This is a genomic window from Streptomyces virginiae, from assembly GCF_000720455.1.
Classification (GTDB): Bacteria; Actinomycetota; Actinomycetes; order Streptomycetales; family Streptomycetaceae; genus Streptomyces; species Streptomyces virginiae.
This window is the reverse complement of sequence record NZ_JOAK01000043.1, coordinates 1-43,483: the sequence shown is the minus strand read 5'-3', so window position 1 is coordinate 43,483 and position 43,483 is coordinate 1. Positions and strand designations below refer to the sequence as shown.

Sequence of the window (43,483 nt, the reverse complement as noted above, 5' to 3'; positions counted from 1 at the left end):
GCGGGTGTCCTGACCCTGCGGATCCCGATCGCCGAGCGCGCCAAGCCCCGCAAGATCAGCATCGGCGGCGAGTCCGGCCGCAAGCAGATCTCCGGCTGAGCACCCCGCCCCGGCGGCGGAGGACGGGGACACCGATCCCCTCCGGCACCCCGTCCTCCGCGCCCCCTCGCACCTCACCCCAGCCCTGCCCCGGAGGTGATGTGAATGCCGATGCGCCCGGAAGCGTTCCTGGACCACGTCCGCGAACGCGGCGAGTACCCGACCCGGGCGGAAGCCGAGCGGGCGGCCCGCGTCGTCCTGGCCCTGCTGGGCGCCCACCTGGTGGGCACCGTGCGGGCCGAGCTGGCCGCCAGGCTCCCCGAGACCTACGCCCTGATCCTGCTGAACCCGCTGCAGGCCGCCGAACCGCTCTCCCCGGAACGCTTCGTCCGAGCGACCGCGGCCTGGATCGAGGGCGCCACCGAGACGACAGCCCTGTGGGACATCGGCGCGGTCCTGTCCACCGTCGCCGCCGCGGCGGGCGACACCCTCACCCGCGAGGTCCTGCTCCAGCTCCCCGTCGGCTACGACGTCCTCTTCGGCCACCCCCGGCCCGTCTGACCGCCCGCCGCCACCGTTGCCGCCACCGCCGTCCCGAGCCGGACCTTCGAAGAGAAAGGCAACCGCAGCACCATGTACGACCGGCCCCGCCCGAACCAGACCCAGCCCGCCATGACGTTCGACCGGATGCTGGAGCGCGTGCGCCACGAAGGCGCCTACCCCACCCGCGAACGCGCCGAAGAAGCCGTCCGCGCCGTCCTGGCCGCCCTCGGCCGGCAGGTCACCGCGGACGAGCGCGTCGACCTCGCACAGGCCCTGCCCGTCGAGGCCGCTCTCGCGCTGACCGCCCAGATCCCCGACGCCGAACCGCTCACCGGCTGGGGCTTCGTCAAGGACCTGGCGGCCCGTACCGGCACCAGCCCCGCCGTCGCCCGCTGGGACACCGGAGCCGTCCTCGCGGTCGTCGCCCGCCTCGCCGGACCCGGCCTCCTCGCCCGGATCCTGCACCGGCTCCCCGACGGCTACGCCCTCCTCTTCGGGCAGGCACAACTGCGCAGGCCCGAGCCTGCCGCCGCCTGATCCCGCCCCCGCCCGCGGTCCCCGCCCCCGCCCGCCCGCGCCCGGACGCGGTCCGCGGGCGGGGGCCCGCCGTCAGCCCCCGGTCCCGGCCCGGTCCGCCGGCCCGTCCCCCGTGGTGGTCCCGGCCAGCTTGGAGTGGCGGTAGGAGTAGGTGAAGTAGATGACCAGCCCGATGAGGAACCACACCGCGAAGCGGATCCACGTCTCCACCCGCAGGTAGGTGATGAGCCAGATCGAGGCCACCACGCCGAGGGCGGGAGTGAACGGCATGAGCGGGGTGCGGAAGGTGCGCGGCAGGTCGGGGCGCCGGTAGCGCAGCACGATGACCGCGGTGCACACGACGGCGAAGGCGAGGAGGATGCCGATGTTCGTCAGCTCCGCCGCCTCCCCGATCGGGACGAGGCCGGCGATGACCGCGGACGCCACACCGACGATCCACGTGACCCGGGTCGGCACGTGCCGGGTCGGATGCGTCTTGGCGAACCAGCGGGGCAGCAGCCCGTCGCGGCTCATGGAGAACCACACGCGCGTCACACCCAGCATGAACGTGAACATCACGGTGAGGATGCCGATGATCGCCCCGACCGCGATGATGTCCGCGACCACGTCCAGCCCGACGGCCTTGAACGCGCTGGAGAAACCGCTCTCCGGGTCGATCTCCGTGTACTTCTGCATACCCGTCAGGACCAGGCAGGCGAGCACGTACAGGACCATGGCGATGGCCAGGGAGTAGAGGATCGCCCGCGGCATGTGGCGCTGGGCGTCCTTGGACTCCTCCGCCGCCGTGCTCATCGCGTCGTAGCCGAAGACCGCGAAGAAGACCGTCGCCGCGCCGGTGAAGGCACCCCCCACCCCGTAGGGGAAGAAGGGCGTGTAGTTGGAGGTGTCGATGTGGAAGAAGCCGACGACGATGACCAGGAGGACGACCAGGACCTTCAGGACGACGACGACCGTCTCGAACCGTGCGGCGCTCTTGATCCCCAGGTTCAGCATGTACGCGGTGAACAGGCACAGGACGGCGGCGATCATGTCGAAGCGGTGGCCGTCACCGGTCCCCGGCGCCCCCAGCATCCAGGTGGGCAGCGCCGCGCCCGTCTCGACCAGGAGGAAGTTGAAGTAGCCCGAGATCCCGATGCCGACGACCGCCACGATGGCCGTGTACTCCAGCAGCAGGTCCCACCCGATGAACCAGCCCACCAGCTCGCCCAGGACGGCGTACCCGTAGGTGTAGGCGGAACCCGCCTTCGGGATCAGCCCGGCGAACTCCGCGTAGGAGAACGCGGCCGCGGCGCTGGCCACACCGGCGATCAGGAAGGAGACCAGCACGGCGGGGCCGGCGACACCGTTGGCGACCGTCCCGGCCAGGGTGAAGATCCCGGCGCCGATGATGCCGCCGACCCCGATCGCGGTGAGCTGCCACAGGCCGAGGGTGCGCGTGAGCTGCTCGCTGAGCGCCCCTTCCGGTTCTTCGATGTGCTCGATCGGTTTGCGGCGCAGCACTCCCTGCCCCGCACTCAGCCTGGCCATGCGCACGTCCTTTCCACGAAGGGGGGTGACGGCACGTCATCATCGCGGCGCAGGCAGTCATACGGAACGAGGCGCCCCGCAGGGGGCGGCCGCTGCGTCGGCGGCGGGGGAGCGGCGCCGGCGGGCGCCGGGGTGCGCCGGGGCGGCCGGCGTCCCCCCGCCTCCGGGTCAGACCCGCGCGCCCGCGTCGGCCGGCGCGGGGACCGGGCCGCCCGACATCGCGCGGGCCATCCACGCGGAGGAGCGCAGGGCCTGCGCCACGAAGGCGCCGCGGCCCACCCCCAGCGCCCGCAGGGCCGGGCCGTGGTCCACCGCGACCAGGGCGGCGGCGCCGGCCAGCAGTCCGCGCCACCCGGCCGTCACCGCCCGGCGGGCGGGCCGGGGCAGCACGGCGAGGCCCTCCCGCAGGCGCAGGCAGTGGAAGGGGACGTGCCGTTCCTCGTCCGCCAGGATCCGCCCCGCGACCTCGCGGGCCAGCGGGTCGGCGGCGCCGTCGCGCAGGGCCCGGTAGTACCCCAGCGCCACCACCTCGGCGAGCATCAGCACCAGCAGCTCCACCCGCAGTCCGAGCAGCCGCCGCACCCGGACGAAGGCGGCGTCGCTCCAGTGGCCGTCGAGGGTGCCGGCCCCGCCGGCCTCCAGCAGCAGCTTCAGCATCCGCGCGTGGTTCTGCTCCTCGGCGATGAAGAGCCGCACCGCCTCGGAGTAGAGCGGATCCCCCGCGCGGTCGGCCTTGCCGCAGAGCGCGGAGCCGTCACCGTCCTCGCCGACCTGGAACTTCTGGATGCTGCGGACGATCTCGGCGGGCAGCAGCGCGCCCCCGCCCCAGTCGGGATCGCCCACAGCGGCCCGCCGCTCCCGCTCGGCCTCGAACTCGCGGACCCATGCCCCGTACCCATTTTTGACCATGTTCAAGAACCTAGCGATTGTTGAGCATGTTCAAAAGTGCTGGTGTGTCATGGACCCGTAACAGAACGCCACAGAGCCCGCCCCGGGCCGGTGGCCGGGACGGGCTCTGACGTCACTACGCGCAGCCACGACCTCAAGGGCCGCACCCCGTTCCGCTATGCGGCGAGCTTCTGCGACCGCTCGGCCCGTGGGGCCATCGCACGGCGCAGCAGCGGAGTGAGCGGCCGCTCGACCAGGCGGTGCATGAGCCAGGCGATCACCACCATGCCCGCGATCACACCCAGCAGGGTCGGCCAGGCGCCCCACTGCTCGTTCCACCGCCAGATCACCCGCACGCCCAGCGACTGGTGCACGAGATAGAGCGGGTAGGAGATCACACCCGCCACCGGCAGCCAGCGCCACTGGATCCAGTCCAGCTTCCCGAGCGCGATCAGACCCATCACCGCGTACATCACCGTGATCGCGCCCAGGCAGACCTTCCAGTCGATGCCGTGCCCCTCGCCCGCCATGATCTCCGGAAGGCGGTGCTGCATCAGCAGCCACGACAGCGCCAGGATGCCCACCGTCTCGCCTTCGAGCCGGCCGGACCGGCGGACGAGGTAGAAGGCGATGCCGGCGATGAAGAACGGCGCCCAGCGCGGCATCAGGAGCTGGTCCAGCAGCGGAATGCCCGACGCCGGTGCCATGACCGAGCCCAGCGCCCAGATCCAGCAGAAGGTCGCGACCCGGCGGTAGCTGCTCCCCACCAGCACGACCAGCGAGAAGAGCAGGTAGAAGCGCAGCTCGACCCAGAGCGTCCAGTAGACGTTGTCCACGTGGTGGACGCCCAGGGGCTCGTTCAGCATCGTGAGGTTGGTGAGCATCTGACCGACGGTGACCCTCGGCTCACCCGGAACGTGCGGACCCAGCCGGGCCGCCGCCGAGGAGAGCACGACCGCCGCCCAGTACAGGGGGAACAGCCGCAGGATCCGCCCCTGCCAGAAATGCTGGAGCGACTTGCCCCAGCCGGACATGCAGATGACGAATCCGCTGATCATGAAGAAGAAGGCCACGCCCAGCCAGCCGAACTGGGCTATCCGGTGCAGCGCGGGAAAGAGCTCGCCCGCGGTCCGCTGCCAGGGGATCGCCCCGTAGCCGGCCAGGTAGTGGAACAGCACCACCGACAGCGCGGCGAGCAGCCGCAGCCCGTCCAGCACCGCGATGCGCGGCGCCCGCCCGGACCCGCTCCCGCCGGCCCTGCGGAACACCTTCCACGGCCGCGCCCGGCCGGGAGCCGCCTGCGGTGCTTCGGCAGTCACCGGGACACGGTCCCCGGCAAGGGCAAACCTGTCGGACATGACACCTCTGGTTGATCCTGCGGTGTCGCGACACCGGTACGTTTCTGACGGCAGAACCCAGCGATCTTAACGACGCCGCGCCCCCGCTCCGGCGCCCGGCCCCCGGCCCCCGGCAGCCGGGTGCACCGGCGCGCCCCCCGCCCGGACCCGGACCGCCGGCGGGGGCCGGGGCGGCCAGCGCCAGCCGGCCCATCGCGTTCCGGGCGAAGCCGAAGCCCTCCCCGCTACGGCGCGCCCCGCGCGATGCCCGTCACGAGGAACAGCGGCCCCGCGGCGACGGCGCCGCCCCGCCGCGCCGCGGTACGCACCACCGGACGCGAGACGACGGCCGTACGGGCGGCCGTACGGGCGGCCGTACGGGCGGCCGTACGGGCCGCGCGGGCACGGGCGTTGGGCGTCCGGACCACGCTCGGGGCAGGCCGCACCGCCGGGCCTGCGGCTCCGCCGCGCGCCCCGGCCGCACCGGGCAAGACCCCGCCGTTCGGCCCATCAAGGCCACCGGCCCCGGCACCGAAAAACATCAAGCGGCACCCCGGCCGCCACGGCCCGGAGGAGATCCCGCATGCGCGTCATCCCGCCCCTGACCGCGCTCGCCACCACCGCGCTCCTGCTCCTCACGGTCACCGGCGCCACCCCCGCAGCGGCAGAGCGCAACCCCGACGGCCCCGGCACCGCACCCCTGACCCGGGTCTCCCACACGGACCCGTACGCGAACTGCACCATCGGCGCGAGATCCCCCGACAGCGTCGCCTACCCGGGCACCGAGGTCGAGCCGTACCTCTCCGTCGACCCGCGCGACCCCCAGCGCGTGGTCACCGTCTTCCAGCAGGACCGCTGGAACGACGGCGCCGCCCGCGGCCTGGCCGCCGCCTGGACCACCGACGGCCGCACCTTCCACACCAGCACCCTGCCGTTCAGCCTGTGCGCCCCGGGCGGCGCGGACTTCGAACGCGCCTCCGACCCCTGGGTGAGCACCGGACCCGACGGCACCGTCTACGCGAGCGGCGAAGGCGTCGACTTCACCCGCAGCACCCGCAGCGCCCTCCTGACCGCCACCTCCCGCGACGGCGGCCGCACCTGGCAGGACCTCACCACCACCCACGTCGACGAGGAGCCGTTCTTCAACGACAAGCCCTCGCTCACCGCCGACCCGGTCCGCAAGGGCACCGCCTACCAGGTCTGGGACCGCCTCGACAACGACCCGCCCGGCCCCGGCTCCCTCGACGGCCCCGGCTACATCTCCCTCACCCGCGACGGTGGCCGCACCTGGACCAGGGCCCGGCCGTTCGTCGACACCAGCGCCGTCCCCAACACCCAGACCATCGGCCACGTCATCGTCGTCGACCCGCGCACCGGCACCCTCTACGACTTCTACGACCAGATCACCCACTCCGACGACCTCGCCACCGTCGTCGAAGCCCACTACGCCATGGTCACCTCGGCCGACGCCGGACGGACCTGGAGCGCCCCGGTCACCGTGGCCCGCGACACCTCCGTACCGGAGGTCCACCCCAACGACCCCACCAAGCTGCTGCGCGCCGGCGCCACCCTGCCCAGCCCGGCCGTCGACCCCACCACAGGCACCCTGTACATGGCCTACGAAGGCTCGGACTTCTCCGGCGGCAGGTTCGACTCCGTCCAGCTCGTGCGCTCCACCGACGGCGGACGCACCTGGGGCGGGCCGCAGCTGATCAGCCCGCGGGACGCGGCGGGCTTCTCCCCGTCGATCGCGGTCGACGAGCGGGGCACGGTCGCGCTCACCTACTACGACCTGCGCTTCCTCAAACCGGGCGACACCACCACGCTGCCCACCGCCTACCAGCTGGCCACGCTCCCGCACGGAGACCTCGCGCTCCGCAGCGAACGGCGGATCTCACGGGTCTTCGACTGGCTGCAGGCGCCGTTCGCCGGCGGCTACTTCCTCGGCGACTACCAGGGCCTGGCGACGGACGGCAAGGGGGGAGTACGGGCGGTCCTGACCGAGGCCAACTCCGACGCACCGGACAACCGCACGGACGTGTACACCGGAACCTTCCGCACCCGGTGACCCCCGACAGTGCCCGCCCCGCCCGGCACGGGCAGGGGCGGTCACCGCCTCACCGCCGTGGCAGGGCCGTCGGCCTGGCCGAAGTACCAGGTCCGGTCGTCGTTGCCGTTGCACGACCACTGGATGGCGGTCCGGCCCCACTCGCCGCCGCCGTTGATGCCCAGGCACAGGTCGGAGTTCCCGTTGAGGACCTGGTCGGCGGCCGCGGCCCCCGCCGGCGCCGCACCCCCGCCCCGCAGCGCCGCGCCCTTGTGCGAGAGCGCGCGGCGCCACGGCGCGCGCGGCCCCGCCCGCACCCGGCCCGCTGTCAGCGGCCCCGCTTACGGTTGCCCGGTGAACGGATCGAACGCACAGGCCAACCCCGACGCGCTGCTGCCCCTCCTGCACACCGATGAGGAAGCCGTCGCGTTCTTCGCCTGCGTCGCGGACCTCGACGCGACGGACCCCGCCTCCCACGCCCTGGATGACGGGGTCCGTCTCGCCTCCGGGGCCCGGTTGGAGCAGTTCGCGCGGGCAGCCTCCGGGGACGCGTTCTGCTTCGTCGGCGAGGGCGGGGAGGAACGCCCCGTGGTGTACGTGAGCCTCGACGGCGAAGCCGGACCGCTTGCGCTCGGACTGCCGGAGCTGGTGCGGCTGTGTCTCGTGGTGCCGTGGTGGCAGGATGCTCCCGGGCGGACCCCCACGGAACTCCAGGCGCTCGCCGACGAGTACAGGGAGGGCTGGCCCGACCTCGACCGGCGGCGCGACCGTGCCGCCCGGGCGCTCGGTCTCGATCCGGCCGGACTCCCGTCCGAGGCGGCGGCCCTCGCCCGGCTCGTGGAACTGTCCCAGGGGCCGGTCGCGGCGTCCTGCCTCGTCATCGGCTACGAGGGCGAGCCGCTCGACCCACTGTTCGGCACCCACCACCCCTGACCGCCCGGCCGCCCCCGCTCCGGCCCGTGGCCCGCCGACCTGCGCGGCCGTGTCCGAAGGTAGGGGCCGCCCCCCCCGCACGGGGGAGGCGGCCCCACGGCGGTTCGCTGTTCAGGCGCCGGACGGGGCGTCCCGCCTGACCGCGGCCAGGGCGTTCTTGACGTCCTGCGCCACGCGGGCCGCGTCGTCGGGGTTGTTCACCACATCGGTGTTGTTCATGTCGACGATGAGGACCTCGCTGGCCGAGTAGTGCTTGTGCACCCAGTCGTCGTAGCCGGACCACAGCGTCCGGTAGTACTCCACGAGGCTCTCGTCCTGTTCGAAATCGCGCCCCCGCAGGCCGATCCGGTGCAGCACCGTCTCGAAGTCCGCCTTGAGGTAGACCATGAGATCCGGTGCCTTGCGGTACGGCAGGCCGTCGATCTCGCGCATCATCTCTTCCAGCAGCCCCTCGTACACCTGCATCTCGAGGGAGCTGATCCGGCCCAGGTCGTGGTTGACCTTGGCGAAGTACCAGTCCTCGTAGATGGACCGGTCCAGGACGTTGTCGCCCTGCTTGTACGCCTCCTTGATCGCGGCGAACCGCGTCTGCAGGAAGTACAGCTGCAGCAGGAAGGGGTAGCGCCTGGCCTGGATCTCCTCGGGGCTCGCGGTGTAGAAGAGCGGAAGGATCGGATTGTCGTCCACGCTCTCGTAGAAGACCTCGCTGCCCAGCTCCTTGGCGAGCAGCTCGGCCACGCTCGTCTTCCCGATGCCGATCATGCCTCCGACGCAGATCACTGCCATACCTCACTTCTCCCTGGCGGTCTTATGTGCGTGGGCGTGCGGGCTGGGCATCTCACACCACTGAGACGCACGCCGACGGCACGCGATTCCCCGGGAGCTTCATGATCAGCGTCAGACGGTCCCCGTCCGGACCGGACCGAGAACCCCTGACACGGGCCGCTCTCACTCGACCGGCCGGCCTGGCCCTTCCGCGACCGCCACGCCAGCGACGAGCCGCGGCCCCGCGGCCAGCCTGAATCTTAGATGACGATCTGCCCGCGCCCGGCCCGCACTGACCCGCGCCCGGCCCGTGCCGGCCGATGCCGCGACGCGCCGGCCCCGCACCCGCACCCCTGCCCGCGGGGACCACACCCCCCGGGCCGCGCCCGCCCACACCGCGGGCCTGCGCCCCGCCCACGGCGCGGCCTCCTCCAGCTGCGCGGCGAGCCGGAACAACACGCCCTCACGTCCGTAGCCCGCCGCGAACCGGACACCGAACGGCAGGCCGGTGGCCGGGTCGCAGGCGAGCGGCACCGACATCGCGGGCGTGCCGGCGATGTTGAAGGCGGCGGTGAACGGCGAGCGGTGGAACCCGCACCCGCTCCGGCATCGGAGCCGGAGCCGGAGCCGGAGCCGGCCGGACGTGAGCGTCGCGCCGGTCCCGCGACGGGCTGCTGCCGCCGGGTCCGTTGCCCGGGGGGCGGCGGTCTGAGCGCCGGTGCCGGGGGTTCGCCGGACGGCCCCGGGCCACCCGACCGGGCAAGAAGGCCGGGGCGCGGGGTCTCCGGGTGCCGGACGGATCCGAGCGGCAGCCCGTCGTACGGGCGAGCCTGCCGCATGACGGGGAGGGAGGGCGTCATGCGGCGGGGCCCGCACCGAAAGCGCCCCATCCGCAGGGTGTGCTCCGCTTCCGGTATCCACGCGTCTGTCCGGGGCGCCCGCCCCCAAACCCCATGCGCTCCGCGGAATGTGAGAAGCCGTCATGCGGGCCACGCTCCCGCACCGCCCTCCCGCACCGCCCTCCCGCACCGCCCTCCCGCACCGCGCGGCCGGAGCCCCGCCGGCCCGTCCGGTACGCGGGGAGGGCACCGGATGCCGTACGGGCCGGTCCGCCGCACCGTGGAGGTATGGCGGACCAGACGGAGATCGTGATTCACCCCGTGTCCCCGCGGGGCGGCCGCAAGGTCACCGTGCACGCCCTCGGCGTGGACGCGGACCTCGGCCGGGCGTACACCCCCGCGGACGTGTCGGAGTTCCTGCGCCGGGCCGGACTGGAGGACGTGGAGCTGTCCGAGGACGGGCCGATCCGCTGGGAGGGGGGCGGCCCCGAGGTGTGGACCGGCGCCGTCTGACACCGCCCGCCCCCGGGCGCGGCACCCACACGGACCCGAAACGAGCCCATTCCTTAGAGTGACGGACCGTAGCTGTACGTGTGCGCCCGGGCCGGGCGCGGAATGTTCGATCCCGAAAAAGGGGGCCGCCACGGACCACGTGACGGCCTCACCGTTCGACGAGCCGGCCGAGCACGGGCGGGATGACCCACGCGACCCGCGGTGCGAGAAGTCGACCCGGGCGCCGCCCGTCGACGCGGTCGGCCCGCACCCACGAAAGGAAACACATGAGGAAGCTCGCTTGGGCTGCCCGGGGTACCGCCGCAGTCGCGGGAGCCTTGCTCGCCGGAGCGCTCGTGGCCCCGTCCGCGCTCGCGCACGACGACCCCACCCCCAAGGACACCCAGGCCCAGGGCCAGGCCGACGAGTCCAAGCGATGCTCGGTGTCGCGGGACGTGAGCTCCACCGTCGTCGACTACTCCGGAGCCGGCGGCCTGTTCGAAACCGTCTTCCGCGCCGCGACCGACCGGCAGGGACACGCCTTCCTCAACGACAGCCGCAACCCCGGCGTGTGGATCAACCTCGGGCTCCTGGCCGGAGCGCCGCAGTGCGTCTCGGGCACCGCCGTGTCCGTCACCGAGGAAGACCCCGGCAACCTCTACATCACCCTCCTGGCCAGCAACGGAGTGATCCGCCAGGCCGTCTGCACCACCGCGTCCGGAACCCCCTTCACCCCGGCCAACCTGCCGGCCGCCTGCGGCGCGGGATTCGCCCCCCTGGCCTACACCCCCGTCATCTGACGCCGGCGCACCACACGACCGGCTGAAGGGCCGCCACCTCCCAAGACGGCGGCCCTCCAGCACGTCCTGGCACACCCGCAACCGGGCCACGACGGGGAGGCGTCCACCACGTCACGCCCCGCGGCCCGACCACGCCGCGGCGGACACCGACCACCGGCACCTGAAGCAGCCGGCCCCTGGCGCTCAGCCGGACGGAGGCCTCCGTACTCCGGCTGCCGACGACGCCGACCGCGCAACAGAACCTCCGCGCGACGCGAAGCCCCCCGCAGCGCCGGACGGCCCGCCGGCCCGGACCCGCTGCCGCCTGAAAGCCGGGACACCCAGCAGCCCGAAGCCCAGGACCGCCGCCACGAGATGCCCGACCGTGGTGAAGTCCGGCAACGGCCCGGCCGCCCACTGCGCACCCCCAAGCGGCCACCCGAGCACGAAGACGACCCACGGCACGCGCCCCCACCGCGGCAGCGCGAGCGTGCCGACCGCCAGCACCGTCTGCGCACCGTAACTGACCCCGAAGTCCAACTCCTGCCGCACGGAGTCCGGATACCAGCCCTGCCGCAGCGCGACGGCGATGACCGCAGCGGTGAGCAGCGTGGCCGCGACATGCCCGCCGAGGAACACCGCCACCGCGCGCACCGCTCCCCACCGGCGCTCCGCCCAGGCCAGGAAGCAGCAGACACCGAGACCCAACGTGATCAAGGTGCCCACGAAGCCGGTCGAGGCGACGTCCGTGAGCGTGCCGTCGAAGAACAGCACACTGCCCAGCAGCGCGGACAGCGGATGATCCCGCAGGTTGTCCAGATTGGTGCTGACGTGACCCAGCACCCCGGCCGACCGGCCGGCGGACAGCCCGTAGCCGATCCAGGCATGCGTGACCAGCAGCAGACAGACATAGGCGAGGGTCAGCGGCGCACGGCGCGGATACCCCCACAGGGCGCGCAGCGCTCTGCCCGGGGCACCCGACGGCGACTGAGAGTTCATACCGGGGCTGTCTCCAGATCGAGTTGAAGGCGGGACCGGCGGGTGACGGCCACCGTCCCGGCCCACCCCTACAAGGTGATGCGGTTTGCCGCGCCCGGGTTCCAGCTGCTCCGCACGGACAGCCCCCACCGGGCCGTCTGTTGACGGTTACTCAAAGTGCCTGGTGGGAGGGGGTTTCCCGGGAGTTTCCCGTTGCCCGATGCAGTGGGCGACCCGCGCCTCCTCGACACACGGGGGCGCCGGGGAACAGTCTCGAAGTGCCCGGCGGACAGCCGGTGCGTGCTCCGTACGACGCGAACACCACGACGGGCACCACGGACACGACGACACCACCACCCGCGGGACACCGCGCGGCGGAAACGGGGGACCGGACATGACGATGCGGAGAACGGCGGTGGCGGCGGCGACGGCGGCGCTCACGCTCCTGGCCGCCTGGGAAGGCGCCCACAGCGCCACGGCGGCCACGCCGGCCCCGGCCCCGGCAGCGAAGACCGCGAAGGCGGCGAAGACCGTGGAGACCGTGGAGACCGCGAAGACGGCGAAGGCGGCGAACGCGGCGGGCACCTGCGCCGTGCTCGCCCCCGGCGCCTCCGCCGTGGCCGAGAAGGCCGTGGCAGCCGCCTGCGAACAGATCGGCGTCTGGTACACCTGGGGCGGCGGCCACGGACCACAGCCCGGGCCGACCTACGGCCAGGTCGACCCCAGCGACCCCGACAGCGCACACGACCCGGAGCGGCTCGGCTTCGACTGCTCCGGGCTGGTCCGCTACGCCTACGCCCGCGCGGCCGGCGGCGACCCGCTGACCGGCAACGCACACCACCAGTTCCACTCGCCGCGCGTGCAACAGCGGTTCACCGCCGCCCAGGCAACCGGCCCGCTGCTCCCGGGCGACCTCCTGGCCTGGGGTTCCGGGGGCCCCATCCACCACATCGCGATCTATCTGGGCGCGGGAAAGATGGTCGAGGCCCGCGAATCGGGCACCCGGATCACCGTCAGCGACGTACGGCTGGACGGCGACTACGCGGGAGCGGTCCGTATCGCCCCGCCGGCGGCCGCACCCGGCACGTTCAGCACCTGGGGCACGGACGTGTGGACCCACAGGGAACCGTCCACCACCAGCCCGCGCGTGCACAAGTTCCCCGGCCCGACCACGGTGCGCATCGAGTGCCAGAAGCACGCCGAACCGGTGACCGCCGAGGGCTACACCAACGACGCCTGGTCCTACCTGCCCGAGTACGGGGCGTGGATCACCAACATCTACATCAAGGGCGCGGCCTGGCTGGACGGCGTACGCACCTGCCCCTGAACACCCCTCGCACCACACCTCACGCACACCCGTCACCCCGGCTCCCGAGGAGGGAGCCCTTCCGAGGAGGAAGCATGTACGCAGGCAGGAAGATCGCCCTGGGCCTGGCCACCGTCGCACTGGCGGGCGGCATGGCCACCGTGACCGGGCCCGCCGCCGCGACGCCCGCCGCCGGCCGGAGCGCGGCCGCCGAATGCGGCGTCCGCGCCGACGGCAAACTGTGGTGCGGCAACCGGGTCGGCGCCAAGGGATACGAGCACCGCCGCTACAACTCCGCGGTGCGCGGGCCGCTGAACACCAGCCCCAGCTGGTTCCAGTGCTGGGGCCGCGGCGACCAGCACGCCGGCGGCAACAACGTCTGGTACTGGACCCAGCTGGACAACGGCCAGTGGGGCAACGTCGCCGCCGTGGACCTCCACACCTCCGTCGACCCCGCCCCGGGCCTGCGCGAGTGCTGACCTGACGCCCTGGACACGACTGCCGCGGGCCCTCATCGGCGCAACCGACGAGGGCCCGCGGCCGGGTTTCAGCCGTGCTGGTGCTGCTCGGGCAGCCGGCTCTCCGGATGCGCCCACACCACCACGTTCGCGGGCCGCTCGTCGCGGAAGAAGTCGAGCACGTCCTGGTCGCAGTGGCGCAGGCTGAAGTGGGTCAGGACGAAGAGGGTGTCCGGACGGGACTCGACGACGGGCTTCAGCCGGCTCCACACGGTGTGCCCGACCCGGTCGGCCCGCGCCAGCTCGGCATCGTCGAGGAACGTGCACTCGGTGATGATCACCGGGTACTCGAACAGCCACGGATTCTCCTCGAAGACGCTCACATGGGTGTCCCCGAGGAACGCGAACAGCGGCCTGAGCACCTCCCCTTCGACCACCGCGCCCTCCGCGCGGCGCCGCGCGAGGATCCGCCCGAACTCCGCACCCCGCCCCGCCTCCACCAGGCCGCGCCGCAGCTCCTCGTACTCGGGCAGCAGCGCCTTGCGGGTCTCGGAGAACGCGTACCCCACGCACGGCACCTTGTGGACGCAGTCCACCACCCGCACGCGGTGGCCCCGCCGCCCGAAGGTGAACTCGTCACCGCCGCGCACCCCGTGCAGCCGGCAGCCCGCGGCGAGCGAGGCGTCGTAGGCGGCGCCGTGGTTCAGCTCGGCCGAGGCCCGCAGGAAGGACTCCACGTACGGCACCGCCGCGGCGGGCAGGTGGATGTCGACACCGCCGGGCCTGGCGGCGAGGTAGTCCAGGTCCTTGGAGTGGTCGTGGTGGGTGTGGGTGAGGAAGACGGTCTCCGGCTGACGCCCCTCCGCCAGGCCGGCGTCGAGCGCGCAGCGCAGCTCCGGGACGTGGAAGAACGTCTTGTCGTTGGCGCGCGAGTACCCGGTGAGGGTGAGCTCGGTACCGGGTATGCGCCAGGTCTTCCACTGGCGGAACGGGTGCCCCCGCTCCAGCCGTTCGGGATGGGCGGCCGGTGCCGTCCGCACAGGGGCCAGTGTCATCGGTGCCTCCGTCGGACCGCCACGATCGGGTGAAGGGGCCGATCGTAACGGCCCGGGCACCACGGCGGCCCCCGGATTTCCACCCGTCCCGCCCGGCCGCGCGGGCGGGCCCGCGTCAGTCCCGCCCGCCGCGGACCGGGGCCCCCGGTTCCGCCCCGCCCACCCTGACACCCCCGCCCCCGGCGGCGTCCCCGGCGGCGTCCCCGACGACTCCTCCGGCGGCGTCGGCGGAGGGCCGTACGGTGCGCATCCGCACGTACGCGTACACGCAGCCGGCCAGGGCCAGGTCGGACAGCAGCATGAACCCGATCGAGTAGGAGCCCTTGGCGCTGTAGACGGCGCCCATGACCAGGGGCGGCACGAACCCGCCCAGGCCGCCGACGGCGCCGACGATGCCGGTGACGCTGCCCACCTGCGGTTGCGGCGTCACCTGGGACACCAGGGCGAACACACTGCCGCTGGCCGTGCCGAGCCCCGCCGCGATGCACAGCAGACAGACCGTGCCGACCGGATCCAGCGGCGGGTCGAAGGCCTGGACGATCGCGAGGAGGGCCACGAACCCGAGGGCGCCCGCCGTCACCACCGCGGGGTGGACCCGGTCGGCCAGCCAGCCGCCGAACGGGCGGGCGACCACGGTCAGCAGCGCGAACCCGGCGGCCTTGGTGCCCGCATCGGTCGGCGTCAACCCGTACCCGCTCTTCAGATACGTCGGCAGGTAGACCCCGAAGGCGACGATCCCGCCGAACCCGATCGCGTACAGCGCGGACAGCTCCCACGTCACCCGCAGCCGCCCGGCCGAGGCCAGCCGCTGCCCGAGCGAAGCGGCCGGCATGGGCCGGTCCGGCCGGTCCCGCAGCAGCAGCGCCGCCAGCACGGCGTACACGGCCAGCGCGACCGCCACCACCACGAAGGGCAGGTGCTCGCCGCGCTGCGCGATGCGCGGGGTGAAGTAGCCGGAGAGCGCCACCCCGCCCATCCCCATCCCGAACACCCCGAGCGCGAACCCGCGCCGGGCCGGCGGGAACCAGGAGTTGACCAGCGGCACCCCGATGGCGAACGTCGTGCCCGCCAGCCCCAGCAGGAACCCGACCGCCAGCGTCGCCGCGTAGGAGTCCCGGGCGGGAATCAGCAGCAGCACCGGCACCACGGTGAGCGCGGACACCAGGGGGAACATCCGCCGGGCCCCGTAGCGGTCGGTGAGCGCACCGACCGGGACCCGGCCGAGAGAGCCCACCAGCACGGGCACCGCCACCAGGAGCGACTGCTGCACCGAGGTCAGGCCGAGCCGGTCGTGGTAGTCGCTGCCCAACGGGGCGATCAGGTCCCAGGCCCAGAAGGTGAGGGTGAAACCCACCGTGGCCACGATCAGGTTCCGCCAGGCGGCAGGTGCGGGGGCGTCGGCTGTCTCCACAACGCCACGCTAGGGAGCGGGCCCGCCCCCGGCGCGCCGAACTGGGCTGTTCGGACCCAACAGGACACCACCGCCCGCCCCCGCGCCGCCCGCCCCCACGCCGGCGGCATCCCGGCGGCACGGCACAGACTTCAGACCGCGTACCGGTCCGGCGCGAACAGCGAAGGATTCGCCGCGATCCACTCCGAGGTACGCCCCAGCCCCTCCTCCAGACCGACCCGCGGCCGCCAGCCCGCCCAGTCCCGGGCCCGCGCATTGTCCGACAGCAGCCGCTGGACCTCACTGCCCGACGGCCGCAGCCGCGCCGGGTCCACCACCACCCGCGCATCCCGCCCCGACACCTTGACCAGGGCCTCCGCCAGCGCGCCCACGGAGATCTCCTCACCCGTACCGAGGTTGACCACCTCACCCAGCGCCCGGTCGCACTGCGCCACCGCCAAGAACCCCTCCGCCGTGTCCGTCACGTACGTGAAGTCCCGGGTCGGCGTCAGCGACCCCAGCCGGATCTCCCGCGACCCGGCGTGCAGCTGGGCCAGGATCGTCGGAATGACCGCGCGCGCCGACTGCCGCGGCCCGTAGGTGTTGAACGGACGCACCACCGTCACCGGCAGCTCGAACGCGTGGTGGAAGGAGAGCGCCATCATGTCCGCACCGATCTTCGACGCGGAGTACGGCGACTGCGGCTGCAGCGGATGGCTCTCGGAGATCGGGGCGGTCAGCGCCGTCCCGTAGACCTCGCTCGTCGAGGTGTGCACCAGCCGCCGCACCCCGTGCCGCCGGCAGGCCTCCGCCACGTTCTGCGTACCCGTGACGTTCGTCTGCACGTACGCGCCCGGCGAGTCGTAGCTGTACGGAATCCCGATCAGCGCCGCCAGATGGAAGACCGTGTCACAGCCGGCCACCGCGTCACTGACCCGGCCCGCGTCCCGCACGTCGCCCGCCCACATCTCCACCGGCCCGCCGGGGTCGGCCAGGTAACGCGCCAGGTGCCCCTTCTCGGCGTACGGCTTGTAGTGGACGAAGGCACGCACCCGCGCCCCCCGAGCCACCAGCAGGTCCACCAGCGTCGAGCCGATGAAGCCCTCCGCGCCGGTGACGAGAACGGTACGGCCGGTCCAGCTGTTCACATGCGCTCCAGATCAGAGGTAACAGAGAGAGGGGCGGGGGCGGGGGTGAGGCCGGCGACGCGCAGGACCTCGGCCGCCAGCAGCTCGGCGGCTCGCGCGTGCGGGCCCGGCTCGGCGGCCCCGGCCATCGCCGCGAGCCGGGCCGGATCCGCCAGCAGCGGCCCGACCAGGCCGGCGAGACGCTCGGCGGTGGTCTCGGCGTCGGGCAGCAACAGCCCCGCGCCCGCGTCGGACAGCACCCGCGCGTTGTGGGTCTGGTGGTCACCGGGCGCGTACGGGTAGGGCACCAGCACCGCCGGGACCCCGGTCGCCGCCAGCTCGGCGACGGTCGCCGAACCCGCCCGGCACACCACCAGGTCGGCAGCCGCGTACACCAGGTCCATCCGGTCCAGGTACGGCACGGCCCGCGCGATCCGCTGCCCGCCCGACGCCGCCAGATCGGCCACCGTGTCCGCCAGCGCGGCCGGCCCCGTCTTCACCAGCAGCTGTACGTCGTCCCGGTACTGCCACAGACCGGCCAGCGCGGCCGCCGCCCGGGTCAGGCGCACCGCGCCCAGGCTGCCGCCGTTGAAGACGACCAGCCGCCGCCCCGCCGGCACCCCCAGCGCCCGCCGGGCCTCGGCGCGCAGCGCCGCCCGGTCCGCCCCGGGCAGCTCCGCCAGCCCGGACAGGGCCGCCGAGATCGGCATCCCGGTCGTCAGTGCCCGCTCCCCGCCCGCCAGATGGGCCCGGCTGCGGTCGAAGGCCACCGCGATGTGCGGGGTGAGCCGGGCCGCGAACTGGTTGGCGCGGCCGGGCACCGCGTTCGACTCGTGGATCACGGCCGGCAGACCCGCCAGCCGGGCACCGAGCACGGCCGGCGCGCTCGGGTACCCGCCCATGCCCACGACGGCATGGGCACCCTGCGCCCGGATCACCGAGCGCGCCTGGTGCGCCGAGCGCAGCAGCGCCGCCGGCAGCAGGTACCGCTTCGCGCCCAGCGCGGGATCGAAGGGGATCATGTCGACGGTGTGCAGGCGGTAGCCGGCACCGGGGATCAGCTCGCTCTCCAGGCCCCGCTCGGTCCCGATGAACGAGACCACGGCGTCGGGCACCGCGGCCCGCAGCGCCTCCGCGAGCGCGAGACCGGGATAGATGTGCCCCCCGGTGCCGCCCGCACCGATCACGACGGAGAGCGCCCCGGCCGCAGGCCTGTGTGGTGTGGTGGTGGTCATGCGGGCACACTCCCGGTGCGCCCTAAGAACGTTCTAAGAGGTTCTCTCAGAAGCCTTTGGCAGGCTGTGCCCCCATGAGCTCCATGAACACCCCGAACACCACAAACAGCACAGACGGCCCGGCCGGCCCGGGCAGCCGGCAGCGCATCCTCGTCGTCGACGACGAGCCCGAGGTCCGGGCGGCCGTCGAGGACGGACTCACCGTCGAGGGATACCAGGTGCGGGGCGCCGCGGACGGCCTCGCCGCCCTCTCCCAGATCGCCGCCTGGGAACCCGACGCCGTCGTCCTGGACGTCATGATGCCCGTCCTCGACGGCCTCGGCGTCTGCCGCCAACTGCGCGCCATGGGAGACCGCACACCCGTCCTCGTCCTGACCGCCCTCGACTCCGTCAGCGAACGCGTCGACGGCCTGGAGGCCGGCGCCGACGACTACCTCGTCAAACCCTTCGCCCTCGACGAGCTCATCGCCCGCATCCGCGCCCTCCTGCGCCGCGCCGCACCCGGACCCGCCGGCACCGCCGCCCCGCTCGCCTTCGCCGACCTCGTCCTCGACCCCGAGACCCGCACCGGCCGCCGGGGGAGCCGCCCGCTGGAGTTCAGCCGCACCGAAGCCGCCCTCCTCGAACTCCTCCTGCGCCACCCCGGCCAGGTCCTCCCGCGCGAACTCATCCTCGAACTGGTGTGGGGACGCGACTTCGGGCCCGACTCCAACTCCCTCGCCGTCTACGTCGGCTACCTGCGCCGCAAACTGGAAGCCGCCGGCGAGCCCCGGCTGGTCCACACCGTCCACGGCGTCGGCTACCGGCTGGACACCCCGTGAGCGGCGGCCGCCGCCTCGGCCGGGTCTGGCGCCGCCGCGGCCCCCTGCGCACCCGCCTCGCACTGTCCGTCACCGCCGCCGTCGCCCTCGTCGCGGTCGGGGTGTGCGCGGCCGCCTACCTGGTGGTCCGCTCCGCCCTCTACGAACAGCTCGACCTCAGCCTCACCCAGTCCGCGCGCCTCGCCGCCCAGCGCAACCCCGGCTCCGCACCCGGCGTCCTGGCGGGGGAGTGCCGCTTCCTGGCCGCACCCGCCTGCGCCGAAGTCGTCCCCGCCGACCCCTCCGACGACCCCCGCCCGCCCGGACAGCTGCCCGTCGCCCCCGCCGCCCGCAAGGTCGCCGCAGGCCGCCACGCCCCCTACTACACCAACATCACGGTCGCCGGACACCCCGCCCGGATGCTCACCACCGACTACGCGGGGGGCCGCGCCCTCCAGGTCGCCCTGCGCGCCGACACCGTCCGGGACGGCATCGAGGAAGCCGCCCGCTGGCTGGTCCTGACCGCGGCCGCCGGCGTCCTGCTGGCCGCCCTCCTCGGACACTGGGTCTCCCGCACCGGCCTGGCCCCCGTCGCCCGGCTCACCGCCACCGCCGAACGGATCGCCGCCACCCGCGACGCCCGCCACCGCATCGAACTCCCCCCGCCGGGCCGCGAGGACGAGATCACCCGCCTGGCCACCAGCTTCAACACCATGCTCGCCGAACTCGAACAGTCCGTCGCCGCACAGCGCCGGCTCGTCGCCGACGCCTCCCACGAACTGCGCACCCCGCTCACGGCACTGCGCACCAACGCCGAACTCCTCGCCCGCGCCGACCGCCTCACCCCCGACCAGCGCGAACGCGCCTCCGCCGCCCTGGGACGCCAACTGCGCGACGTCACGGGCCTGGTGGGCGACCTCATCGAGCTGGCCCGCGACGAAGAACCACAACCCCTGGTGGAACAGGTCCGCCTGGGCACCCTGGTGGAACACTGCGCCCAGGCCGCCCGCACGCACTGGCCGGCCGTGCCCTTCCACGTACGGGTACCGGCCGAGCCCGTCGTGGTGCCCGGGGTGCCCGCCCGCCTGAGCCGCCTGCTCGGCAACCTCCTGGACAACGCGGCCAAGTTCAGCCCCGCCGGCCTGCCCGTCGAAGTCGACCTGACGGCGGCCGCCCCGGGCCGCGGCCCGGAGCTGACGGTCCGCGACCACGGACCCGGCATCTCCCCGCAGGACCTGCCCCACGTCTTCGACCGCTTCTACCGCGCCGGCACGGCCCGCGCCCTGCCGGGCTCGGGCCTGGGCCTGGCCATGGCCCGCCAGATCGCCCGGGCCCACGCGGCAGACCTGACGGCAGAACCCGCCCCCGGCGGCGGCGCCCTGTTCCGCGTCACGTTCTGAAACCCCCGGCCGGCCCGCAGCAGGCGGATTCGTCCACGGGAAAGCGGTGTTGCACATACGGGGAAACGATACTTCCCCTTGAGTTCCGAGATGAATTACCGGCGATTCAAAACCGATTGCACAAATCGCACATTCAACAATTGACTTGGGCGACCAAATTCCAAAAGGGCCGGCCGCCTGTGTCGATCATCCATATACGTCCGGGCGTATCGCATACTTCTCGGCGACTGCAGCACCGAGTCGTCCGTAATGCCCGTTCGGAGCCCAACGGAGGAATCATGACCCCGCCGGAGAACAACCCGATCGCTGAACAAGTCATTGCGGCGCCGACCTATCTGGCGGATATCCGATTCTTCTTCCGGCCCGAAGACGTGGCACACATGGCCGCCAAGGGGATCGAACTCGGCACCTACGACGGACTGAAGAGCAACGCGCTGTCGGTCCACGCACAAACCGCCCCGCCCAACTCGCTGATGCCCCCGGACGCGGGGGGAAAGTGGAGCGCCGCACGCTCACAGACGTTCAGGAACTGGATCGTCAACGGATTCCCCCTCGGTACGGCCACCCCCGCCGAACCGCCGACGAACGGCCAGACCCCCACCCGCCTGCGCAAAGACGTGACGACGCTGAGCGACGCCGAATTCGACCTGCTGGCCACGGCGTTCAGAGGCCTCATGGACCGGGACCGGGAAGACCCCGACAGCTACTTCGCCCTGGCCGGGCACCACGGCCTGCCGCACAGCTGGTGCCTGCACCATCAAGACCGCTACAACCCCTGGCACCGCGCATACCTGCGCGTGTTCGAAGACGCCCTGCGCTCCGTTCCGGGCTGCGAGGCGGTGACCATTCCCTACTGGGACATCTCCACGCCGCTACCGGAGCGGCTGCAGCAGCCACCGTTCGACGCCTACGTCCTCCCGGCCGACCCCGGCGCCACAGCGACACCGCCCGTGACCGGATACTTCCCCTACACCACCCAGCGCTTCCCGGCCGCGGAGATCGCACAGAACGTCACCGACTTCGAGGTCCTGGAGGACATCGCCACCTCGTTGACCCAGTCGCTGTGGGGCGCGTTCAACGTGAACGGCTACCAGGACTTCTCGATCCAGGCCCACGACAGCGGCCACGGATCGATCGGACCGACGATGGGCACACCCGAAGTCGCCTCCTACGACCCGGTGTTCTGGTTCTTCCACTGCAACCTCGACCGCCTCTGGCTGAGCTGGCAGACGAGGGTCTCCGCGACCACGCTGACCGGCTTCCGATCCACACTGGGGGAGGACACCGACTGGCTGACGGCGCCGTTCAACGCACTGCCTCCCTACAGCACGACCGCGGACCAGACGATCGAAACCGAAGTCACCTACGACCGGCTGGAACTCCTCAGCCCCGTGGAGGGCCCGTTGGAGAACCTCTCCGGAAACATCGACGCCGCCCACACCTTCGCGTTCCGGAGCACCAGCCCGGTCTCGGTGCGGGTGAAGGGGATCCACCGGCTCAACATCCCCGGGTCCTTCGTCGTCACCCTGCTCGCCGACGGCGAGCCGGTCGCGAAGCGCTTCTTCTTCCAGCCGACCAATCCGCCGGGCTGCGCCAACTGCGTGCAACACGGCATCGTCAACATCGACTTCAGGATGCCGCAGGAGCGGCTGCTCAACCGGGCGCTGACCGTCCGCATCGATGTGCCCGGGCACGCCGAGGAGATCGGCACGACCTTCCCGCTCGCCCAGGCCGGCAACCCCACCATCAACGCGCGGCTGCTGGTGGAAGAGGCATAGCCGTCGCCGCGCCGGCCCCCGCCACACACCCGCCGCACCCCCGCCGTCCCCCGGTCACTGACCGAGCGCCGTTCACGAACGATCCGTCAGCGCGTCGAGCACGTCACCAGCCGCGCCCCGGCTCACACAGCCGAGCGCCCGGCGGATCTCACTGACCGGGTCGCCCTCGTGGTACGGCCGCTCGCTGGTTTCGATGTGGTCCAGGAACTCCTGGTACCGCACCGCGTACGCGAGGTGGAACAGCGGCTCGACCAGTTCCAGCGCGCGCTCCGGCGCCGAGCCGGGCACGTGGTCCCGCCACGCCCGCGCCCACACCCCGGCGACCTGCGCCCACCGTTGACCGTCCACGTACTGACGCGGGCGCAGCCCGTCCAGGGCCGGATGACCGAACGCGGAGTCGGCGTAGTCCACGATCACCGCCCGGGTGCCGTCGCTTCGCCAGTTGCCGGGGTGGAAGTCGCCGTGGACCAGGGTGTCCGGCAGCCCGCAGGCCGTCAGCTCCTCGACCAGCGCCGGCAGCCGCGCGGCGAGCGCCCGGGCGGCCGCCAGCTCCCCGGCCGTCAGCCGGTCCTCGGGCTGCCCCTCGGGCCCCGGCCCGGGCGACGCCGCCTGCTCGGCCGCGAGCCGCTCCAGCAGCGCGTTCACGTGGGCGACCAGCGTGGGCAGGGTACGGTCCCGGAGCCCGGCCGCGGCGGCCCGGCCGTCGGCGGCCAGGGCCGCCTGGGCGGCGACCAGCCGGGGCACCACGGCGACGACGTCCTCGGCGGACGGGCGCCAGCAGTCCTCACCGGACACGTGGTCGAGCAGCAGCCGGCCGTGTTCCGGGTCGGAGCCTAGTACGGTCGGCACCAGCGCGGGGTCGACGGAGCCGAGCAGCGCGATCACCAGGCCCTCGGGGGCGTTGAAGGCGGGGTTGACCGTCTTCAGCCAGGCTTCGCCGCCGTCGGCGGTGCGGAAGCGGAAGAGACCGGACAGGTTCCACGTGCGGACCTGTCCGGGCCGGCCGGCGGCAGGCCGGCCCGCTCCGTCCAGTGTCTCCTCGGCCCAGGCCAGTGCCTCCCGCAGCCCGGCGGTCGTGGCCCAGCCGGCTCGCCGCTCGGCCGGACCGAGCAACGCGGCGACGCCCGGCGTCACCTGACGCGGTGTCGAGCCGGCCGGCCGCTCCAGCGCCTCGACGTGGTAGACCACGTGTCCGCCGTGTCCGCCGTGCCCGCTGCTGCCGTCGCTCGGCGCGTGGGCGAGCCGGACCACCACCACGGGCACCCCCAGCTCCTGCGACACCCGCTCGACGACCGGCGCGGCGGACGACCACCAGCCCCCGTCCACTCCGTACGGGCCCAGCAGGCCGAAGTATTCGCCCCCGTGGGTGAGGTGGACGCTGACCGTACGACCGCTCGCCTGTTGCATCCGGGCAAGCTCTCTCATCCCGCCCCGTCCGCGCGACCCATTTTTCCGCCGGGGCCCCCGGCCGTGCGCCGACGCTGCGACCCGGGCCGAGGCGGCGGACGGTTTCCCGCCCCGGCAGCGTTCATCGCGGTCATGTCACCGCTCTGTGACAGCGTTGTCCGAGAACGAGCCCATCGCCTCGAACGGGCCCGCAGTCCCCGCATAGTGATCATGCAGCGCCGGGCCGGACCGCCCCGGACGCGACCAATGGTCAACGACCAACGACCGTACAAGGGGATTCATTTCATGTCTGGCAACCGTCGCAAGGCCTTTCTCGCCACCACGGTCCTCGTGGGCGGAGCAATGCTGCTCACGGCCTGCCAGGACACGGACGCGGGCGCGGATGCCGGCGCCCCCCAGACTTCCCCCTCCGCCACCGCGGCGGCCGGGTCGGCCACGCCGTCCGGCTCACCCGCAGCCACTGCCGGGGCCTCCGGGGGCACGGGCAAGGACAACAAGAACGGCGGCGGCACCGGCGGCGGGCAGAAGCCCGTCGGGCAGGTCTGCGGCGCCAACGACATCTCCTGGAGCACCAAGTCCGAGACCCAGGCCGGCGGATACATTCTGGTCGTCGCCAAGGCGAAGCCGGGCATCAGCTGCACCCTGCCCGCCGTGCATCCGACCGTGGCGTTCGGATCCGACGGCACGGAAGCCGGCCCCGCCGAGCAGTCCACCGGCAAGCAGATCACGCTGTCCGGGGAGACCACGGCCTACGCCGGGGTGAACCCGAAGACCACCAGCGCGAACGGTGGCAAGGAACTGGACAGCATCATCGTCGCCATCGGTCACGACGACCCCGAACCGGTCTCCCTGCCCGTCGCCACCATCACCGTCGACAAGCCGGTCGTCACCAACTGGCACACCTCCCCGAAGGACGCCGTCCCCTCCCGGTGAGCACCGGCGTCCTCGGGGGCGACGCCTTTGCGCTCGGACCGCCGCGGGAACGTCTCGACACCCTTGGAGGGTGCCGCCCCCGGCCGGGCGTCTCACCGCCCGGCCGGACCCCGCGGCCCCCGGCGCCGCTGCCCGTACGCCTCCCTGATTGCGCCGGCCAGCCCCAGGAGCACCGCCGCCCCGACCGCCACCTCGGCCGCGGTGCGCAGGCCCCGGCCGTGGACGTCCCCGGCAGCCCTCGGCGAGACCTTGCCCTGCGGGTCGTGCACCACCGCCAGCGACTCGCCCTCCTTCGCGAGCCGCCAGGAGGCGTCCAGGTGTTCCGGGCCGCCCGCGGGGCAGCCCAGGCGGTGGTCGTAGGAGGTCCGGGTCGTGGAGGTCCAGTGGCCCTGGGCGTCCATGGAGGATTCCGTCTCGGTGTGCTCGGTGACCTTCAGCACGAGGCAGCTGATCTCGACGCCCCGGTCCTCCAGCACGCCGTGCCCCACGGACGCGAGTGCCAGGACGGCGCCGAGACCGGCGGGCAGGGCGGACAGCGCGATGAGCGAGGCCCCTCGCCGCGCGGCGAGAGCGGCGTGCACGCCGAGCAGGACCAGGGGGAGCAGCAGCCCACCGAGGAAGAACCCCCAGTCGCCCAACGACCCGTACGCCGACTCCCGCGCCACCGCGAACGCCAGGGCCGCGGCCAGCGGCGGCGCGGCCAGCGCCACCGCGGTCCGCCGGAGCCCGCGCGCCCATCCTCCGTACCGGCCGGCCATGCCCGCCCCCGTGGCTCGTACGTGTGCGCTCCAGGTAACGCTCCAGGTAACCGCGACGGCACGGGGCACGTAAAGGGCGCGGCTGCCCGGCCGGTGGCAGATCGGGGCTGCCGGGCGCCGGGCGGGATGTGTGAAACTCCCTCTGATTGATCACTCGGGGGGAGTTTCGCGTTGAACGCGCTGTTGAAGAGGGTGTGGATCGGGCTGGCCGCGACCTTGATCGTGAGCCTGGCCGCCGTGGTCGCGCCGGACCACGTCCAGATCAACGACGACGGGCGCATCCACCTGGGCGCGCCCGCGCCCACGCCGACGCCGCCCCCGTCCACGGCGGCGCCCGCACCGGAGTCCACGTCACCGCCCCTCACCCGGGACGCCGTTGACGAGGTGATCCGGACCGCGGTCGCCGCGGCGGGCATCGACCCGGCGCAGGGCCGCCCGACCGTCGCGGCCGGCGCCGACTCGAAGAGGACGGGCTGGACGGCCGTCCGCGACAAGAGTGCCGCGCAGTCGGAGATGAACGCGCTCTGCGCGGACCTGGAGCGTCAGGGCTGGACGCTGAACCCGAACCCGAAGGGCGACCGCCCCGACGCCTCCCGCAGCTACAAGCGCGGGGGCTGGTACCTGCTGGTGAGCACCCGCGGCAATTCCCAGGCACCGTCGGCCGCTTCCGCGTTGACCGACGCGCAGACCTACCTGACCCTGACCGGGCTCCAGCTGAACCTTTCCGACATCCCCCTCCCCGAGATCACCGTCCGCATCGGCTGACGCCTCGCCGAGAACTCGGCACGCAAGAGGGGCTTTACCGGCCGTTCTGCGCAGGACGGCGGCTCATGACGGAGCTGGGCCGGCAGTGAGCCGACCGAGGTTGGAAAGGGAGAGTGGCGAAGACCTTGCGGTCCTCACGGCAGGCAGAGCCGTGTCGGGCCGGGACTCCGCACGCGCCGGCCGGAGCTCCCGCGCCCGTACCGCCGCCGGCGCCGGACATTCCGCGGCGCGGCTGACAGCGCCGCCACGCACCATTGCGCGGGGCTTTCGAGGCGGCCGGCTCCGGTCGCGCCACGGATCGCGCGGCTGGGGCCGGGAGAACGCCGCCGCCGCGCCTACCGGCGCAGGGCGCGCCCGGTCCGCATGACCGAATACCACCCCATTGGCCTGCTGGCCGAATGTGGAGCCGCAGTGTTGTCGGGGATTCGGCACCGGGACATGATCACTTCTCGCACGACCCGACCATCCATTCGGGAACCGGCGCAGAGAAGTGAAATCCCGGCCGGTGCCGGTCTCTTGCCGTTCCCGGGCGCATCGAGGCAAAAGCGGGAGCCGGGAGCAGGCCGGCTCCGGCAGCTCTTTCATGCCGCCGCGCGGACGCTTCGCGTTCTCTCATGCCGCTTTTCAATGAAGGGAATTCCAGGCTTTCATGTACAAACGTTCAGGGTTCCTCGCCCTCACCACAGCCGGCATCGTGCTGTGCACCGCCGGTCTCACGCCGTCCGTCAGTCAGGCAGCCGGCGGTACCGGCGACGGGAAGGGTTCCTATGCCGACAGCAACGGCCTGACAGCGGATGACATCAGGCTCATCAACGCGCTGAACGAAGAGGCCCTGGACCTGGGCCGGCCGGGCAAGACCCCCGGCGGGGACCTGCCGAGCGCCACCGAGTCGCTCAGGGCCCCCGCCGCGGCCGACGACAGGGTGACGCCGCCCGCCGAGCCACTGGACCGCCTGCCCGACGCGTACCGGGCCCATGGAGACAGGGCCACTACCGGCATCAGCAACTACATACGCAAGTGGCAGCAGGTCTACAGCCACCGCGACGGACGAGCGCAGCAGATGACCGAACAGCAGCGGGAGCAGCTGTCCTACGGATGCGTCGGCGTCACCTGGGTCAATTCAGGCCCCTACCCGACGAACAAACTGGCCTTCGCGTCCTTCGACGAGGAGAAGCACCGGAACGCTCTGGAGAACACCAGCCCCCGGCCGGGCGAGACGCGGGCCGAATTCGAGGGGCGCATCGCCAAGCAGAGCTTTGACGAGGCAAAGGGCTTCAACCGGGCCCGGGACGTGGCATCCGTCATGAACAAGGCCCTGGACAACGCCCACGACGAGACCACCTACCTGAGCAACCTCAAGGCGGAGCTCGCGAGGAACGACGACGCTCTCGCCGCCGAGGACAGCCGTTCCAACTTCTACTCGGCCCTGAGGAACACCCCGTCCTTCAAGGACAGGAACGGGGGCAACCACGACCCGTCCAGGATGAAGGCGGTCATCTACTCGAAGCACTTCTGGAGCGGGCAGGACCCCCGGAGCTCCTCCGACAAGCGGAAGTACGGCGACCCGGACGCCTTCCGCCCCAACCGGAACACGGGCCTCGTCGACATGTCGAAGGACCGGAACACCTCACGCAGCCCCGCCAGGCCCGGCGAAAGCTATGTCAACTTCGACTACGGCTGGTTCGGGGACCAAAAAGAAACAAACGCTGACAACACCATATGGACCCACGCCAACCACTACCACTCGCCGGAAGGCGGCATGGGGCCCATGCAGGTGTACGAGAGCAAGTTCCGCAGCTGGTCCTCCGGATACAGCGACTTCGACCGCGGAACCTACGTCATCACCTTCATACCCAAGAACTGGAACACCGCGCCCGCCAAGGTGAAGCAGGGCTGGCCGTAAGGTGCGGGGGCGGCGGCGGACGTCGTGCGCCCGGCAGGAGTCCTCGACGCCGGCCCCGGCCCCGGGCCCCGGGGCGCGCCCGTGGGCCGGGTTCCGGCGGCGCGGCCCTGACGGGTCGGCAGGATCACGACTCCGCATCTGATTGGAAAGCGGAAGGGAAGAGTCCCTTTTGTGGTTCCAGGAGCCGGTAACGTACGCGCGTTCGATCACGTACACGTCCCCAAGGAACCCTCCATGGCCACGCCTCCCGCGCCGCAGACCCCCGAGCAGCCCGCCGCTCCCGGCCCGTTCGACGCCTCCGTCGCGCCGTCCGAGCCCGCGAAGAAGAAGGGCGGCCTGGGGAGGAAGATCCTCGGCATCGTCCTGGCGATCGCGGTCGTGCTCTTCTGGCGCCTGGGCCTTCCCTACCTGACGGGCGAGGCCCCGGTGCACGCGGAGGCCGGCGACTGCGTCGTCGTCACCGGCCCGGAGAACGACCCCGAGGTCGAGAGCAAGGGCTGCACCGAGAAGGTGCCCAACCTCTTCAAGGTCGTCAAGGTCGTCGACAACACCTTCGACCTCGACAAGTGCGAGGGCGTGGCCGACGTCGCTCTCGCGCAGCAGCTCGAGACGGACAAGTTCGTCCTCTGCATGGAGCCCGTCAAGAACTGACGCCCCACACACGGCCGCAGGGGCCGGACCCACCGGGTCCGGCCCCTGCGCCGTCCCCGCGGTGACCGCGGTGTCACGAGGTGCCCGCCGACGCCGACGCCGACGCCGGCACCGAACCGTGGCGCTGGAGCAGGATCCTCAGGTCCAGGGGAGCGTGCGCCACGGGCTGGCCGGGTCCGCGGTCAGGGCACGGTGGGTCGCGAGGACCGTCTCGTACCACTCGCCGAACTCCTCCTCGTCGAAGTGGAGACAGCGGCCCAGGACGTAGGCGGCCGAGAAGTCCTCCCACGAGCGGTAGTTGACCTGGACGAGACGGCCGGCCCGCACCACGGCCGCCTCCGCCTCCTGCAGCGAGCACAGGCGGGCGGCGAGTCCCCAGCGGGCCATGCCGGAGGCCCGGCCGTAGTCCCAGGCCTCGACGCTCCGGACGAAACCCCCCTCGGGCAGCAGGCCGTCGGCGCGGAACCGCGCCTCGTAGCGGGCGATGCGGCCGATCAGCCGCTGCAGACCGGTCACCTGGCCCTCCAGCTCCGCGGCGGTGACGGCGCGGCCCGCGGTGACGCCGTCCGCGGTCAGGCGGGGTTCGGCGGCGGCCTCGGAACGCCGGCGCACCACCTTCTCCGCCGCCTGGCGCCAGTGGTCGACGTCGACGGGGCCCGCGAAGTCCAGGGCCATGGAGCGGCGAAGCTGCAGGACGAACTCCCAGACCCCGCTGACCATTGCGGCGCGCAGCAGCCGTTCCTGCGTGTCCTGCCAGTCCTCCCGGGTGGTGACGCCCCACCAGCGCTCCAGCGTGCGCTTCTCGTCGCGGTAGCCGCAGCCGTGGTAGGCCATCGAGTTCCAGTAGCGCCCGTTGTGCACGTTGATGTGCGCGCCGACCGCGAGACCGAAGGCGACCTGGCCGGTGCGGGGGCCGCCCACCTCCAGGGTGTGGATCACGTCCGGGGCCAGCCCCGGCCGTTCGACCGGGGCGGAGTGACGCTGCCACAGGGCACGCCCCTCCGGCCCGGCCGGCAGGACGCCCTCGCAGGGGCTGCCGGGGTTGACGACGAGATACGGCGGGTCGTCCTGGTTCCACACCTCCGCGAACCAGCCCAGGTCGTAGCAGTTGTAGACCGGGTCGGCCACGGGCGGCGGCAGCATGCCACCGGTGTAGACGGCCAGGCACATGCTCTGCGTCTGCGGGTTCCAGTAGGGGTGGAAGCGGGTGTTGCCCGCGTTCGCGTCGACGTACGCCCGCGACTGCATCATGTACAGGTCGGCCCGGGCGACGAGGTCGTAGTACGCGGGCCAGTCGCCGCGCACCTTCGCCTCGTACAGCCCCCGCTCGACCGCGCTCGGCGCCTGCCAGCCCCGCGCCGACACCGTCGGACCGGGCAGGGCTCCTTCCTCGTGACCTGCTGTCAAACTCATGATCAAACCCTAAAGGCCGGCCACCTGCCGCCGACCCGCCGGTCCCGCCGAGCGCGGGTCGACCGGGGCGGGGCCGTCAAGGATTCGCCGGGCTGCTGGAGCGGGTGGCCACGGCGCGGGCGGTTGCGCCAATCCCTCCGCCGGCGCTGGGCTACCGCTTCACTCGTCCGCGAACGGCAAGCACCGCAAGGCCCAGCAGCGCGGCTTCGGTCAGGCGGGATGCCATCTCGACGTAGGTGCCGGTCGTGGTGAGGTTTTGGCCGGACGAGCGGAAGACGACCGAGTTCACGACGATCCGCACGGACTTCTCCCAGCGCTGGGAGGTCAGCCGGGAGCTCAGCGGACCGGACGGGTTCACGGCGGTGGGGTTCGCCGTGGGCAGTGAGATGTCCTGCCCGGTCAGGTGGCCGGTCCTCATGGCCCGTGGAGCGTCCTCCGGGATGCCCCACAGCATCATGATCAGGACAGTGACGGCCATGGCCCCAAAGAGCCAGGCCAAGGCCCTGCTGGCGCGCAAACCGTAGCCGGAAACGGCCCAGTACAGGGTGAGCAGCGCGCGCTCGGAGCGGGGCCGGTCGCCGTCGTGGCGGCGCATCTCCATCTCGCCGTAGTAGAAGTCTGCCGCGTCCGGCTCGTTCTTGGCGTCCTCGAGAGATTTCCGCAGATGGCGGTACACGGGGGCGAGGGAGGAAGGCTGTTGGGGGGACGTCCCGGAAGGCGCGGGCGTCCAGCCGGTTGAGCCCGTGGCGGCACGCCAGTGGTGCTCCTCGGCGAGGGTGCGCCGCTGTGTCCAGCGGGCGGGAAAGGCGCCGCGCCGGTGCAGGCCGGTGGGGGCGGCCTCGAAGGCGCAGCGGCCTTCGAGGCGGAGCTGGTCGAGGTGGAAGGTGCCGGTGAGCCGGCAGCCGGACAGGTCGACGTCGGTCAGCGACAGGTGCGCCGCGTTCACACCGCTCAACGAGGTGATCCGGGCTCTCGGGTCGAGGCCCGTCAGCGCGGACTCGTCGACCGGATGGCGGTCGGAGGTGAAGGCGGCCGGGCGCGTGGCCACGCTCAGCGGGTACTCGAAGACGGCGTCCGTGAGGTCAGCTGTCGCGTAGCGCAGAAGCAGGGTGGCCGTGGAGTCCCAGCGGGTCCTGACACACGACAAGAGGGCCGTTGCCGCCTCGATGGTCACCGGACTGCGGAAACGCGCACCGGAGAGATCCAGCTCCCCCTGGCAGGCCAACGGGCCCAGCCGGGACACGGTCTCGAAGGTCGTTCCGCTGAAGGAGGCGCTGGTGGAGAAGGTCGCCGCGCCGAAGACGGCACCGCCGGAGAAGGCAGCCCGGCGGAAGGTCGCCACACCGCAGAACACCGCCCCGCTGAAGTCGGCGCTGTCCGAGAACTTCGCCCGGACGAAGCGGGCACCGCCGGAGAACGCCGTCCTGTGGAAGGCGGCCTCGCCGGAGAACGCCGTGGCGTCGAAGCGGGCGCTCCCGGCCAGTGTCGCCGCGCTGAACCGGGCGCCGCCGGAGAAGGTCACCGCGTCGAACCACGCGTCGCCGGAGAAGGCTGCCCTGCGGAAGTCGGCGCTGCGGGAGAACGTCGCCGCGCCGAAACGGGCGTCGCCATCGAACCGAGTTCCGCCGAACCTCGCGTCACCGGAGAAGACAGCCCCGCGCAAGTTCGCCGCCGCGGAGAACTCCGCCCCGTCGAAGAGGGCGCTGCCGGAGAACGCCGTCCTGCCGAACCCCGCGCTCCCTGAAAAGACCGCACCGCGGAAGTCGGCTTCGGTGAACGCGGCATGGTCGAAGTGAACGTCATGGGAGAACGCCGCCGCCCCGAACCAGGCGTCACCGGAGAAGACCGCCCCGACGAACGCAGCGTCGGTGAACATCGCCTTGTCGAAGCGGGCGTCATGGGCGAACATCGCCCCACCGAAGTCCGCAGCACGGGAGAACACCGCCTTGCTGAACCCGGCGCTCCCCGCGAACACCGCCCTCCTGAAGTCGGCGCTCCCCGCGAACTTCGCCCCGCGGAAGACGGCATCGCCGGAGAACGTGGCGGCTTCGAAGCGCGCGTGGCTGACCATCGGCCGCCCGCTGTTCGGGTCCCGGAGCGCGTGGAGCAGTCGATGCAGCAGATCACCGGTGAAGGTGGTGCCGGAGTGATTGATCTCGGTGTCGGGGGCCAGGCCGGCCAGGTACGTCGCGCGGAAGGCTTCCGGCAGGTGGGCCAGGCAGGCGTCGTACGGGTCGACGACGAGGCCACGACAGCCCACGGGATCCTCCGGGCTCGCTCCGACGGCGCAGTGGGGCCAGGGTGGCGGCTTCAGGTTCGGCGAGGTCGTCGTCACCAGGAGAAGAGATCAAGCGGGAGTACTGATTGCAAGGAACGTGGCTGACGCCTGACTCCTGACTCCTGTCTCCGGCGTCTGCGGCACCGCGCCGCCCCCCTGTGAGTTGTCCTGAGCCTCACTCGGTTGCTGGTCGACGCGCGGTGTCCTGGCAGGTGTCGGGCGTTTCGGGGAGCGGGCGGGAGACTTCCGGGCACGGATGTGGAGGCGGTGGCGGTGGCGTCGTAGGAGCACGTGCCGTCGGAGCCCACCGCGGCCCGGGGACGCGTACTGGCCAAGACCCGCAGGACTGGAGACGAGCCCCTCGCCGCGGCGATCGGAGCGCAGTGGGCGGAAGGCCGGCTGACGAAGGCCCCGGACACGGTACTGGGTTTGACCACTCCGCCGAACGGATCCGAGGCGGATCACCTTCCGACTCCGGAACCGGACACGGGCAGGCGGACCGTGCAGGCGCGCCGCGAGCGGGTGAAGGACCCGCGCGGAGTTGGCCGAGACCCAGGCGGAGGCGGAGCGCCCGGAGCGGCACAGGCTGTCGCGCAGGAGCTGGGCGGACCACTCTGCCACCGCCGTGGCGCAGTCCGAGGTAGGCGTCGGCACCGGCTCCTGCCTGCTGCCGGCCGCGGCCGCGCGAGCCCCGGGACGGCGCCGCCCGCTGACCGGCCATCGGCTGGAGTGCGGGCTGGAATTGGCTGGCAGGTGCATGACGGGACAGTGGGGTGCGGGACTACCTTCTTAGGGCTCCGGAGGGGCGGCTGTCCGAACTCGCGGGCCACAGGCGGGCGGTGGCGGCGCCTCCAGTGCCCCGGCTCCGCTGAGGGGCCGGGTCCCCCCCCCACGCGTGAAGGAAGACGACCATGTCTCTGGGCACCTGGCTGAAAGTCGGCACCTCCGCCGCCGCGCTGGTCCTCACGGCGGCAACCGCCGCGACCGCGGCACCCGCACCCACACCGGACGCCACCGCAGCGGTGGTGACACTCCGTTACGACGACAGCCGGGCCGGTGGCTGGGAAGCCGCCATCGCGGCCGGGGTCGCTTCCTGGAACGCGAACGTCACCAACGTACGGCTGGTGGAGGCCGCCCCCGGGGCCCGGGCCGAGATCGTCATCGTGGCCACCACCGGCTGGCCGCAAGCCACCCTCGGCCCGGTCCGTCCGGGACGACAGGTCCGAGTCGAACTCGGCGCGCAGGCCGTGAGCCAGGGGTACGACAAGACGCGCATCGCCGCGCACGAGCTGGGCCACAGCCTGGGCCTCCCGGACACCAAGCCGGGGCCGTGCTCCCAGCTGATGTCCGGATCCAGCGCCGGCACGGCCTGCACCAACGCCGTGCCCAACGCGACGGAGCGGTCCCGCGTGCAGAACGCGTACGCGAACGGGCTCGCGGCAATCGTGCCGACCGACGGCCGGGTACTCATCGACGCCCCCTGACCGGCAGGTCGGCGGGCCGGCGGATGGGCCGGCGCGGCGCCCCCGGCCGGGACGCAACTCCCGGAGGGCGGCCGTGCCGGTCCACTGCCGGGCCTTCATAGGGAACCCGGTGAACTTCGTGGGTCACCTCCACGCAGTCAGGACACGGCGTTTCCCTGCTGGTGCCGCGCGCCCAGCGGAGCACCTGAGGGGGGCAAGCCTGTCGGAGCCGTATGGCAGGCTGCGCCGACGCACCGGACCCTCGACCCGGACGAGGCAATGACCGCGCTGGAGCGCGTCGTCCCCGGGCTGGCGCCATTGCGCCGGCAGAAGCGGGCCGTTTTCGACTGGCGGGCCGTCGAGGAGGAAGCCGGAAGGGCCCTGCCGTCCGATTTCAAGTCGCTCGCCGAGTGGTATCCGGCTTTCGGCCTGGACGACTTCCTGGTCATCATGCTCCCTTGGCCCGGGGAGGAAGCCGTGACGGCCGAGGCCCGGGGGAGGCGATCGGAGAGGTGGGACTGCGACTACCCCGCCGATCTGCGTCCTGCAGAGCTCGTTTCGACGCCCCTGATCCCCTGGGGGGACTCGGCGGAGGGCGACCAGTTCTTCTGGAGCGTGCTCGGGGACGACCCCGAGCACTGGCTGGTCACCATCTGCTCCCGCAACGGCCCCTGGTGGCACTACGAGGGCGGAATGGTCCAGTTCCTGGCGGAGTTCTGCGCCGGAGCCCTGGAGCCGTGGGCGCTCCCCCCGGTCAAGCCCGAGATCACAGGCTGGGCCGTCGAGGGCGGCGGCTGGCGGCACGGCCTGAGCAACCCGCCTGATGCCGCCGAGTCCCCCCGGCCGGCGCTCGCCGGGGCCAAAGCGGCCGGCACGAACGACGTGGAACCGATCAACCCCAGCAGTCCGTAGCGGGGACGCCGGATGCCGCGCTTGCACAGCGCCCTGCCGTGCTCCTCGAACGGACACCCGTGCCCGGGCGGGCCGCCGTTCAGGGGACGGTGTATCCGCCGTCGACGGGGAGCGCGATGCCGGTGACGAAGCCGGCCCTGCCGGAGGAGAGCCAGACCACGGCGTCGGCGATCTCCTCGGCACGGGCGATCCGACCCAGCGGGTGGGCGGCATCGAGTGATGTGCGCTGGTCCGGGTCCAGGGCGGCGATCATGGGGGTGTCGACCAGGCCAGGGCACACGGCGTGGACGCGTATGCCCTGGGGTGCCACCTCGACCGCCGTGCTCCTGGTCATGCCGATCTCGGCTGCCTTGGTGGCCTCGTACCCGGAGAAGCCGGGAACCCCGATCAGCCCGGCACCGGAGGACATGTTCACGATCGACCCGGATCCCTGCACGCTCATGTGCCGGAGCTCGTGTTTCATCGACAGCAACCCCCCCCGCGTACGTTGAGGGCGATCATCCGGTCGAGCATGTCGGTGGAGTAGTCGCGGGTGAGCTGGTACTTCCCGTCGTATCCGGCGTTGTTCACCGCGATGTCGAGACGGCCGATGTCGGCGACGGCGGCGTCGACGGCCTTTTCCACCTGCGCCGCGTCGGTGATGTCGGCCACCACGTAGCGGGCCGCACTTCCGGAGGCCTGGATGGCGTGCGGGCTGACCGTGTCACGGCGTTGCCCGCCCCGCGGCCTGGGCGTCGGTGGCGGCGCGTTCTTCGCCGACGTCCGCGGCCCCAGCGGCCATCCGGTACCCGCGAACGGCGCCGGCTGACCTCTGCGGGGGAGGGGCCGGGGCCCCGGGACCGCACAGGCGGCCCGGGCCCCGGCCGGATCAGCTGCGGGCGCCGCCCCGCCGCCGCAGACGTTCGCTGCCTGCAGGAGTGCTGTTCAACCGCAGGTGCGGGCCACCGGAACGTGGCTGGGCCCCGACCCGGGGGAGAGGGTCGGGGCCCAGCACAAGGGGGCAGTGCGTCCGAACACCTAGTGGCGGAAGGTGTCCTTGATGTCTTCCTTGGCATGGCGGGCGTTGCCCTTGGCCTGGTCCGCGTGGCCTTCGGCGGTCATCCGCTCGTTGCCGGCCATGCGGCCCATGGCCTCCTTGGCCTTGCCCTTGGCCTGCTCGGCGTGTGCCTTGGTCTTCTCCGTGCCCGACATCGGGACCTCCTCGTTGCTGTACCGGGTTGGTCGTGACCACTCGCCTGCTCACGATCCGCGCCGGCAAACCTGGTCGTTCTGGCGGGCGGGCGGGCGGATCGGGATGCGGGGCCGCCGCGCTGCGTGGCCCGCGCATCGGTGCTCCCGCGCCGGTGCGGGGCGTTGGCCGGAGGGAAGGGGCGGTAGGGGCTGTTCCTGCTGCCCGCCTGCGTGGATAAGAAACCCGTAAAACCCGTCTGCATGGTCGGGAGTCGGTCGGGCACGCGGTGGGTCGGAGGTTGATAACCATGGTTCCCCTGCTTCTTGTTCTTCTGCTCGTTCTGATCCTGTTCGGTGCCGGTTTCGCGGTGAAGATCCTCTGGTGGGTCGCGATCGCGGTGCTGATCCTGTGGCTGATCGGCTTTGTCGCCCGCCCGAAGGGCAGCAGCGGCCGCTGGTACCGCTGGTAGCTGTAGCGCGGCATCGCGCACCAGGCAACGGCGCGGGGCGCCCACCACGTGGTGGGCGCCCCGCGCCGTTCTGCCATCCGGCCGTATCCCGCCGCCGCAGTCCACAGGGACCCCGCCGCACCCCCACCGGGATGCGGCGCACTGGTGGGAACGAATCAGGGAAGGCGCCTGTTGGGGGTGTGCGCCGGCCAAGCCGGGCCGGTCGTCGTGACGCAGCAGGGGACCTGCTCGCCTCCAACGAACGGCGGCCGCCCGTACGGTGCGGTCTGTCAGCGGGCGTGGTGGTGGATTCCCCGCGGGCGGGGGATGTCGTCCAGCCGCGAGGCGGCGCGGCGGCGGGCGGCCCGGTTGCGCCGGCCGGGCACGGGGTTGCGGCGTGCGGGGGCGGTGGGGGCCAGGGCCAGCAGGCCGACCAGGGCGGCGACCGCGACGAGGATGAGGGCGGTGACGAGGGTCATGTTCCTGCCTTCCGTCGGGTTCGGACTGTCTGTAGCTACTTATTGTTACCGGAATGTGCGGCCGTAAACACGGTGGGTGACATTCGTTGAGGCGTCGGGGCCGGCCTGCGGCATGCGGAAGGTGACCTGAAACGTTTCGTCCAGCACTCCGTGCGACCGGCACCACAGGTTCGTCGCTCCATCGGGGACTTGGGCCCGGCAGATAGGCGAAGGCGTCCTTGCAGGGCACCGTATGCATCCTGGGACACCGCCAGGAGCACCCCTCCGACGGTCCAGACGATGGACAGGGCCAAAGTACTCACGTGCCCCCGGCCAGACGGACTCGCGCGAGGTCCGCGCACACAGGCTGCGGGAGGCCGAGGGCCGGCACCTCCTGGAAGGAGGCGTCGGGTACTGCCTTGCTGGGCCGCCTCGTGGCCGGGACCCTCCCGGCCCCGGCCCGCTCCACCACACCCGCTGCTCGGTCCCCGGTCAGCCGGCCCCGGCCGAAGCAGCCGTCCCCGCCCACCAGCAGCAGGCCTCGCCTGCCAAGGGCGCGGAATACGGCCGGTGAGCAGGCCGTACGATTCGCGGGGCCGAGGTGGCGAGGGAGTTCGGTCACGGGAGGGGGACGGGCATGAGGTTTTTCTCTGTGGAGGCCCGGGAGTACGCCGCCCTCACCGTGCTCGGGAGCGACGACTTCGACGCTCTGGAAGTGGTGGAGATGACCGCTGCCGGGCGTGGCGCCCTCTTGCTGGAGTTCCGGATGGACGAGGAGACGGCCACGCTGGTCCACCTCGGCGCGGAGGTGGGTGTTCCGCTGCTCAGGGCCTCCCTGGAAATCTTCCGCACGGACTTCTTGGAGCCGAGGCGCGCGGCGGGGCTGCCGCTGCCGCCCTGGTAGCCGAGCCGGCCCGCGCCTGGCGTTCCGGTTGCCCGGTACGGCGGGCTGCCGCAAGGCCGGGTCCTTTCGACCGGGCCGGCCGCTGGGGCCGTATGTCAGCGCGCGGTGACCGAATACGCGGCGAGTGCGCGGTTGCCGCGCGGCTTGGCAAGGGCCCGGAGCACGTCCGCCTGACTCAGGACGAGCTGTCGCACCGGCTCGGGCAGCGCGGCCAGACGCCCGTCGCTTCCCAACAGGTCGAGGCAAGCTGCGATTTCCCAGTCGCCGTCCTGCAGATCTCCGGTATCGACCGGCTCGCTGCCGTCGGCCGTCCAGCCGGCCTCGGGCAGGAGCCGCAGCAGGCCCTCACGGGAGAAAGGTGTGCGGACGTTGCCCTCGCCATGCGATCCCGCGGCCTCGGTCTGCCCCTGGATCAGCACGGCGAGCAGGTGCGCCAACTGGTCGTCAGAGGAAGGCGTGAGGTCCCACTCGGTGAACCAAAGTCGCCGCGCCCACGGCCGTACCCGGGCCAGCGTGTCTCGCAGTTGTCCGAGCGAGGCGAAGTACCAGGAGCAATGTGCGAGCACCACATGGTCGAAGGTGCTTTCGGGGAAGTCGACCGATGGGTCGAGGACGTCGGTGCCGAAGCGGAAGTCGATGCGTGGCCCGAGTGGGCCCGCCGCGAGCCGGGCTGCCGACTCTCCGAGCGTGACCGGCGCCCCGTAGGAGGGTGCGGCCACGTCAACGGCCACCACACGCCCGTTGGGCCCAACCACCTCTGCAAGGACGGCGGTCATGTCGCCCTGGCCGCAGCCCAGCTCGAGGACGGCTGAGCCGGGTTCGATGTGCCAGCTCGCCACGAGCGCGGCACGGTGGCGAGTCTGGGACAGCTGGCTGTCCGGGCTGTGATCGGCGGCGGCCATGCCGGCCGCGAGCGAGGGGGCCTTGGCGAGGAGATCGGAGTGATTCACAAAGTCCTTGGTGATGTTCGACGGGTCGGTGCGAGCCGAGGGTATGAGACGCCCGGGTAGTGGCGCCTTTCGATTTCCTGGAGCGTCCGTGTACGTGGGCGAGCGCGATGGCCACAGCGGCGAGTGCTTCCCGCAGGTGTTCCAGCCGCTCGACCTCACCGACGGGCTGAGCTCGCGGTGAGAGGTCGCCGCCAAGGACGGCCTTAGTACCGGTGGGGGACCACGCGCGCGCTGCTCCGATGGCGCCGTGCGGGGTGTGGCCACGATCGCCGCGGCGGTGCGGCGATCGTGGCCGCCGGAAGCGGCACCACCCGCTGAGCGGCTCGCGCGGGCGGGTCAGCGGGTGGACGGGCGCGCCCCGCGGGGCTCCGGTTTTGTTGATCAAGGGCGGCATGACGGATATGAACTCCACCCCGCGACGCATTTTGGGCATCCCTGATGCCTAATTCGCATCGCTGGGGCTAGAGTTGCATCATGGTGATGGGTACCGAAGAACTGCTCAGGCTCACGGTCGCTGCGTTGATGGCGCGTACGGGTGAGCGTCAGAACGTCGTCGCCGAGGCCCTCGGCCTGTCGCAAGCGCAGGTCTCCCGTAAGCAGGCAGGGCGGCAGCACTGGTCGTTGGAGGACGTCGACGGCCTGGCCGCCCACTACGGCCTGCACGTCCTGGACCTGCTGGCCGGCCCCACGCACGCGGTCGGCGTCCTGCACGGATCGATTCCGCCCCTGCGCCCCGTCGACGTCGCCGCCCCGCCCGTACAGCTCCCCCGCGGCCGCGCTCAGCAGCTCCCCGTCCAACGGCCCGCCACGCCCGCGCTGTCGATGGTCCTGCCCTGCGTGCTGTGCGGGCAGCCGACCAGCGACGAAATCGAAGGGTTCCCGCAGCACCTGAGCGCCGAGGAGTGCGCGGCCGCCATCGCCACCGCCCCGGTCCCCGCACCGCAGCAGCCTGCCGCCGAACCCCCGGCACCGGCACCGGAGCCGAAGCCCCAGGTCGAGGCTGAGCCGACGCCCGCGGTCGAGCCGGACGCCCCGGACGCCCCGGCCGAGCCGGCGGCCCCGGCCGCCGGGCCACGGGCGCCCCGTACATACGCGTCGGGGTCGCTGGTCGACCAGATCACGGGCCGGGTGCACGAGGCGCTGGAGGAGTGCTCCGGTGACCTGGAAGCTGCTCAAGCCGCGCTCCTCAAGGGCGCCATCCCCGACGTCATGAAGTTCTTCAAGGCCTCGCGCGTGGGTGGCCGGTACGAGCACTCCGAGTTCCCGCCGACCGCCGAGGTCCTGCGCAAGCGCTCCCAGAAGGGCGCGGACGAGATCTGGGAGGGCCGGCCGAAGTGGCGCAACCCCCACGTCTTCAAGGCGGCCAAGCAGGGCGAGCAGTTCGAGGTGACGGCCCTGGACATGAACGCGGCCTACCTCAGCGCGTTCAAGGCGTGGTTGCCGATCGGACAGCTCCGCGAGGACACCAGCGGCGTCCACGACCGCAAGAAGTCCGGCGTTCACCTCATCACGCCGGCCGAGTGGGAGCACACCGACCTGCCCAACCCGCTGGGCAACCGGATGGAGCCGGGCGAGTTGTGGGTGAGCGAATCCACCCTCCGACTGCTCCTCGACTGCGCCCGCGACAACCTCGCCGACGCTCCAACAATTCACCGCTCACTCGTTTCCGGCGGCACCGAAGTCCTTTTGGAAAAACTCCGCCGCGCCCTGGCCGAGGTCCGGAAAGACGCCCTTGCCGAGGGTGACGAACTGACCGTGAACTACGTGAAATCCATGTATTCTAAGCTGGTCTCCACCCTCGGCGAATCCACTGCAAACCGTGATATGCGACGCCCCGACTGGATGCACATTATGAGGGCAAAAGCATTTGCGAATCTGTGGATGAAAGCCAACAAGATCCACAAAGCGGGACTTCAGGTTGTGGAGATTTCAGGAACGGATGAACTTCACGTGATCGGTGACTGGCGGACAGTTTTCACCGAGGGCCGAGACATGAATCAGGTGAAGGAAAAGAGCATTTACACGCTGGGGGGTAAGAGCTGATGTCGGGATCCGACGACCTGTGGGCCCGGTGGGGCGACTGGGGCAAATACGACGCCCGCGGGGTGAAGGGCGGGGAAGCGCTGATCCTGGAACTCAACCGGATCGTGCACTCCTCCGGCATCACCTCGACCGTCACCACCCGCCGCGGCCTCGCCGCCCGCCTGCGCTACCTCGACAGCCCCGCCGGCCGGGAAGCCCTGGCGCAGCAGGGCATCACGCCCCGGACGTTGCGCTCCTGGATGAAGGGCAAGGCCGCGCCCTCCCCGGCGAACCGCGAGCGGGTTGACCGCGCGTACTGGGAGCGGCGGCGGGAGAACCTGATCCGGTCCGGGTGGCTCGCCCGGCACCTGGACAACGGCGGCCGCGGCCGCCGCATGGAGATCTACCCCGTGGACCAAAGCCACGTAGACGGCAAATTCCGGCGCCCCCTGAGCGACCGCTCTATCACCGTCCGCTATATCTGGGGCGATCTGGTCAAGGCCTGGGCCGACCGCGACGAATCCCTGATTGACGAAATCTGGGACGACGTCATTTCCGACCTCGACTCGGAATACGCGGCCTACGCATACGTCTCCTCCATCGGAATCGGAGCCTGACCCGTGCGGGCCGCCGCCCTCGCCGGGTAGCGGCCCGCACTGCTGCACTCAGGCCCCATCGAGGTCCGGGGACCATACGGCCGGTCCGCCGCCGCGCCACTCGATGAGCAGCGCGTCGTCCAGGCGGACGTCATCAGGGTCCAGGCCGGCCCGGCGCAGGAACTCCAGCAGGTCACCGGGGCCGAGGGCGCGGCCGAGGATCTCGCCGTCGACACGGATACGGCGTCCGCCCTCGGCGTCCGGCGGGTAGACGATGACGCGCAGGTCAGGGCTCATCCCTCCACCGTGCCGGTACCTGCTCACTCCAGCACTCCGAGAGCCGTGTCCGGGCGGCAGTGGATACAGGCGGGCACGCCCTGGGCGAGGAGCTGTCGCACCTGCTCGGCGGCGGCCGGGACGCACCGCCTGACGCACCTTGACTCACGGCATCACGCCGCCCTCGACCGACGACATCCCAAACGGTCAAGGCGGGATTACACGCCCTTTAAGGCGTCTTGGTGAAGGCCCCCGGGGCAGCGCCGCCCCGTAGGGCACCCGGCCGGACCGCAGCGTGGATGGCCGCGATCACCAGGCGTTGATCGTTCTGCCGCATCATGGTCAGCGGGACCTTGAACTCCGGTTCGCCGGCCTGACGGCAGCGGATCACATACCCCAGGCGCCCCGCCTCCTCCACCTCGACGCTGTCGAGGTCGGCCAGCGGTAGCCGCTGTGGCCTGAGGCCCCGGCGCACGGTGATGTGTCCGTCCGCTACCGAGACGGCGAGGAGCCAGTGCAGGGCGAAGGAGAAGACAGCGAATGCGGCCCCGAGGGCAAGCCAGACCGGCCTCGGCAGCACCTGGCCGTCGCTGGTGAGACCTTGCGTGAGCGCCACGAGAACTGCGGGGGCAGCAGACACCAGGAGGCGGCGCGGGTCGGGGCGGACGAGCACGGACTCGCTGTGTGCAGGCATGGAAGGACTCTTCCCTCTAGGTGGTGGGGGGCGAGACCCACTCGGGGCCGACCGGGCCCGATCCTTCGCACACGCACGGAGCCTGGTCAAGTTCCCGCCGGCCGCTTTCTGCTGTTTGGGTGCCTGGGGTTGGATGCCGCTTGCCGGTGTCCCAGCAGTCGCCGGTGTGGAGGCGGGCCGGGAGCCGGCCCGCGCCTATGCCGCGCTCCACCAGCCACGCGGGAGGCTCGGGCGCCGGCTGCTGGCGGACCGCGGCGGCCTCGCGCTCCTCGGCCGCGGTCAGGGCGCGCTCCGCGCGGCCCAGCTCGCCGCGCAGGTAGGTGACCAGGGTTTGCAGCCGGGGCAGATCCGGCGGCAGCACGGACATCCGGTCAGCCTCCGTTCTGCGCCCGCCGAGCGGCCCTGCACGTCTCGCACAAGGGGTTGGCTGGAGCCCCGTACCGCGCGCACGGACGCCCGCATTTGGCACAGGGGCCGGTCTGACTCGGCGCCCAGGTGACGGGCTGCGGTCGGCCGGCGGGGGGAGTGGGGGAGGTCATGATGCGCTCCTGGTGACGGAGAGGACCCGCAGACTCATATGTTCGATTTCTAGACCTAGGTAGATCCGCTGAGCCGCGCGGACCGGTCACCCGGACATACCTCCGCATACCTGTGCCATCTGGGGCGGGATCGTGTGCCACTCATGTGCCTCCGCCTGCGAGCGCCCGTAAGGGGTGGAGAGGGGCCACACGGGCTCTGACCAGGAAGGCACCAACATGAAGCGCATCAGCCGCTGGTACACCTCGCTCACCGCGGACGGCCGCCCGCTGCGTTCGCCAGCGCCGAGCAGCCGGGCACGGTCATCCCCGTCCGGCGGCCCGACGGCCGCGTGGAGCGATTCCGGCTGACCGACACCCCGCTGTACGGCCCCCACCGCGGCACCCTCGTGGCGGACCGGGTCGACTATCTGTAGGCCGATCTGAGCCCCCGGCGAATGCCGGGGGCTCTTTTTGTGTTTTTGGTATGGGTGGCTGGGTGGTGGTGGGGTGGTTTTCGGGTTTCTACACAGGTGGGGTTTTGATGCGTCATTTTGGGTGTGTGGGTGGGGTGTTGGGGGTTGTGTTTTTGGTGTGGGGTCAGGGGGTGTGTCTGTTTTGGTATTTGGTGGGTTTTCAGATTGGGGAATGCATTCGAAATGGGGTGTGGGGTTGCTGCTGGCGTGGGTTAGTGGTTTAGACCTGTGGTGGGG

General features: G+C 72.1%; 45 protein-coding genes and 2 pseudogenes. 22 read left to right on the top strand and 25 right to left on the bottom strand.

The window, feature by feature from the left end:
- The 3 genes and pseudogenes from IG86_RS44880 to IG86_RS0135690 form a co-directional block, all read left to right on the top strand.
- Positions 1-99: pseudogene (locus IG86_RS44880) on the top strand (Hsp20/alpha crystallin family protein); the annotation flags it as partial.
- Between the two features lie 105 nt (positions 100-204).
- Positions 205-600: a DUF2267 domain-containing protein gene (locus tag IG86_RS0135695; protein ID WP_030832633.1), complete on the top strand. Its 396-nt coding sequence runs from the start codon at positions 205-207 to the stop codon at positions 598-600.
- Positions 601-672: 72 nt separating this feature from the next.
- Positions 673-1,119 carry a DUF2267 domain-containing protein gene (locus IG86_RS0135690; RefSeq protein WP_030902441.1) on the top strand — a complete coding sequence of 149 codons (447 nt, stop codon included), beginning with the start codon at positions 673-675 and terminating at the stop codon, positions 1,117-1,119.
- Between the two features lie 72 nt (positions 1,120-1,191).
- Here the strand turns inward: IG86_RS0135690 and IG86_RS0135685 are convergent, their stop codons facing one another.
- From IG86_RS0135685 to IG86_RS0135670, 4 genes are all read right to left on the bottom strand, one after another.
- The gene (locus IG86_RS0135685) at positions 1,192-2,646 is read right to left on the bottom strand and encodes an amino acid permease (RefSeq protein WP_051785599.1); all 1,455 of its coding nucleotides are present in this window, start codon (positions 2,644-2,646) and stop codon (positions 1,192-1,194) included.
- 168 nt (positions 2,647-2,814) lie between these two features.
- Positions 2,815-3,555, bottom strand: a complete 741-nt coding sequence (locus tag IG86_RS0135680) for a ferritin-like domain-containing protein (RefSeq protein WP_037849739.1) — start codon at positions 3,553-3,555, stop codon at positions 2,815-2,817.
- Between the two features lie 155 nt (positions 3,556-3,710).
- Complete coding sequence (locus IG86_RS0135675) at positions 3,711-4,853, bottom strand: acyltransferase family protein (protein ID WP_157854976.1); 1,143 nt, start codon at positions 4,851-4,853, stop codon at positions 3,711-3,713.
- Positions 4,854-5,116: 263 nt separating this feature from the next.
- The gene (locus IG86_RS0135670) at positions 5,117-5,299 is read right to left on the bottom strand and encodes a hypothetical protein (protein ID WP_030902436.1); all 183 of its coding nucleotides are present in this window, start codon (positions 5,297-5,299) and stop codon (positions 5,117-5,119) included.
- Between the two features lie 155 nt (positions 5,300-5,454).
- Here IG86_RS0135670 and IG86_RS0135665 point away from each other — a divergent pair, with 155 nt between their 5' ends.
- Entirely contained in the window at positions 5,455-6,939 is a 1,485-nt protein-coding gene (locus tag IG86_RS0135665; RefSeq protein WP_037943607.1) for a sialidase/neuraminidase family protein, read from the top strand.
- Positions 6,940-6,980: 41 nt separating this feature from the next.
- Here IG86_RS0135665 and IG86_RS43805 read toward each other — a convergent pair whose 3' ends face one another.
- Positions 6,981-7,235 carry an RICIN domain-containing protein gene (locus IG86_RS43805; protein ID WP_030902432.1) on the bottom strand — a complete coding sequence of 85 codons (255 nt, stop codon included), beginning with the start codon at positions 7,233-7,235 and terminating at the stop codon, positions 6,981-6,983.
- A 37-nt stretch (positions 7,236-7,272) separates the two neighbouring features.
- On the opposite strand from IG86_RS43805, the gene IG86_RS0135655 reads away from it, so the two are divergent.
- Entirely contained in the window at positions 7,273-7,851 is a 579-nt protein-coding gene (locus IG86_RS0135655; protein WP_037943602.1) for a hypothetical protein, read from the top strand.
- A gap of 111 nt (positions 7,852-7,962) precedes the next feature.
- Here the strand turns inward: IG86_RS0135655 and IG86_RS0135650 are convergent, their stop codons facing one another.
- Together IG86_RS0135650 and IG86_RS44875 are read right to left on the bottom strand one after the other, a co-directional pair.
- Positions 7,963-8,637: a deoxynucleoside kinase gene (locus IG86_RS0135650; RefSeq protein ID WP_030832607.1), complete on the bottom strand. Its 675-nt coding sequence runs from the start codon at positions 8,635-8,637 to the stop codon at positions 7,963-7,965.
- A 360-nt stretch (positions 8,638-8,997) separates the two neighbouring features.
- Positions 8,998-9,207, bottom strand: a pseudogene (locus tag IG86_RS44875) (amidase); the annotation flags it as partial.
- A 536-nt stretch (positions 9,208-9,743) separates the two neighbouring features.
- Here IG86_RS44875 and IG86_RS0135645 point away from each other — a divergent pair.
- Together IG86_RS0135645 and IG86_RS0135640 are read left to right on the top strand one after the other, a co-directional pair.
- Positions 9,744-9,968, top strand: a complete 225-nt coding sequence (locus IG86_RS0135645; protein ID WP_030832604.1) for a hypothetical protein — start codon at positions 9,744-9,746, stop codon at positions 9,966-9,968.
- A 266-nt stretch (positions 9,969-10,234) separates the two neighbouring features.
- A complete protein-coding gene (locus IG86_RS0135640; RefSeq protein ID WP_045937293.1) occupies positions 10,235-10,747 on the top strand; it encodes a hypothetical protein in 513 nt (170 codons plus the stop codon).
- A 183-nt stretch (positions 10,748-10,930) separates the two neighbouring features.
- On the opposite strand, the gene IG86_RS0135635 is transcribed toward IG86_RS0135640, so the two are convergent.
- Positions 10,931-11,725 (bottom strand): rhomboid-like protein, encoded by a 795-nt coding sequence (locus IG86_RS0135635; protein ID WP_199814493.1) that lies wholly within the window; start codon positions 11,723-11,725, stop codon positions 10,931-10,933.
- Between the two features lie 373 nt (positions 11,726-12,098).
- Here IG86_RS0135635 and IG86_RS0135625 point away from each other — a divergent pair, with 373 nt between their 5' ends.
- Positions 12,099-13,031, top strand: coding sequence for a C40 family peptidase (locus tag IG86_RS0135625; RefSeq protein ID WP_244306244.1), 933 nt, complete (start codon positions 12,099-12,101; stop codon positions 13,029-13,031).
- Positions 13,032-13,105: 74 nt separating this feature from the next.
- On the top strand, positions 13,106-13,489 hold the full coding sequence (locus IG86_RS0135620) for a hypothetical protein (protein ID WP_030832593.1): 384 nt from the start codon (positions 13,106-13,108) through the stop codon (positions 13,487-13,489).
- Between the two features lie 68 nt (positions 13,490-13,557).
- Here IG86_RS0135620 and IG86_RS0135615 read toward each other — a convergent pair whose 3' ends face one another.
- From IG86_RS0135615 to IG86_RS0135600, 4 genes are all read right to left on the bottom strand, one after another.
- Positions 13,558-14,523 (bottom strand): MBL fold metallo-hydrolase, encoded by a 966-nt coding sequence (locus tag IG86_RS0135615; RefSeq protein ID WP_030902425.1) that lies wholly within the window; start codon positions 14,521-14,523, stop codon positions 13,558-13,560.
- A gap of 115 nt (positions 14,524-14,638) precedes the next feature.
- A complete protein-coding gene (locus tag IG86_RS0135610) occupies positions 14,639-15,934 on the bottom strand; it encodes an MFS transporter (protein WP_107056319.1) in 1,296 nt (431 codons plus the stop codon).
- A gap of 131 nt (positions 15,935-16,065) precedes the next feature.
- Complete coding sequence (locus tag IG86_RS0135605; protein WP_030832583.1) at positions 16,066-17,061, bottom strand: SDR family NAD(P)-dependent oxidoreductase; 996 nt, start codon at positions 17,059-17,061, stop codon at positions 16,066-16,068.
- On the bottom strand, positions 17,058-18,275 hold the full coding sequence (locus IG86_RS0135600; protein WP_051785596.1) for a UDP-N-acetylglucosamine--N-acetylmuramyl-(pentapeptide) pyrophosphoryl-undecaprenol N-acetylglucosamine transferase: 1,218 nt from the start codon (positions 18,273-18,275) through the stop codon (positions 17,058-17,060). Before IG86_RS0135600 ends, IG86_RS0135605 begins: the two co-directional genes overlap by 4 nt.
- An 83-nt stretch (positions 18,276-18,358) precedes the next feature.
- Between IG86_RS0135600 and IG86_RS0135595 the strand changes: the two genes are divergently transcribed.
- The 3 genes from IG86_RS0135595 (at position 18,359) to IG86_RS0135585 (ending at position 22,253) form a co-directional block, all read left to right on the top strand.
- Complete coding sequence (locus tag IG86_RS0135595) at positions 18,359-19,096, top strand: response regulator transcription factor (protein ID WP_051785595.1); 738 nt, start codon at positions 18,359-18,361, stop codon at positions 19,094-19,096.
- A complete protein-coding gene (locus tag IG86_RS0135590) occupies positions 19,093-20,475 on the top strand; it encodes a sensor histidine kinase (RefSeq protein WP_030902419.1) in 1,383 nt (460 codons plus the stop codon). Before IG86_RS0135595 ends, IG86_RS0135590 begins: the two co-directional genes overlap by 4 nt.
- A 380-nt stretch (positions 20,476-20,855) precedes the next feature.
- On the top strand, positions 20,856-22,253 hold the full coding sequence (locus tag IG86_RS0135585; protein ID WP_157854975.1) for a tyrosinase family protein: 1,398 nt from the start codon (positions 20,856-20,858) through the stop codon (positions 22,251-22,253).
- A 72-nt stretch (positions 22,254-22,325) separates the two neighbouring features.
- On the opposite strand, the gene IG86_RS0135580 is transcribed toward IG86_RS0135585, so the two are convergent.
- Positions 22,326-23,660, bottom strand: coding sequence for a phosphotransferase family protein (locus IG86_RS0135580; RefSeq protein ID WP_051785594.1), 1,335 nt, complete (start codon positions 23,658-23,660; stop codon positions 22,326-22,328).
- A gap of 285 nt (positions 23,661-23,945) precedes the next feature.
- Here IG86_RS0135580 and IG86_RS0135575 point away from each other — a divergent pair, with 285 nt between their 5' ends.
- Entirely contained in the window at positions 23,946-24,593 is a 648-nt protein-coding gene (locus IG86_RS0135575) for a DUF4232 domain-containing protein (protein WP_030832569.1), read from the top strand.
- Positions 24,594-24,685: 92 nt separating this feature from the next.
- Here IG86_RS0135575 and IG86_RS0135570 read toward each other — a convergent pair whose 3' ends face one another.
- Positions 24,686-25,351: a hypothetical protein gene (locus IG86_RS0135570; protein ID WP_030832567.1), complete on the bottom strand. Its 666-nt coding sequence runs from the start codon at positions 25,349-25,351 to the stop codon at positions 24,686-24,688.
- Positions 25,352-25,522: 171 nt separating this feature from the next.
- Here IG86_RS0135570 and IG86_RS43355 point away from each other — a divergent pair, with 171 nt between their 5' ends.
- From IG86_RS43355 to IG86_RS0135555, 3 genes are all read left to right on the top strand, one after another.
- Positions 25,523-26,116: a hypothetical protein gene (locus IG86_RS43355; RefSeq protein ID WP_157854974.1), complete on the top strand. Its 594-nt coding sequence runs from the start codon at positions 25,523-25,525 to the stop codon at positions 26,114-26,116.
- Positions 26,117-26,765: 649 nt separating this feature from the next.
- Positions 26,766-28,019, top strand: a complete 1,254-nt coding sequence (locus IG86_RS0135560) for a protein-glutamine gamma-glutamyltransferase (RefSeq protein ID WP_030832563.1) — start codon at positions 26,766-26,768, stop codon at positions 28,017-28,019.
- 234 nt (positions 28,020-28,253) lie between these two features.
- Positions 28,254-28,670: an LppU/SCO3897 family protein gene (locus IG86_RS0135555; RefSeq protein WP_030832560.1), complete on the top strand. Its 417-nt coding sequence runs from the start codon at positions 28,254-28,256 to the stop codon at positions 28,668-28,670.
- A 138-nt stretch (positions 28,671-28,808) separates the two neighbouring features.
- Here the strand turns inward: IG86_RS0135555 and IG86_RS0135550 are convergent, their stop codons facing one another.
- Both IG86_RS0135550 and IG86_RS40680 read right to left on the bottom strand, forming a co-directional pair.
- Entirely contained in the window at positions 28,809-30,083 is a 1,275-nt protein-coding gene (locus IG86_RS0135550) for a DUF1266 domain-containing protein (protein WP_030902404.1), read from the bottom strand.
- Positions 30,084-30,234: 151 nt separating this feature from the next.
- A complete protein-coding gene (locus IG86_RS40680) occupies positions 30,235-32,343 on the bottom strand; it encodes a pentapeptide repeat-containing protein (protein WP_244306243.1) in 2,109 nt (702 codons plus the stop codon).
- Positions 32,344-33,272: 929 nt separating this feature from the next.
- Between IG86_RS40680 and IG86_RS0135540 the strand changes: the two genes are divergently transcribed.
- Together IG86_RS0135540 and IG86_RS0135535 are read left to right on the top strand one after the other, a co-directional pair.
- Positions 33,273-33,845: a snapalysin family zinc-dependent metalloprotease gene (locus IG86_RS0135540; protein WP_030902398.1), complete on the top strand. Its 573-nt coding sequence runs from the start codon at positions 33,273-33,275 to the stop codon at positions 33,843-33,845.
- A 258-nt stretch (positions 33,846-34,103) separates the two neighbouring features.
- Positions 34,104-34,736 (top strand): hypothetical protein, encoded by a 633-nt coding sequence (locus tag IG86_RS0135535; RefSeq protein WP_234349264.1) that lies wholly within the window; start codon positions 34,104-34,106, stop codon positions 34,734-34,736.
- 79 nt (positions 34,737-34,815) lie between these two features.
- On the opposite strand, the gene IG86_RS39440 is transcribed toward IG86_RS0135535, so the two are convergent.
- The 3 genes from IG86_RS39440 to IG86_RS41855 all read right to left on the bottom strand — a co-directional run bounded on the left by IG86_RS39440 (position 34,816) and on the right by IG86_RS41855 (position 35,927).
- Complete coding sequence (locus IG86_RS39440; RefSeq protein ID WP_051785593.1) at positions 34,816-35,199, bottom strand: SDR family oxidoreductase; 384 nt, start codon at positions 35,197-35,199, stop codon at positions 34,816-34,818.
- The gene (locus IG86_RS45220; protein WP_267890257.1) at positions 35,196-35,420 is read right to left on the bottom strand and encodes an SDR family oxidoreductase; all 225 of its coding nucleotides are present in this window, start codon (positions 35,418-35,420) and stop codon (positions 35,196-35,198) included. Before IG86_RS45220 ends, IG86_RS39440 begins: the two co-directional genes overlap by 4 nt.
- A 333-nt stretch (positions 35,421-35,753) precedes the next feature.
- Positions 35,754-35,927: a CsbD family protein gene (locus IG86_RS41855; protein ID WP_078906146.1), complete on the bottom strand. Its 174-nt coding sequence runs from the start codon at positions 35,925-35,927 to the stop codon at positions 35,754-35,756.
- A 287-nt stretch (positions 35,928-36,214) separates the two neighbouring features.
- On the opposite strand from IG86_RS41855, the gene IG86_RS0135520 reads away from it, so the two are divergent.
- Positions 36,215-36,376 carry a hypothetical protein gene (locus tag IG86_RS0135520; RefSeq protein ID WP_030832548.1) on the top strand — a complete coding sequence of 54 codons (162 nt, stop codon included), beginning with the start codon at positions 36,215-36,217 and terminating at the stop codon, positions 36,374-36,376.
- Between the two features lie 269 nt (positions 36,377-36,645).
- Here IG86_RS0135520 and IG86_RS0135515 read toward each other — a convergent pair whose 3' ends face one another.
- Positions 36,646-36,834: a hypothetical protein gene (locus IG86_RS0135515; protein WP_030832546.1), complete on the bottom strand. Its 189-nt coding sequence runs from the start codon at positions 36,832-36,834 to the stop codon at positions 36,646-36,648.
- Between the two features lie 616 nt (positions 36,835-37,450).
- On the opposite strand from IG86_RS0135515, the gene IG86_RS0135505 reads away from it, so the two are divergent.
- Positions 37,451-37,717 carry a hypothetical protein gene (locus IG86_RS0135505; RefSeq protein WP_157854973.1) on the top strand — a complete coding sequence of 89 codons (267 nt, stop codon included), beginning with the start codon at positions 37,451-37,453 and terminating at the stop codon, positions 37,715-37,717.
- A gap of 95 nt (positions 37,718-37,812) precedes the next feature.
- Here the strand turns inward: IG86_RS0135505 and IG86_RS0135500 are convergent, their stop codons facing one another.
- Positions 37,813-38,667, bottom strand: coding sequence for a class I SAM-dependent methyltransferase (locus tag IG86_RS0135500; RefSeq protein WP_030902389.1), 855 nt, complete (start codon positions 38,665-38,667; stop codon positions 37,813-37,815).
- 474 nt (positions 38,668-39,141) lie between these two features.
- On the opposite strand from IG86_RS0135500, the gene IG86_RS40675 reads away from it, so the two are divergent.
- Entirely contained in the window at positions 39,142-40,710 is a 1,569-nt protein-coding gene (locus IG86_RS40675; RefSeq protein WP_167751187.1) for a helix-turn-helix domain-containing protein, read from the top strand.
- Positions 40,710-41,306: a hypothetical protein gene (locus tag IG86_RS0135485; protein ID WP_030832537.1), complete on the top strand. Its 597-nt coding sequence runs from the start codon at positions 40,710-40,712 to the stop codon at positions 41,304-41,306. The genes IG86_RS40675 and IG86_RS0135485 overlap by 1 nt, the downstream gene beginning before the upstream one ends.
- Positions 41,307-41,354: 48 nt before the next feature.
- On the opposite strand, the gene IG86_RS0135480 is transcribed toward IG86_RS0135485, so the two are convergent.
- From IG86_RS0135480 to IG86_RS44865, 4 genes are all read right to left on the bottom strand, one after another.
- Positions 41,355-41,582: a hypothetical protein gene (locus tag IG86_RS0135480; RefSeq protein ID WP_030902383.1), complete on the bottom strand. Its 228-nt coding sequence runs from the start codon at positions 41,580-41,582 to the stop codon at positions 41,355-41,357.
- A 23-nt stretch (positions 41,583-41,605) separates the two neighbouring features.
- Positions 41,606-41,683, bottom strand: coding sequence for a DUF6233 domain-containing protein (locus IG86_RS44870; RefSeq protein WP_244306245.1), 78 nt, complete (start codon positions 41,681-41,683; stop codon positions 41,606-41,608).
- 107 nt (positions 41,684-41,790) lie between these two features.
- Entirely contained in the window at positions 41,791-42,255 is a 465-nt protein-coding gene (locus IG86_RS0135475) for a PH domain-containing protein (protein ID WP_030902380.1), read from the bottom strand.
- A gap of 16 nt (positions 42,256-42,271) precedes the next feature.
- Positions 42,272-42,622, bottom strand: coding sequence for a DUF6233 domain-containing protein (locus IG86_RS44865; RefSeq protein ID WP_051785591.1), 351 nt, complete (start codon positions 42,620-42,622; stop codon positions 42,272-42,274).
- Positions 42,623-43,483 lie beyond the last annotated feature (861 nt).

Coding starts and splice junctions, on each gene's coding strand:
- IG86_RS0135695 (WP_030832633.1), top strand. CDS start 205: ATGCCGATGCGCCCGGAAGCGTTCCTGGACCACGTCCGCGAACGCGGC.
- IG86_RS0135690 (WP_030902441.1), top strand. CDS start 673: ATGTACGACCGGCCCCGCCCGAACCAGACCCAGCCCGCCATGACGTTC.
- IG86_RS0135685 (WP_051785599.1), bottom strand. CDS start 2,646: ATGGCCAGGCTGAGTGCGGGGCAGGGAGTGCTGCGCCGCAAACCGATC.
- IG86_RS0135680 (WP_037849739.1), bottom strand. CDS start 3,555: ATGGTCAAAAATGGGTACGGGGCATGGGTCCGCGAGTTCGAGGCCGAG.
- IG86_RS0135665 (WP_037943607.1), top strand. CDS start 5,455: ATGCGCGTCATCCCGCCCCTGACCGCGCTCGCCACCACCGCGCTCCTG.
- IG86_RS0135650 (WP_030832607.1), bottom strand. CDS start 8,637: ATGGCAGTGATCTGCGTCGGAGGCATGATCGGCATCGGGAAGACGAGC.
- IG86_RS0135645 (WP_030832604.1), top strand. CDS start 9,744: ATGGCGGACCAGACGGAGATCGTGATTCACCCCGTGTCCCCGCGGGGC.
- IG86_RS0135640 (WP_045937293.1), top strand. CDS start 10,235: ATGAGGAAGCTCGCTTGGGCTGCCCGGGGTACCGCCGCAGTCGCGGGA.
- IG86_RS0135635 (WP_199814493.1), bottom strand. CDS start 11,725: ATGAACTCTCAGTCGCCGTCGGGTGCCCCGGGCAGAGCGCTGCGCGCC.
- IG86_RS0135625 (WP_244306244.1), top strand. CDS start 12,099: ATGACGATGCGGAGAACGGCGGTGGCGGCGGCGACGGCGGCGCTCACG.
- IG86_RS0135620 (WP_030832593.1), top strand. CDS start 13,106: ATGTACGCAGGCAGGAAGATCGCCCTGGGCCTGGCCACCGTCGCACTG.
- IG86_RS0135615 (WP_030902425.1), bottom strand. CDS start 14,523: ATGACACTGGCCCCTGTGCGGACGGCACCGGCCGCCCATCCCGAACGG.
- IG86_RS0135600 (WP_051785596.1), bottom strand. CDS start 18,275: ATGACCACCACCACACCACACAGGCCTGCGGCCGGGGCGCTCTCCGTC.
- IG86_RS0135595 (WP_051785595.1), top strand. CDS start 18,359: ATGAACACCCCGAACACCACAAACAGCACAGACGGCCCGGCCGGCCCG.
- IG86_RS0135585 (WP_157854975.1), top strand. CDS start 20,856: ATGGCCGCCAAGGGGATCGAACTCGGCACCTACGACGGACTGAAGAGC.
- IG86_RS0135580 (WP_051785594.1), bottom strand. CDS start 23,660: ATGCAACAGGCGAGCGGTCGTACGGTCAGCGTCCACCTCACCCACGGG.
- IG86_RS0135575 (WP_030832569.1), top strand. CDS start 23,946: ATGTCTGGCAACCGTCGCAAGGCCTTTCTCGCCACCACGGTCCTCGTG.
- IG86_RS0135570 (WP_030832567.1), bottom strand. CDS start 25,351: ATGGCCGGCCGGTACGGAGGATGGGCGCGCGGGCTCCGGCGGACCGCG.
- IG86_RS0135560 (WP_030832563.1), top strand. CDS start 26,766: ATGTACAAACGTTCAGGGTTCCTCGCCCTCACCACAGCCGGCATCGTG.
- IG86_RS0135555 (WP_030832560.1), top strand. CDS start 28,254: ATGGCCACGCCTCCCGCGCCGCAGACCCCCGAGCAGCCCGCCGCTCCC.
- IG86_RS0135550 (WP_030902404.1), bottom strand. CDS start 30,083: ATGAGTTTGACAGCAGGTCACGAGGAAGGAGCCCTGCCCGGTCCGACG.
- IG86_RS0135540 (WP_030902398.1), top strand. CDS start 33,273: ATGTCTCTGGGCACCTGGCTGAAAGTCGGCACCTCCGCCGCCGCGCTG.
- IG86_RS0135535 (WP_234349264.1), top strand. CDS start 34,104: ATGACCGCGCTGGAGCGCGTCGTCCCCGGGCTGGCGCCATTGCGCCGG.
- IG86_RS39440 (WP_051785593.1), bottom strand. CDS start 35,199: ATGAAACACGAGCTCCGGCACATGAGCGTGCAGGGATCCGGGTCGATC.
- IG86_RS41855 (WP_078906146.1), bottom strand. CDS start 35,927: ATGTCGGGCACGGAGAAGACCAAGGCACACGCCGAGCAGGCCAAGGGC.
- IG86_RS0135520 (WP_030832548.1), top strand. CDS start 36,215: ATGGTTCCCCTGCTTCTTGTTCTTCTGCTCGTTCTGATCCTGTTCGGT.
- IG86_RS0135515 (WP_030832546.1), bottom strand. CDS start 36,834: ATGACCCTCGTCACCGCCCTCATCCTCGTCGCGGTCGCCGCCCTGGTC.
- IG86_RS0135505 (WP_157854973.1), top strand. CDS start 37,451: ATGAGGTTTTTCTCTGTGGAGGCCCGGGAGTACGCCGCCCTCACCGTG.
- IG86_RS40675 (WP_167751187.1), top strand. CDS start 39,142: ATGGTGATGGGTACCGAAGAACTGCTCAGGCTCACGGTCGCTGCGTTG.
- IG86_RS0135485 (WP_030832537.1), top strand. CDS start 40,710: ATGTCGGGATCCGACGACCTGTGGGCCCGGTGGGGCGACTGGGGCAAA.
- IG86_RS0135480 (WP_030902383.1), bottom strand. CDS start 41,582: ATGAGCCCTGACCTGCGCGTCATCGTCTACCCGCCGGACGCCGAGGGC.
- IG86_RS0135475 (WP_030902380.1), bottom strand. CDS start 42,255: ATGCCTGCACACAGCGAGTCCGTGCTCGTCCGCCCCGACCCGCGCCGC.
- IG86_RS44865 (WP_051785591.1), bottom strand. CDS start 42,622: ATGTCCGTGCTGCCGCCGGATCTGCCCCGGCTGCAAACCCTGGTCACC.